Source organism: Cellulosimicrobium sp. AB352 (assembly GCF_049538415.1).
GTDB lineage: Bacteria > Actinomycetota > Actinomycetes > Actinomycetales > Cellulomonadaceae > Cellulosimicrobium > Cellulosimicrobium funkei.
The window spans coordinates 1-43,132 of sequence record NZ_JBMVFX010000031.1; the positions used below are offsets into that span (position 1 = coordinate 1).

The 43,132-nt window shown below is 75.1% G+C and carries 36 protein-coding genes and 1 tRNA gene; 13 read left to right on the top strand and 24 right to left on the bottom strand.

Annotation, left to right across the window (positions count from 1 at the left end):
- Positions 1 to 5: 5 nt before the first annotated feature.
- The 7 genes from ACPCUX_RS17520 to ACPCUX_RS17550 form a co-directional block, all read right to left on the bottom strand.
- Positions 6 to 632 carry a 50S ribosomal protein L25/general stress protein Ctc gene (locus ACPCUX_RS17520; RefSeq protein ID WP_021482199.1) on the bottom strand — a complete coding sequence of 209 codons (627 nt, stop codon included), beginning with the start codon at positions 630 to 632 and terminating at the stop codon, positions 6 to 8.
- A 348-nt stretch (positions 633 to 980) separates the two neighbouring features.
- A complete protein-coding gene (locus ACPCUX_RS17525; protein WP_423389276.1) occupies positions 981 to 2,123 on the bottom strand; it encodes an acyltransferase family protein in 1,143 nt (380 codons plus the stop codon).
- 163 nt (positions 2,124 to 2,286) lie between these two features.
- Positions 2,287 to 3,009, bottom strand: coding sequence for a GOLPH3/VPS74 family protein (locus tag ACPCUX_RS17530; protein ID WP_423389277.1), 723 nt, complete (start codon positions 3,007 to 3,009; stop codon positions 2,287 to 2,289).
- Between the two features lie 68 nt (positions 3,010 to 3,077).
- Complete coding sequence (locus ACPCUX_RS17535) at positions 3,078 to 3,722, bottom strand: SIMPL domain-containing protein (RefSeq protein WP_423389278.1); 645 nt, start codon at positions 3,720 to 3,722, stop codon at positions 3,078 to 3,080.
- Positions 3,723 to 6,576: 2,854 nt separating this feature from the next.
- Positions 6,577 to 7,560 carry a ribose-phosphate diphosphokinase gene (locus ACPCUX_RS17540; RefSeq protein ID WP_024841193.1) on the bottom strand — a complete coding sequence of 328 codons (984 nt, stop codon included), beginning with the start codon at positions 7,558 to 7,560 and terminating at the stop codon, positions 6,577 to 6,579.
- A 67-nt stretch (positions 7,561 to 7,627) separates the two neighbouring features.
- Positions 7,628 to 9,307 (bottom strand): bifunctional UDP-N-acetylglucosamine diphosphorylase/glucosamine-1-phosphate N-acetyltransferase GlmU, encoded by a 1,680-nt coding sequence (glmU, locus tag ACPCUX_RS17545; RefSeq protein ID WP_423389279.1) that lies wholly within the window; start codon positions 9,305 to 9,307, stop codon positions 7,628 to 7,630.
- 30 nt (positions 9,308 to 9,337) lie between these two features.
- Positions 9,338 to 9,409, bottom strand: a tRNA-Gln gene (locus ACPCUX_RS17550).
- Positions 9,410 to 9,727: 318 nt separating this feature from the next.
- Here ACPCUX_RS17550 and ACPCUX_RS17555 point away from each other — a divergent pair.
- The 9 genes from ACPCUX_RS17555 (at position 9,728) to ACPCUX_RS17595 (ending at position 18,677) form a co-directional block, all read left to right on the top strand.
- Positions 9,728 to 10,330, top strand: coding sequence for a TetR/AcrR family transcriptional regulator (locus ACPCUX_RS17555; protein WP_031317332.1), 603 nt, complete (start codon positions 9,728 to 9,730; stop codon positions 10,328 to 10,330).
- 88 nt (positions 10,331 to 10,418) lie between these two features.
- Complete coding sequence (locus tag ACPCUX_RS17560) at positions 10,419 to 11,102, top strand: hypothetical protein (RefSeq protein WP_211933006.1); 684 nt, start codon at positions 10,419 to 10,421, stop codon at positions 11,100 to 11,102.
- A 104-nt stretch (positions 11,103 to 11,206) separates the two neighbouring features.
- Positions 11,207 to 12,169, top strand: a complete 963-nt coding sequence (locus ACPCUX_RS17565; protein ID WP_423389280.1) for an ABC transporter ATP-binding protein — start codon at positions 11,207 to 11,209, stop codon at positions 12,167 to 12,169.
- Positions 12,166 to 13,374: an ABC transporter permease gene (locus ACPCUX_RS17570; protein ID WP_021482857.1), complete on the top strand. Its 1,209-nt coding sequence runs from the start codon at positions 12,166 to 12,168 to the stop codon at positions 13,372 to 13,374. Before ACPCUX_RS17565 ends, ACPCUX_RS17570 begins: the two co-directional genes overlap by 4 nt.
- Positions 13,375 to 13,763: 389 nt before the next feature.
- The gene (locus ACPCUX_RS17575; RefSeq protein WP_021482856.1) at positions 13,764 to 14,264 is read left to right on the top strand and encodes a MarR family winged helix-turn-helix transcriptional regulator; all 501 of its coding nucleotides are present in this window, start codon (positions 13,764 to 13,766) and stop codon (positions 14,262 to 14,264) included.
- Positions 14,265 to 14,327: 63 nt separating this feature from the next.
- The gene (locus ACPCUX_RS17580; RefSeq protein ID WP_423389281.1) at positions 14,328 to 15,647 is read left to right on the top strand and encodes a CynX/NimT family MFS transporter; all 1,320 of its coding nucleotides are present in this window, start codon (positions 14,328 to 14,330) and stop codon (positions 15,645 to 15,647) included.
- Positions 15,648 to 15,785: 138 nt separating this feature from the next.
- A complete protein-coding gene (locus ACPCUX_RS17585) occupies positions 15,786 to 16,733 on the top strand; it encodes an ATP-binding cassette domain-containing protein (protein WP_423389282.1) in 948 nt (315 codons plus the stop codon).
- On the top strand, positions 16,730 to 17,551 hold the full coding sequence (locus ACPCUX_RS17590) for an ABC transporter permease (protein ID WP_423389283.1): 822 nt from the start codon (positions 16,730 to 16,732) through the stop codon (positions 17,549 to 17,551). The genes ACPCUX_RS17585 and ACPCUX_RS17590 overlap by 4 nt, the downstream gene beginning before the upstream one ends.
- A gap of 109 nt (positions 17,552 to 17,660) precedes the next feature.
- Entirely contained in the window at positions 17,661 to 18,677 is a 1,017-nt protein-coding gene (locus ACPCUX_RS17595; protein WP_423389284.1) for a TetR/AcrR family transcriptional regulator, read from the top strand.
- A 71-nt stretch (positions 18,678 to 18,748) separates the two neighbouring features.
- On the opposite strand, the gene ACPCUX_RS17600 is transcribed toward ACPCUX_RS17595, so the two are convergent.
- On the bottom strand, positions 18,749 to 19,351 hold the full coding sequence (locus ACPCUX_RS17600) for an NADPH-dependent F420 reductase (RefSeq protein ID WP_144723070.1): 603 nt from the start codon (positions 19,349 to 19,351) through the stop codon (positions 18,749 to 18,751).
- A 119-nt stretch (positions 19,352 to 19,470) separates the two neighbouring features.
- Here ACPCUX_RS17600 and ACPCUX_RS17605 point away from each other — a divergent pair, with 119 nt between their 5' ends.
- Positions 19,471 to 19,956 (top strand): MarR family winged helix-turn-helix transcriptional regulator, encoded by a 486-nt coding sequence (locus ACPCUX_RS17605; RefSeq protein WP_021483746.1) that lies wholly within the window; start codon positions 19,471 to 19,473, stop codon positions 19,954 to 19,956.
- A gap of 69 nt (positions 19,957 to 20,025) precedes the next feature.
- Here the strand turns inward: ACPCUX_RS17605 and ACPCUX_RS17610 are convergent, their stop codons facing one another.
- Both ACPCUX_RS17610 and ACPCUX_RS17615 read right to left on the bottom strand, forming a co-directional pair.
- Positions 20,026 to 20,352 (bottom strand): hypothetical protein, encoded by a 327-nt coding sequence (locus ACPCUX_RS17610; protein ID WP_423389285.1) that lies wholly within the window; start codon positions 20,350 to 20,352, stop codon positions 20,026 to 20,028.
- Entirely contained in the window at positions 20,349 to 22,202 is a 1,854-nt protein-coding gene (locus ACPCUX_RS17615) for an ABC-F family ATP-binding cassette domain-containing protein (protein WP_137281449.1), read from the bottom strand. The genes ACPCUX_RS17610 and ACPCUX_RS17615 overlap by 4 nt, the downstream gene beginning before the upstream one ends.
- A gap of 161 nt (positions 22,203 to 22,363) precedes the next feature.
- On the opposite strand from ACPCUX_RS17615, the gene ACPCUX_RS17620 reads away from it, so the two are divergent.
- The gene (locus ACPCUX_RS17620; protein ID WP_423389286.1) at positions 22,364 to 23,539 is read left to right on the top strand and encodes a WXG100 family type VII secretion target; all 1,176 of its coding nucleotides are present in this window, start codon (positions 22,364 to 22,366) and stop codon (positions 23,537 to 23,539) included.
- Positions 23,540 to 23,552: 13 nt separating this feature from the next.
- Here ACPCUX_RS17620 and ACPCUX_RS17625 read toward each other — a convergent pair whose 3' ends face one another.
- From ACPCUX_RS17625 to ACPCUX_RS17650, 6 genes are all read right to left on the bottom strand, one after another.
- The gene (locus ACPCUX_RS17625; protein ID WP_232322724.1) at positions 23,553 to 24,527 is read right to left on the bottom strand and encodes a carbohydrate ABC transporter permease; all 975 of its coding nucleotides are present in this window, start codon (positions 24,525 to 24,527) and stop codon (positions 23,553 to 23,555) included.
- Positions 24,517 to 25,404 (bottom strand): carbohydrate ABC transporter permease, encoded by an 888-nt coding sequence (locus ACPCUX_RS17630; protein ID WP_228485059.1) that lies wholly within the window; start codon positions 25,402 to 25,404, stop codon positions 24,517 to 24,519. The genes ACPCUX_RS17625 and ACPCUX_RS17630 overlap by 11 nt, the downstream gene beginning before the upstream one ends.
- A gap of 2 nt (positions 25,405 to 25,406) precedes the next feature.
- Positions 25,407 to 26,753: an ABC transporter substrate-binding protein gene (locus ACPCUX_RS17635; RefSeq protein ID WP_415296846.1), complete on the bottom strand. Its 1,347-nt coding sequence runs from the start codon at positions 26,751 to 26,753 to the stop codon at positions 25,407 to 25,409.
- 54 nt (positions 26,754 to 26,807) lie between these two features.
- On the bottom strand, positions 26,808 to 28,439 hold the full coding sequence (locus ACPCUX_RS17640) for an FAD-dependent oxidoreductase (protein WP_034650647.1): 1,632 nt from the start codon (positions 28,437 to 28,439) through the stop codon (positions 26,808 to 26,810).
- 48 nt (positions 28,440 to 28,487) lie between these two features.
- Positions 28,488 to 29,576 carry a LacI family DNA-binding transcriptional regulator gene (locus ACPCUX_RS17645; RefSeq protein ID WP_034650649.1) on the bottom strand — a complete coding sequence of 363 codons (1,089 nt, stop codon included), beginning with the start codon at positions 29,574 to 29,576 and terminating at the stop codon, positions 28,488 to 28,490.
- Between the two features lie 249 nt (positions 29,577 to 29,825).
- A complete protein-coding gene (locus ACPCUX_RS17650) occupies positions 29,826 to 31,829 on the bottom strand; it encodes a DUF1349 domain-containing protein (protein ID WP_423389287.1) in 2,004 nt (667 codons plus the stop codon).
- Between the two features lie 259 nt (positions 31,830 to 32,088).
- Here ACPCUX_RS17650 and ACPCUX_RS17655 point away from each other — a divergent pair, with 259 nt between their 5' ends.
- Complete coding sequence (locus ACPCUX_RS17655) at positions 32,089 to 33,111, top strand: acetylxylan esterase (protein WP_423389288.1); 1,023 nt, start codon at positions 32,089 to 32,091, stop codon at positions 33,109 to 33,111.
- Here the strand turns inward: ACPCUX_RS17655 and ACPCUX_RS17660 are convergent.
- The 5 genes from ACPCUX_RS17660 to ACPCUX_RS17680 form a co-directional block, all read right to left on the bottom strand.
- The gene (locus tag ACPCUX_RS17660) at positions 33,108 to 33,521 is read right to left on the bottom strand and encodes a hypothetical protein (protein ID WP_144680847.1); all 414 of its coding nucleotides are present in this window, start codon (positions 33,519 to 33,521) and stop codon (positions 33,108 to 33,110) included. The two genes, ACPCUX_RS17655 and ACPCUX_RS17660, sit on opposite strands and share 4 nt — an antisense overlap.
- A gap of 55 nt (positions 33,522 to 33,576) precedes the next feature.
- Entirely contained in the window at positions 33,577 to 34,527 is a 951-nt protein-coding gene (locus ACPCUX_RS17665; RefSeq protein WP_423389289.1) for a 4-(cytidine 5'-diphospho)-2-C-methyl-D-erythritol kinase, read from the bottom strand.
- On the bottom strand, positions 34,524 to 35,465 hold the full coding sequence (gene rsmA / locus ACPCUX_RS17670) for a 16S rRNA (adenine(1518)-N(6)/adenine(1519)-N(6))-dimethyltransferase RsmA (protein ID WP_423389290.1): 942 nt from the start codon (positions 35,463 to 35,465) through the stop codon (positions 34,524 to 34,526). Before rsmA ends, ACPCUX_RS17665 begins: the two co-directional genes overlap by 4 nt.
- Positions 35,466 to 35,597: 132 nt before the next feature.
- The gene (locus ACPCUX_RS17675) at positions 35,598 to 37,052 is read right to left on the bottom strand and encodes a resuscitation-promoting factor (RefSeq protein WP_276345094.1); all 1,455 of its coding nucleotides are present in this window, start codon (positions 37,050 to 37,052) and stop codon (positions 35,598 to 35,600) included.
- Between the two features lie 341 nt (positions 37,053 to 37,393).
- Positions 37,394 to 38,383: a helix-turn-helix transcriptional regulator gene (locus ACPCUX_RS17680; RefSeq protein WP_423389291.1), complete on the bottom strand. Its 990-nt coding sequence runs from the start codon at positions 38,381 to 38,383 to the stop codon at positions 37,394 to 37,396.
- A gap of 138 nt (positions 38,384 to 38,521) precedes the next feature.
- Between ACPCUX_RS17680 and ACPCUX_RS17685 the strand changes: the two genes are divergently transcribed.
- Complete coding sequence (locus ACPCUX_RS17685) at positions 38,522 to 38,908, top strand: VOC family protein (protein WP_423389292.1); 387 nt, start codon at positions 38,522 to 38,524, stop codon at positions 38,906 to 38,908.
- A 19-nt stretch (positions 38,909 to 38,927) separates the two neighbouring features.
- Here the strand turns inward: ACPCUX_RS17685 and ACPCUX_RS17690 are convergent, their stop codons facing one another.
- The 3 genes from ACPCUX_RS17690 to metG all read right to left on the bottom strand — a co-directional run bounded on the left by ACPCUX_RS17690 (position 38,928) and on the right by metG (position 43,075).
- Positions 38,928 to 40,094: a ubiquitin-like domain-containing protein gene (locus ACPCUX_RS17690; protein WP_031316670.1), complete on the bottom strand. Its 1,167-nt coding sequence runs from the start codon at positions 40,092 to 40,094 to the stop codon at positions 38,928 to 38,930.
- Positions 40,095 to 40,271: 177 nt separating this feature from the next.
- Positions 40,272 to 41,279 carry a TatD family hydrolase gene (locus ACPCUX_RS17695; RefSeq protein WP_423389293.1) on the bottom strand — a complete coding sequence of 336 codons (1,008 nt, stop codon included), beginning with the start codon at positions 41,277 to 41,279 and terminating at the stop codon, positions 40,272 to 40,274.
- A 2-nt stretch (positions 41,280 to 41,281) separates the two neighbouring features.
- Complete coding sequence (metG, locus tag ACPCUX_RS17700; protein WP_144680842.1) at positions 41,282 to 43,075, bottom strand: methionine--tRNA ligase; 1,794 nt, start codon at positions 43,073 to 43,075, stop codon at positions 41,282 to 41,284.
- Between the last annotated feature and the right edge of the window lie 57 nt (positions 43,076 to 43,132).

The following is a 43,132-nucleotide window of genomic DNA, read 5'->3' on the forward strand; positions in this document are numbered from 1 at the left end:
GGGGGTCACTCGCCCGCGGTCGCCTCGGCGGCGGCCTCGGAGCCGGCGGCCTGCTCGGCAGCCTCGGCCTCGGCGGCCTCGATGTCCGCCGAGTTGTCCTGCGGCACGGAGATCGTCACGACGACGAGCTCGGGGTCCGTCGTGAGCGTCGCGCCGGAGGGGAGCTTCACCTCGCCCGCCGTGACGGTCGTGCCGGCCTCGAGGCCCTCGATGGAGACCTCGACGGACTCGGGGAGGTGCGTCGCCTCGGCCTCGATGGCGAGGGTCTGCAGGTCGACGAGGTGGATGGTGCCGGGGGCGGACTCGCCGGTGACGGCGACCGGGACCTCGACGGCGACCTTCTCGCCCTTCTTCACGATGAGCAGGTCGACGTGCTCGATGACGTTGCGGACCGGGTCGCGCTGGACGTCCTTGGCGATGGCGAGCTGGCCCTTGCCCTCGAGCTCGATCGAGAAGAGCGCGTTCGAGTGCTTGAGCGCCATCATCGTCTGGTGGCCCGGGAGGGTGACGTGCACCGGCGCGCTGCCGTGGCCGTAGAGGACCGCGGGGATCTTGTCGGCACGGCGGATACGACGGGCGGCACCCTTGCCGAACTCGGTACGGGCCTCGGCGGCGAGCTTGATCTCGGACACGTGGATCACTCCTGGAAGAACGTTGCGGGCCGGCCGCCAGTGGGGGACGGTCGGCTGTCCGGACGGTGAGAGGGCCTCCCGGACGGGCGGCTGCGTCGGCGCGGGACGTGTGACGGGCGCGCAGGAGGACGACCGCCCAGTCGATAACGGAGATCCAACAGGTCTGGCTGACACGTGCGGTCCCGCGCCGCCGGTGTGCTCACCGGTCCAGCGCTGCCGGCCGTCAGACGTCCCTCGCCGAGGCAACCTGATAACTGTACCCGGGCGCGGCGCGAGTCGGAAACCCGCTCCCCGCCGCCGGACCCGGAACCGCGGCCGCGAGGCGTGCGGCCGTCGACGGGGAGGGCGTCAGGGCGTCGCGTCGGCGCGGGCCGTCTCGGGACGGGGCGCGGGCCGGCCGGCGAGGCGGCGCGCGAGGCTCCGGGGCAGCTCGTACAGCCAGTAGACCGGGGTCCGGGAGACGACCGCGTACACGCCGACCGAGACCAGGGTCGCGACGAGCGCCAGCACGGGCGGCGCGAGCGCGGCCACCGGGGCGGGCACGGCGTCGAGCGCGTCGCCGCCGACGAGGAGGATCGCGTGGATGACGAGCATGTGCGTGAGGTAGACGGGCAGCGTCCGCGTCCCGAGCGCGCGCAGCGGCCGCAGCCCGCTCGTCGCGACGCCGAGCACGATGCCCGCAGCCACCCCGAGCACGCACACGACCCACAGCAGGACGCCCGACGCCACGTGCGCCGCGAGCACGCAGCCCGCGACCCAGAGCGCGACGACGCCCGCGCCGGTCCACACGGTCAGGCGCTCGGCCAGCCCCAGGACGCGGTCACGCAGGAGGAGACCGCCCAGGAAGAAGACGAAGTACTTCGGCGCGCTGTCCCACGCGTTGTTCGGCAGCTCGAGCGCGAACGCGAACGCCGCGAGCGACACGGCCGCCGCGCCGACGAGCTGCACGCGCGGGGACAGCCCCGAGAGGAGCTTCGCGACGACGAAGAACACCGCGAGCGCCCAGAGGAACCAGCGGATCCCCGACGGCCATACCCACGCCGAGAGCGCGGCGGTGCCGACCTGCAGGGCGGGGCCGCCGTCGTCCGCCAGGCCGGGCGGGAGCTCGAGCCCGACGAGCGCCTCGTGCACCGGGTCGGGATCGCCCGCGACGACGGCCCCGAGGAGGTAGCCGAGCGCCCGGACGAACGGCCACAGGAGCAGGAGCCACGCGAAGAGCGCGACCTTCGAGGCGAGCAGCGCACGCCAGGGCCCGCGGACCCACTTCCCGGCGAACAGGCCCGCGACGGCGAAGAAGAGCGGCATGCGCATCGTGCCGAGCGCCGCGTTCACCCGGTCCCACCCGGCCAGGACCGTGCCCCAGGCGCCGGAGAGGTCGAGGTCGCCGAGCGCGCGCGTCGCGTGCAGCACGACCACGAGCAGGATCGCGAGGCCGCGCGCGGCGTCGGGCCAGCGCAGGCGTACTCGCTCGGCGGTCTGCTGCCGGGGCACGTCGTCACCTCCGGACGCTGCTGGCGTGGCCGCGCGGGCGCTGCCACGACCGGACCGGGAGACCCCCGGCCGTCGGGACCGACGCGGACCGTGCGAACCTACCCTCGCGGCGGCGACGGCCACGAGGGGCACGACGCCATTTCACCCGGGCGAGATCGAACGCTCAGCCCGTCGCGGTGGTCGTCGCGACGGTCGTGGCCACGGTCGCGCCGACGAGGATGACCGCGGTGACCTCCTCGACGTACGCGCGCACGGCCTCGCTCGCCCAGCTCTCGCGCGCGATCTCGCGCGCCCGGGCGTCGACGTCGCGACGCCCCGCGGCGGTGCGTCCGGGCCCGCCGTCGGCGTCGCTGCCGCCGCTCGCGAGCACCCGGCCCGCCTGGCCCGTCGCGGCGAGCAGCGCGACGATCGCCGCCGCGCGCGCGTCCGGCACCTGCCCCTCGACGAGGACGCGTCGGAGGTCGGCCCGCACCGCGTCCTCGTGGCGGGAGTCCGCCGCGGGGAAGCGCGTCGTGGGGAAGATGCCGAGCACGCGGCCCTCCTCGCGCCGCAGGACGCCGCGCTCCGCGAGCGCCGCGACCGCGCGGGCGGCGGGCCGGAGCCTCGCGATCGGCGCCACGAGCGCCTTCGGCGTGGAGCCCTCCTTCGCCCGCACGACGTCGAGCGCCTCGTCGAGCAGCGCGTTGCCGGTCGGGGACGCGTCCCGGACGACGATGCGGCCCACCCGGCCGCCGTCGCCGTCGCCCGCGAGGTCGGCCCGGCCGAGGAGCGCGAGCTCGACGAGCAGCGCGCCCGCGGCGACCTGCTCGCGGTACGAGGCGTCGACGACGGCCTTCCCGGTCACGTCGTCGAGCGTGAGCAGCAGGTAGTCCTCGAGGATGAGCATGCGTCCACGCTAGGACCGGGCGGCGGGGCCGGGCACCTGCCGTTTGTCACCGGTGCCCGGTGCAGGTCTCACGCCGTCGGCGACGCCGTGCCCCGGTCCGCCGGGTCGGCGAGCTCCCACCGGACGGTCACGGTCGCGCGGACCTCCTGGCTGCCCGGCTCGACGACGAGCGCGTCGCTCGTCGCCTTCGCCGCGAGGACGCGCGCCACCGGGCCGGGCGCGCCGTCGTCCTCCCGGATCTCGACGACCGGGCCGAGCGAGCGTCCGGCGAGGCGGGCGTACTGCTCGGCGCGGGCGCGGGCGTCGGCGAACGCGGCCTCGCGCGCCGCGGCCGCGAGCGGGGCGGGGTCCCCCACGGCGAGGCTGGTCGAGTCGAGCCGGCCCACCGGACCGGCGGCGTCGAGCGCCGCGCGCACGACCTCGCCGCTCGCCCCCACGTCGCGCAGCGTCGCGCGCAGCGTGAGGCGCGCGGTCGTGCGGGGGCCGTCCTCGCGCTGCTCGGTCCACGTGGACGTCTGCGACGTGCGCAGGTCGGACGGCGCCACGCCGTGCGCGACGAGCGCGTCCCGCGCCGCGGCGAGCCCGGCGTTGGCGCGGTCGAGCGCGTCCTGGACGCCGGGCGCGCTCGCCTCGGCGCCGAGCTCGACGACGGCGACGTCCGGCGTGGCCGTCACCGCTCCCTGACCGGTGGTCGTCACCCCAGAGCCGTTCATGGCCGTCATGCTCGCACGGACCGCCCGGGGTCGCCCCCGTTTCACCCGGGTGAGCACGGCACGGACGGCCCGCGGCCTGCCACTCTCGTGTCAGAGGGGCACGACGTCGTGCCCGTCCCCGCACCCGGGAGGTCCGCGTGAGACGTCTCCTCGCTCTCGCCGCGCTGCTCGTCGCGCTCGCCCCGGCCCCGAGCGCGGCCGCCGCGGACGCCGCGGGCACCGACCCGGCCGCCACGACCCCGCGCGCGTGCGCCGACGCGCTCGCGCTGCTCGACGACTCCCGCCCCCGGGACGCGGTCGCGCTGGTCGACGCCTACCGCGCGACGGCCTCGTCCCCCGCGGACCCGGCGGCCCGGGCCACGGCGTGCGCCGACGTGCGGGACGCGGCGGTCGCCGCGCGGGACACCGCCGCGACGCTCGCCGCCGAGGCGGAGGCCCTAGAGCCCGGCGGGGCGCGGCCGACGTCCGGGGAGGCCGAGTCCTGGGCCGCCGCGCAGGCCCGCGCGGAGCAGGCGCTCGCGCTCGACGCGCAGGACGCGCGGGCCGCCGCCGTGGTCCGCGCGGCGCAGGAGGAGGAGACGACGGTCCCGGACCGCGCGGCGTCCGCCTGGGACGGGTTCGTCGAGGCGGTCTCGCCCCTGGGTCCGCCCCTGCTCGCGCTCCTCGTCGGCGTCCTCGTGCTCGCCGTCGTCGCGCGGCTCGTCGTCCCCGTGACGCTGCGCTGGCCCGTCCTGTCCGCGGGCGAGCGCGTACGCGCGGGCGCCGCCGGGTGGGGCGCCCTCGTCGCCGGCGCGGCGCTCCTCGTGTGGGGCCCCGCCGCGGGCGCGAGCACGTGGACGGGCTCCGGCGTCGCGGGCGCGACCCTCGCGGTGGTGGTCCTCGTGCTCGGGTTCGTCGCCGGTGTCGTGGCGGTGGCGCTCGCCATCGGGCGGCTCGTCGCGCCGGGTGCCCGCCACGACCGCACGCGCTGGTGGGCGTGGGCGGCCGCCGTGGCCGGCGTCGCCGCGGTCGCGGCCGTCGTGCTGTCGGCCCGCGCCCTCGGGGGCCCGGGCACCGTCGCGGCAGGGCCCGCGGCGGGGTCCGTCGCGGCGGGGTCCCTCGCGGCGGGGGCCGTCCTGGCGGTGCTCGGCGTGCTCCTCGTCGCCACGGTCCTCGCGACCCGGCTGCGGCTGACGATCGAGGTGACGTCGGGCCGCTCGGGCGACCGGACGACGTCGCACGAGGGGACGGGCGGGGCGCGCCTCGTCGCGCTCCTGGGCGAGCTGGGCGCCGAGCCGCCGCGCGGCCTGGAGGTGCCCCGCGGCACGGACATCAGCGCCCTCAGCGGGTCCGCGCTGTCCGAGCTGCCACAGGGCGCGTTCGTCAAGGCAGTCGTCAGCCTGGCCCAGGGCGTCGTCGGGTCGGTCCCCTGGCGGGTCACGGTCGAGGAGCGGGACGCCGACCACCTGGCCGTCGTCGTCACCAGGAACGGACGGGCCGCGGGCTCCGCCGCGCTCGACCGGGCGGGGCTCCTGCGGTTCGACCCCGACGACCCGACGTCGGCCGCCGCCGCGGCGCAGGTCGACCTCTACCGCGCCGCGGCGGCCGTCGTGCTGCTGACGCTGGCACGCCACCACGCGGGCTTCGAGGGGCTGTGCGGGGCGACGTCGTGGCGCAGTCTCGCCCTCCAGTACGTCGCCCAGAGCGACCTCACCGACGCGCCGGACCGGGAGCGGGAGCTCCTCGCGCGCGCGGTCGACGTCGACCCGCGCAACGACCTGGCCCAGGTCGCCCTCGCGCACGCCGAGGGCCGGCACCACACCCTGCGCGAGGACCTCGACGCGTACGGCCGCTGGCTCGACCGGTTCGTCACGCGGAGCGAGGGCCGCAGCGGGTACCGCTCGCTGCGGCTGCGGGCCCAGTACTCGCGCGCCGCGACGACGGTCAACGCGTGCTTCGCCCCGGGCCGCGACGGGGACGACCCGGCAGGCAGGCTCGACGCGACCGCCGTCGACGCGGTCCGCGCGCTGCTGGAGGCGCTCGCGGTGGAGCGTGCCGCGGGGCGGGAGGACGCGCTCGTCGTCCGGCTCCAGGACGCCGTCGAGAGCCTCTACCTCCAGGCGGAGGTCGCGGCCCGGGCGCTGGAGCCCGTGGCACCGCAACGGGTGCCGACGGCACCGGGGACGGAGCCGGGCGAGCGGGGCGAGCCGAGCGAGACGGCCGAGACGCCCCGGGAGCGCCTGCGGCGCGCCTACCGGGCCGCCCTGGCCCGCGACCCCGAGGGCGCGGACGCGCCGTCCCCCACGACCCCGACCGGCGAGTACAACCTGGCGTGCACGTACGCCGTCCGCACGACGCCGCTCGGTGCCGCGGACGCGCTCCGCACGACCGACCACCTGCGGCGTGCGGTCGTGCTCGCCGACCTGCGCGCGTGGCTCCACGACGACCCGATGCTGGCCGCGTACCGCGAGCGGCCGGAGTACGCCGCGGAGTTCGGCCAGGACCCGCTCGACCTGCTCGCGGTCGCCCCGTTCGCCCGGTACTCGCCGGCCTTGCGCGCGTGGGGCCTGACGACGGAGCAGCGGATCGTGGCGGTCCCCCGCCCGACCTCGCGGCGCTCCTCGGGACGACGCCCGAGGAGGCCGCGAGGGTGCGCGCCGCCGCGCACCTCGCGGCGGACCTCCCGGCGCTCCCGGGCCGCTGCGACGTGCTCGACGTGCTGCTCGCGCACGACGTGGGCGCCCTGCCCCCGGCCGGGCAGGGCCTCCCCGACGACGTCGCCCGCGCCCTGCGGTCCCGCGTCGGGCGCCTGCGGCTCACGCCGTCGGAGCGCGCCCTGCTGCGGGCCGCGCTGGCCGGGTGGCTGGGCTGAGCCTCAGCTGTTGCCGTCGAACAGCGAGGTGACCGAGCCGTCGTCGAACACCTCGCGGATCGCGCGCGCGATGAGCGGCGCGATGGAGAGCACCGTGAGCTGCGGGAACTGCTTCTCGGCCGCGATGGGCAGCGTGTCCGTGATGACGACCTCGCTCGCCCCGCACTCGGACAGGCGCTGGGCCGCCGGGTCGGACAGCACGCCGTGCGTCGCGGCCACGATGACCGACCGCGCGCCCGCGGCGAGGATGACGCGCACGGCCTCGGCGATCGTGCCACCGGTGTCGATGAGGTCGTCGACGAGCACGCAGTCGCGGCCCTCGACGTCACCCACGACGCGGTTCGCGACGGCCTGGTTGGGGCGCGTGACGTCGCGCGTCTTGTGGACGAACGCGAGCGGCCCGCCCCCGAGCTTCGCGGCCCACTGCTCGGCGACGCGGATGCGGCCCGCGTCGGGCGAGACGACCGTGACGTTCGACGTGTCGACGCGCGAGCGCACGTAGTCCGTGAGGATCGGCATCGCCCACAGGTGGTCGACCGGCCCGTCGAAGAAGCCCTGTGTCTGCGCGGCGTGCAGGTCGACGCTCATGAGGCGGTCGGCGCCCGCGGCGGTGAACAGGTCGGACATGAGGCGCGCCGAGATCGGCTCGCGACCGCGGTGCTTCTTGTCCTGGCGGGCGTACCCGTAGAACGGCTGCACGACCGTGATCGTGCGGGCCGAGGCGCGCTTCGCGGCGTCGACCATGAGCAGCTGCTCCATGATCCACTGGTTGATCGGCGCGGTGTGGCTCTGGAGGATGAAGACGTCCGAGCCGCGCACCGACTCGCCGAACCGGACGTAGATCTCGCCGTTCGCGAAGTCGTACGCGGTCGTGGGCAGCAGGTCGATGCCCAGCTCCCGCGCGACGTCGTTGGCCAGCTCGGGGTGCGCGCGCCCCGAGGCGAGGACGAGGGACTTCTCCCCGTTGCCGGCGATCGTGCTGCTCATACCAGTGGGTTCCTTCGGTGGGGTTTCCGGGTGCGGGGTAGGTCTGAGGTCGGCTGGCCGGTCGCGGTCAGTCTGTCGTGGTGGCGGGACGACCGCCACGCAGCGCCTCGAGCGTGTGCTCGAGCTCGGGTGCGGGCGGCGGCGGGGTGGGGCGGTCGGCCGTCGCGGCGGCGCTCTGGTCCGCGAGCTGGGCCTGCGCCTGCGCGCCGAGCGGGGGCGCCTCCGGGTCCGCGGCGCGCGCGGCGGCGGCGGCCTCGGCGGCGGGCGTGCCGGCGCGACGGCGCTCGACCCAGCCCTCGATGTTGCGCTGCTGGCCACCGCTCACGCCGAGCGCGCCCGCGGGCACGTCGCGGCGGATGACGGACCCGGCGGCCGTGTACGCGCCGTCGCCGACGCTCACGGGCGCGACGAACATGTTGTCCGCGCCGGTGCGGGCGTGCGAGCCGATGACGGTGCGGTGCTTGTGCACGCCGTCGTAGTTGACCGTGACGGACGCTGCGCCGATGTTCGTGTGGTCGCCGATCGTCGCGTCGCCGACGTAGGACAGGTGCGGGATCTTCGACCCCTCGCCGATCTCCGCGTTCTTCGTCTCGACGAACGTGCCGATCTTGCCCTGCGCACCGAGCACGGTGCCGGGCCGCAGGTACGCGAACGGTCCGACGGACGTCCCCGCGCCCAGGACCGCGAGCGAGCCGTGCGTGCGGGTCACGGTCGCGCCGGCGCCGACCTCGGTGTCGGTGAGCGTGGTGTCCGGGCCGACCGTCGCGCCCTCGGCGACGACCGTCGCGCCGTGGAGCTGCGTCCCCGGGAGCAGCGTCACGTCGCGCGCGAGCTCGACGTCGACGTCGACCCACGTCGTGGCCGGGTCGACGACCGTCACGCCCGCGCGCATCCAGTCCTCGAGGATCCGGCGGTTGAGCTCGGCGCGCAGCGTCGCGAGCTGCACGCGGTCGTTGACGCCCTCGACGACCGTCGGGTCGTCCGAGACGAGCGCCCGCACGACGCCGCCCTCGGCGCGCGCCGCGGCGACGACGTCCGTCAGGTAGACCTCGCCCTGCGCGTTGTCGCGACCGAGCGTGCCGAGCCCGCGCCGCAGGACGGCGGCGTCGAAGACGTAGATCGACGCGTTGATCTCGCGGATCGCGAGCTCGTCGACCGACGCGTCCTTGTGCTCGACGATGCGCAGGACGTCGCCGGTCGCGTCGTCGCGGACGACGCGGCCGTAGCCGGTCGCGTCGTCGAGCTGCGTCGTCAGCATCGTCACGGCGTTGCCGTCGGCGACGTGCGCCGCGAGGAGCTGGGCGAGGGTGCCGCCGTCGAGCAGCGGGGTGTCGCCCGCGGTGACGACCACGGGGCCCTCGAGGCCGTCGCCGACGCCGCGCCCCTCCTCGCCGTCGGGCAGGCCGTGGACGAGCGCCTGCGCGTGCGCCTTCGCGTCGAGCGCGGCGAGCGCGCACTGCACGGCGCGGCCGGTCCCCGGGATCTCGTCCTGGTCCACGACGACCGCGTCCGGGTCGACCGACACGGCGTGCTCGGCGACGCGGTCGCGCTCGTGCCGCACGACCACGGCGAGCAGCGCCGGGTCGAGCGAGCGCGCGGCGACGAGCACGTGCCCGAGCAGGCTGCGGCCCGCGAGCGTGTGCAGCATCTTGGGGGTGGACGACTTCATCCGCGTGCCCTCGCCTGCGGCGAGGACGATCACGGCAGCGGGGGCGACGGTGGTGTCGGTGCCCTGCTGAGCTTCCATGGGTGTTCCCCTCGGGATCGGTGGCACGAGCTCCGCCCCCAGGACTCGAACCTGGACCAAGGGCACCAAAAACCCTTGTGCTGCCGATTACACCAAGGCGGACCGGACCCGGCGACGCCGTGCTCGTCACGTGCTCGCCACGTGCTCGTCACCTGCCCGTCGCCGCGCCCCCGGTTCGACCCGGGCCGCGGCGGGCGGGCCGGGTCCGGGAACAGTCTGCCAGGTCGGTCCCCGTGCCCGACGCCGCGCGTGCCCGTCTCGCCCCATCCGCGCCGGACGCGGGGCGTGGCCCGCACCACACCCGTGCGCGCGCCCGCCCGACGACGCCCGCGCCGGCGGGCGCGGACCCTCCGGCTGCGGCGAGCGCCCGCACGGCATGATGGACCCGTGGCCGACTCCAGACGCACCCCCCGATCCCGCATGACCGCGAGCCAGCGGCGCGAGCAGCTGCTCGCCGTCAGCCGCAAGCTGTTCGCCGAGAAGGGGTTCGAGGGGACGAGCGTCGAGGAGATCGCCGCGCGCGCCGAGGTGTCCAAGCCCGTCGTGTACGAGCACTTCGGCGGCAAGGAGGGCATCTACGCGGTCGTCGTGGACCGCGAGGTCCAGGCGCTCACCGCGGCGCTGTCGGGCGCGCTCGACGAGGGCGGCCACCCGAAGGTGCTGCTGGAGCGGACCGCGCTCGCGCTCCTGTCCTACATCGAGGCGTCCGAGGACGGCTTCCGGATCCTCGTGCGCGACTCCCCCGTCGCGCAGGCCACGGGCACCTTCTCGAGCCTCATCGGCGACGTCGCGACGCAGGTCGAGCACCTCCTGGCGCACCAGTTCCGCACGCGCGGCCTCGACCCGAAGGTCGCGCCCATCTACGCGCAGATGCTCGTCGGCATGGTCGCCCTCACCGGTCAGTACTGGCTCGACGCGCGCTCCCCCAAGAAGACGGAGGTCGCGGCGCACCTCGTCAACCTCGCCTGGAACGGCCTCGCGGACATGGAGAAGCGGCCGCACCTCATCACCACGAGGTCCTGACGCAGATCCGCTCCCCGAACCCGCGTCATGACAGCGGGGTCAGCCCGTCTCTCTGGCGGCAGAGCAGAACGACGAAGCGGGGCAGCGGATGCACGGGCACGACCGGTCGGCCGACCAGGAGTACGGCGACCCACGGGACGAGATCCGTCCCACGGTCTGGGGGTACGTGACCTGGACGACCGCACGGTGTCTGCAGGGCGACGTCCCGGGCGCGCCCGCGCGCGTCGTCCAGCGCACCGACGTGCTGGTCCCGGGCCTCACGCCCTACGAGCTCGACCGGGTGCGCCGGCACGCGGAGTGGCGCGCGTCGGTCGACGTGGTGCGGGTCGGTCTCGTCGCGGGCGTGACGACCGCGCTCGCCGCCCTGGTCGCCGGGCGGAACCTCGCGACGCCCGAGACCCTGCTCCTCGCCGCCGTCCTCGGCCTCGTGGCCGCGCTCCTCACCGTCGTGCTCCTGCACGTGACGGGCCCGCGCCTCACGCGGGTCGAGCGTCGCGCGCTGCGCCGGGCCGTGGAGATCCGGCGCGTGCGCGTCGCGCCCCCGACGTCGGCCGTGATGCGCGTGCTCGTCGCGATGAGCGCCGTCGAGTCGGTGTCCGGTCGGCTCGACGAGCAGGACGCCGCGCTCGCCCGCGAGCTGCTCTGGGTCTCGCTCGACGCCGTCCGGCGCGACGACGCCGCAGCCGTCGACGAGGCGACCGGGACGATGCTGCGCCTCGCCGTGCGGGCCGCGCGGACGCTGCCCACGGTGCGCGACGAGCACCTCGGCTGACCGGCGGGCCCGACGTCGGCAGGGGCGCACCCCCTGCTTCCGCACGGCCAGGACGTGACATCTGTCCCGTGCCGCGCGCGTTCGCGCGTGGTTGTGTGGAGCGCATGGCGACACTCGAGATCGACTCGCTGACCAAGTCCTACGGCGACGTGCGCGCCCTGCGCGGCACGTCGTTCGACGTCCGCGCCGGGGAGATCTTCGGCTTCGTCGGCTCCAACGGCGCCGGGAAGACGACGACGATGCGCATCGTCCTCGGCGTCCTCGCCGCCGACGGCGGCGAGGTCCGGTGGGAAGGCCGGCCCCTCGACCTGGCCGCCCGCCGCCGCATCGGCTACATGCCGGAGGAGCGCGGCCTCTACCCCCGCATGAACGTCGGCGAGCAGCTCGTCTACCTCGCCCGGCTGCACGGGCTGTCCGCCGCGGCGGCGAAGGACGCGATGGAGCGCTGGACCACGACGCTCGGCGTCGAGGCGCGCCGCGGCGACGAGGTGCAGAAGCTCTCGCTCGGCAACCAGCAGCGCGTCCAGCTCGCCGCCGCGCTCACCCACGACCCCGAGCTGCTCGTGCTCGACGAGCCGTTCAGCGGGCTCGACCCCGTCGCCGTCGACGTCATGAGCGGGGTCCTGCGCGACCGCGCCGAGGCGGGCGTGCCCGTCGTGTTCTCGTCGCACCAGCTCGACCTCGTGGAACGGCTGTGCGACCGCGTCGGCATCATCAAGGACGGCGCGATGGTGGAGGTCGGCACGATCGACGAGCTCCGTCGCACCGAGCAGGAGCGCTGGGTCGTGGACGGCCCGCCCGGCGCCACGTGGATCGGCGCCGTGCCCGACGCGCGGGCCGTCAGCCTGGAGGGGTCGCGCACCGTCGTCGAGCTCGTGCCCGGTGGGTCGACCGGCGACGGGACCGGGGGGCGCGAGCAGGCCGTGCTGCGCGCGGCGCTCGCCGCCGGGCCCGTGCACGAGTTCGCGCTCGTCCGGCCGTCGCTCACCGAGCTGTACCGCGACGTCGTGAGCGCCGAGGAGAAGCCGGCCGCGACGGCCGCCGAGACCGTGGAGGTGGGGGCATGAGCACGGGGACCTCGTTGACGTCCTGGGGCGCGATCCGCCTCGTCGCGGGCCGCGAGATCATGACGCGGCTGCGCTCCAAGTCGTTCGTGTGGCTGACCGTGATCCTCGTCGGCGCCGTCGTGCTCGGCGGGGTCGTGCTCAACCTCGCGAACGGGTCGGGCCCGAGCGCCGAGCGCGTGGGGGTCACGCCGCAGACCGCCGCGCTCGCCGAGGCGATCGAGACCACGGGGAGCACGCTCGGGACCGACGTCGAGACCGTCGACGTCGCGGACGACGCCGCGGGCGAGGCCCAGGTGCGCGACGGCGACCTCGACGCCCTCGTCACGGGGAGCGTCGGCTCCCCCACGGTCGTCGTCGACACCGAGCTGTCGTCGGGCCTCACCGCGGTCTTCACGACGCTCGCCCAGCAGACCGCGCTGTCCGACGCCGTCGCGAGCCTCGGGGGCGACCCCGCCCAGGTCGCGGGCGACGTCGCGACCGCCGCGCCGGACGTGCGCACCATCGGCGAGCCCAGCGAGTTCGACCCCGCGCGCTACGTCACCGGCCTGGTCACCGGCATCCTGCTCTTCATGGCCATCATGATCAGCGGCCAGCTCATCGCGCAGGGCGTCGTCGAGGAGAAGACGAGCCGCGTCGTCGAGCTCCTGCTCTCGACCGTGCGACCGTGGCAGCTCATGGCGGGCAAGGTGCTCGGCATCGGCCTCGTCGGGCTCGGGCAGGTCGCGCTCGTCGTGCTCGCGGGCGTCGGGACCGCGCTCGGCCTCGGCCTCGTCGACACCTCGACGATCGACCTCGGGACCGCCGCGGCCTGGGCGCTCGTGTGGTTCGTCGTCGGCTTCGTCAGCTACGCGCTGCTCATGGCCGGCCTCGGCGCGCTGGTGTCGCGCCAGGAGGACGTCGGCGCGGTCACCACGCCCGTCACGTTCCTCATGATCGTGCCGTACATCGTGGGCGTCTCCGTCGCGCCGTGGGCGCCGGACAACCCGCTCGTCGTCTGGCTGTCGTACGTGCCGCTGTGCTCGCCGCTGCTCATGCCGGTCCGCATCGCGCTCGGCAGCGCCGAGACGTGGGAGGCCCTCGTCGCGCTCGGCCTCTCCGTCGCCGTGATCCCCCTCCTCGTGTGGCTCGCGGCGAAGATCTACTCCAACGCCGTCCTGCGCACCGGCGCCCGCGTCAAGCTCACGGACGCCCTGCGCACGTCCTGACGGCGGGGCACGGCCCCGCCCCGCCGAGGTAGAGCCCAGGTTCGGCGAGGTAGAGCCCGGGTTCGGCGAGGTCGAGGCCAGGTTCGGCGAGGTAGAGCCGGGGTTCGGCGCGGTAGAGGCCAGGTCCGGTGGTCGACGACGGTGGGTCGCCCCACCCCGTGCTCGTGTCGCCTTGGTCGGTGCGCGCCCAGGCACGGCCCACGCGACCACGCCTCTACCTCGGCGGACAGCGGCTCTACCTCGCGGGACCACGGCTCTACCTCGGCGGACAGCGGCTCTACCTCGCGGGGCCAGGGCTCTACCTCGCGGCGACGGGTCTTGCGGCGCGCCCCGGTGACTCCGAGCCGTCAAGAGTCTTGACGTCGAGACACGTCGAGTACCCTCGCGTCATGGACCAGCAGCACGAGGACGAGGTCGACCGCATCGTCGCGGCGTGGCAGCGCGAGCGGCCGGACCTCGACGTCGAGCCGCTCACGGTGTTCTCCCGGGTCGACCGGCTCGCCCGGCACCTGGACCGGGCGCGGCGCACGGCGTTCGCGCGCGGGCACCTGGAGACGTGGGAGTTCGACGTCCTGTCCGCGCTGCGCCGCGCGGGCGAGCCGTACCGCCTCTCCCCCGGGGCGCTCGTCACCCAGACGCTCGTGACGAGCGGGACCATGACGAACCGCATCGACCGGCTCGAGGAGCGCGGGCTCGTCGTGCGCCGCCGCTCGCCCGACGACCGGCGCGGCGTGCTCGTCGAGCTCACGCCCGAGGGCCTGGAGCGCGTGGACACGGCGATGACCGACCTCCTCGCCGTCGAGGCCCGCATCCTCGACGCGCTCGAGCCGGGCGAACGACCTGCGCTCGCGGCGCTCCTGCGTACAGTCGGAGGACAGTTCGACGACTGACCGACGGCCCGGACGACCGGGCGGGCGTCGCCGCACGCGCCCGCACCCGGAGGTCCCCGCCCGATGCCGTCGTCACGGCCGCCCCGCCCGAGCACGTTCCGCGGCGGGATCGACGGGGTCCTGCTCGTCGCCGTGCTGCTCGTGGCCGTCAACCTGCGGGCGCCGCTCACGGCGCTCCCGCCCGTCGTCGCGGACGTCGCGGCCGACCTCGACCTCACCGCCGCCGCGGCGGGCCTGCTCACCGGCATCCCGGTGCTGTGCTTCGCGCTCGCGACGCCCGCCGTCGCGGGCCTGCTCGGGCGGTCGTCGCTGCGGACGGCGATCGCCGTCGCGCTCACGCTGATCGTCGCGGGGACGGTCCTGCGCTCGGCGGACCTCGCGGCGCTCGGCGCGGCCGGGACGTTCGCGGGCACGGTGCTCCTCGGGCTGGGCATCACGACGGCGAACCTCGCGGTGCCGATGATCGCCCAGCGCGACTTCCCCGGCCACGTCGCGACGGTGACGGGCCTGTACACGGCGGCGATCAACGTCGGCACCGTCGCGACGACGGCGCTCACCGCCCCGCTGGCGGACGCCGTCGGGTGGCGCTGGGCGCTCGCGTCGTGGTCGGTGCTCGCGGTCGTCGCGCTCGTGTGGTGGCTGCGCGCGGTGCCGCGCGAGGCGCGCGAGCGACGGAACCTGCCGGCGGAGGCCGCGCCCGACCGGACGACGGCGGAGACGAAGACCGGGGCCGCGGTCGAGGCGGACGCGCTGGCGGCGGCCGCGGCGGAGGGCGTCACGGGCACCGACCCGACGACGGCCCGCGAGCGCCACGTGCTCGCGACGCCGTTCACCTGGTGGCTGTGCGCGATGTTCGCGCTCCAGTCGTCGAGCTTCTACGCGCTCACGGCGTGGCTGCCGCTCGTCCTGGAGGACCTCGCGGGCATCCCGCGCTCCGTGTCGGGCGGTGCGGCGTCGCTGTTCCAGGGCTTCGCGATCGTCGGCGGTCTCGCGGTGCCGCTCGCCGCGCGCCGCCTCAGCCTGCGGCAGACGTTCGTCGGGATCGCGGTGCTGTGGCTGACGCTGCCGGTGGGCCTGCTCGTCGCGCCGGGGCTCTGGGCGGTGTGGGCGTCCGCGGCGGGCGTCGCCCAGGCGGCGAACTTCGTCGTGATCTTCACGCTCGTCGCCCAGCGGTACCCGACGGTCCGGCGCGGCCGGCAGGCGTCGGCGACGGTGCAGTCCGTCGGGTACTGCCTGGCCGCCGTCGCGCCCACCGCGGCCGGGGCCCTGCAGACGGCGACGGGGACGTGGACGGTGCCGGTCGCCGTCGTGCTGGGCGCGCTCGTGGTGATGACCGGGATCGGACTGGTCCTCACCGGCGCTCCCCGTCGTCGCGCGGGCTGAGCGCGCAGCCCCTCCACGTGGAGCACCTCCTCGACCCTTGACCCCCACTCGCGCGGGTGTTTATTGTGTACACACAGTTTATGGCGCACACATACAGTGTGCGCCGCACACGAACGGCCGACGGAGGAGGAGAAGGCGATGACCGGACCGATGATCGCCGCGCAGGGGCTGGAGAAGTCCTACGGCGACCACGCCGTGCTGCGCGGCGTCGACCTGACCGTGCGCCGCGGCGAGATCTTCGCGCTGCTGGGGCCCAACGGCGCGGGCAAGACGACGACCGTCAACATCCTCACGACCCTCGTCCGGCCCGACGGCGGCACGGCCCGCGTCGCAGGCGCCGACGTCGTGCACGACGCCGCCCGGGTGCGCGAGACCATCGCGCTCACGGGCCAGTACGCGTCGGTGGACGAGTTCCAGACGGGCCGCGAGAACCTCGTGATGATGGGCGAGCTCGCGCACCTCCCCCGCCGGGCGGTGCGCCCGCGCGCCGCCGCGCTGCTCGAGCGCTTCGACCTCACCGACGCCGCGGACCGGCGGGTCGGGACCTACTCGGGCGGCATGCGCCGCCGCCTCGACCTCGCGATCAGCCTCGTGGCCGACCCGGCGGTGCTCGTGCTCGACGAGCCGACGACGGGCCTCGACCCGGCGTCGCGCGCGCAGCTCTGGGAGGTCGTGCGGGGCCTCGCCGCCGACGGGACGACCGTCCTGCTGACGACCCAGTACCTCGAGGAGGCCGACCGCCTGGCCGACACGATCGCCGTCCTGCACGACGGCCGCGTCGCGGCGCGGGGGACGGCCGCCGAGCTCAAGGCGCTCGTCGCGGGCGACCACGTGCGCGTGGCGTTCGACGACCCGGAGAGCCTGGCCGCCGCCGTCGGGCTCGCGCCCTCGATCGGGCTGGTCCGCCCGACGGCCGACGCGAAGGACCTCTCCCTCACCGCACCGAGCGCCGACCCCGTCCGCACCATCCGCGACGTGCTCGCGGCCGCCGACGCCCACGCGCTCGCGGTCGTGGGGGTCAGCGTCGTGCGGCCCACGCTCGACGACGTGTTCCTCGCCCTGACCCGGAAGGAGGGCGCCCGATGAGCGCCGCACCCACGACCACCCTGCCCCGGCCGCCCCGCACCGCGCCGCCGCGCGTGCGGCAGACCCCGGCCACCGCGGCGCGCGACGTCCGCACGATGGTCGGCCGCGAGACCCGCCGCCAGCTGCGCAGCGTCGACGGGCTCGTCACGGCCTTCGCGCTGCCGGTGATGATCATGCTCGTCTTCGTCGTCATCTTCGGCGGGGCGATCGGCGGGGACGACTACATCGACTACGTCGTGCCTGGCGTGCTCGTGATGTGCCTGGGGTTCGGCTCCGCGACGGCCGCGGTCGGCGTCGCGCAGGACATGACGTCCGGCACGATCGACCGGTTCAAGACCCTGCCGATCTTCGGGCCGTCCGCGCTGTGGGGGCACGTCGTGGCGAGCGTCGTGCGCAACCTCGCGTCCGCCGTCGTCGTCGTGGGGGTCGCGCTCGCGCTCGGCTTCCGGCCCGACGCCGGGCCCGCCGACTGGGCGGGGCTCGTCGCCTTCGCCGTCCTCGCCGTGCTGACGTTCACGTGGCTGAGCGTGGCGCTCGGCCTCGTGCTGAGCGTCGAGGCGTCGCAGTCCGTAAACTTCCTCTTCCTGTTCGTGCCCTACCTCAGCTCGGGGTTCGTCCCGATCGACACCATGCCGTCGTGGCTGCACGGGTTCGCCGAGAACCAGCCGTTCACGCCGGTCATCGAGACGTTCCGCGGGCTGCTCGCAGGCGCGCCCGACGCGTCGACGGTCCTCACGGCCGTCGCGTGGCTCGGCGGCTTCCTCGTCGCGAGCTGCGCCGCCGGCTCTCTCCTCTACCGCCGACGGACGGCCCGCTGACCCCCTCCGGCCCCTCCCCCCACCCGCCCGCCCCGCGGCCAAGCAGGTGGGAAGGCCTGCTCGGCACGGCTGCGCCCCGGGTCCGGGCGCCGTCGGGGAGGATGAGCCCATGACGGACGCACCCGACCTCCCGCCCCGGCTCGCGCTCGCGTGGGGCGTGGCCGAACGCCCCGAGCGCGCGCCCAAGCGCGAGCTGAGCATCGAGCGGATCGTCGACGCGGCCATCGAGATCGCCGACGCCGACGGGCTCGGGGCCGTGTCCATGGCGAAGGTGGCGCAGAGCCTCGGCTTCACGACGATGTCGCTCTACCGGTACGTCACGAGCAAGGACGACCTGCTGCTCCTCATGCAGGAGGCCGCGCTCGACGTCGAGTACCCGCCCGCGCACGAGCCCGCCGACTGGCGCACCGAGCTGCGCGAGTGGGCGCAGTTCACGATGGCGGTGTTCGCGTCGCACCCGTGGTTCCTCGACATCCCCGTGACCGGCGCGCCGCTCACGCCGAACAACCTGCGCGGCGCGGACGCCGGGCTGCGCGCGCTGCGGTCCACGCCGCTCGACGACGAGGAGAAGATGTCCGTCATCCTCCTCGTCAGCGGGTACGCCCGGAACGCGGCGCGGCTGCAGACCGACCTCGCGCGCGCCGTCGCGGCGGCCGGGGGCGACGAGGCGGTCCAGGGCGGCGCGTGGGCCGACGCGCTGCGCGGGCTCGTGGACGAGGTGCGGTTCCCCTACCTGCGCCCGCTCGTCGAGGCCGGCACGTACGCGGGCGAGGGCGAGATCGACGACACCGCGTGGGGCCTGGAGCGGGTGCTCGACGGGATCGCCGTCTACGTCGACGCGCGGGCCGCCGGGGCGCCCGGCGCGGGCCGCGCGCCCGGGCGGCAGCCCACCACGGTCACGGAACCCGCACCGGCGACGGACCCGCGCGACGCCGTCGCGCCCGTCGAGGTCGCCGTGCACGTCAAGGACGCACGGGTCAAGAAGGCGACGCTCCGGCGGCGCGACGCGGAGCGGCGCGTGCGCGAGGCCCAGAAGAAGGTGCGCGAGCTCGAGAAGGCCCTGCGGGACGCCCAGAAGGCGGAGCACGAGGCGGCCCGCGCGGCCGTCGAGAAGGCGCGCGGCTGAGGCTCCGCGCACGACGGCGGCCGGTCACCCCCGCGGGGTGGCCGGCCGCCGTCGTGCGTGAGCGGGCGGGGTCACTCGGCGAGCGCGAAGCCCGTCGTCCAGGAGGTCTTCTCCCCCGCCGCGAGCGTGAGCTGCAGGAAGCCGAGAGCCTCGAGCTCGTGCGCGCGCTTCAGCGAGCCGGCGTCGACGACGCGGACCCCGGACACGGCGCCCGCGAGGGCGGCCTTCGCGTCGGCGTCGTCGCCCGCGACGAGGACCGTCGTCGGGAGCGGCCCGACCTGGCCGGTGGCGAGCGTCGCCGCGAAGTTCGTGTTGAACGCCTTGAGGACCCGCGCGCCCGGGACGCGCTCCTGGATCTGCGCCGCGGCCGACGAGCCGTCGGGCACGACGAGGGAGTCGAACGTCGCGAAGTCGAGCGGGTTGGTGATGTCGACGAGCACCTTGCCGTCGAGGCGGCCCTCGTAGGCGCCGAGGACGTCGTCGAGCGCCCCGTACGGGAGCGCGAGCACGACGACGTCGCCGGTGATCTCGTCGCCGACGGTGCCCGCCGTGACGCGCGGGTCGACCTCGGTGGCCTCACGGGTCAGGACCTGCACCTGGCTGCCCGCGGCGAGCGCGAGACCGGCGATGGCCGAGCCCATGTTCCCGGCGCCGACGATGGTGATGCTGCTCATGGTGGCTTCCCTTCCTCCGCCGGCCCGACGGTCGGCTATTAGTTGTTGCTACAACTAACACCGTACGCCGCTAAAGTTGTACCGTCAACTATGCGGATCGCCGCACCGGAGGAGGCACGATGACGACGGAACCCCGCTGGCTCGACGACCAGCAGCTCGACGCGTGGAAGCGGCTCGTGGCGGTCGTGGAGCTGCTGCCGGGCGTCCTCGACTCCCAGCTCCGGCGCGACGCCGACCTCAGCCACTTCGAGTACTACGTGCTCGCGATGCTCTCCGAGGCGCCGCGGCGCACGCTGCGCATGACCGACCTCGCGGGCGCCACCAACGCCACGCTCCCCCGGCTCTCCCACGTCGTCGCGCGCCTCGAGAAGCGTGGCCTGGTCGAGCGCGTGCCGTGCCCCGAGGACCGCCGCGCGACGAACGCGCACCTCACCGACGCCGGCTGGGAGAAGGTCGTCGCGACCGCGCCCGGGCACGTCGGGACGGTGCGCGACCACGTGATCGACGCGCTCACCGACGAGCAGGTCGAGCAGCTGGACGCCATCGCGGGCGCCATCCTCGAGCGCGTCGACCCCGACGACCGCATGGGCTTCCTGCGGCGCTGAGCCGCACGCCCGCGCCCGGCTGGGCCCCGGCGACACGCCCCGGGCGTCCGGACCCGGGTCCCCGCGGGGTCAGCGGGTCCGCACGGGCCCCGCGAGGACGAGCCGCTCGCCCGGCGCGAGCGCGCCGAGCGCGACGAGCGGGTCGTCGACCGCGAGCTCGACCCCCCCGGGCAGGGCGGCGAGCACGTCGTCCCACTCCGGGGCGGCGTCGTCCACCTCGACGCTGTGCCCGTTCACGAGGTCGAACGACACGTACCGGGCGGTGCCGCCCGGGGCACCGAGCGCGAACGCGGTGACGCGGCGCACGTCCGCCCACGGCGCGAGGACGCCGCCCTGCCCGTCGTCGACCTCGACGCCGCGCGCGGACACCGCGACGCGCATCCGGTCGGCCGTCACCCGGCGACCTCGGCCGCCTCGAGCCACGCCGCCTCGAGCTCGTCCTTCTCCGCCGCGAGGGTGCGCAGCTCGGCGTCGAGCTCCGCGACCGCCGCGAAGTCGGTCGCGTTCGCCGCGATCTTCTCGTGCAGCCGGACCTCGGCCTCCGCGATCTTGCTCAGGCGCCGCTCGATGCGGTTGATCTCCTTCTTCGCCGCCCGCACCTCGGCCGCGCTCGGGCCCGGGGCTGCCACGGCCGGCCCCGCGTCCGGCGTCCCGTCGGCGCCGCCCGTGGGCGCGAACCCGGTCGACGCCGCGCCCGCGCCCGCGAGCGCCGCGCGCCGCAGCTCGAGGTACTGCTCGACGCCGCCCGGCAGGTCGCGCACCTGGCCGTCGCCGAGCAGCGCGACCTGGCGGTCCGCGACGCGCTCCAGCAGGTAGCGGTCGTGCGAGACGACGATCAGGGTCCCGGGCCAGCCGTCGAGCAGGTCCTCGAGCGCGGCGAGCGTGTCGGTGTCGAGGTCGTTCGTCGGCTCGTCGAGCAGGAGCACGTTGGGCTCGGCGACGAGCAGGCGCAGGAGCTGGAGGCGACGCCGCTCGCCGCCCGAGAGGTCGCGCACGAGCGTCTGCGACCGCTCGCGCGTGAAGCCGAGCCGCTCGACGAGCTGGGACGCGGAGAGCTCCTTGCCGTCGACGACGACCGAGCGCTTCTCGTCCTCGATCACCTGGATCACGCGCGCGCCGGCGATGTCGTCGAGCTCGCCGACGTCCTGCGACAGCTCCGCGACGTGGACGGTCTTGCCGCGCTTGACCCGCCCGGAGTCGGGCTCGCGCCGCCCGGCGAGGAGCGCGAGGAGCGTCGTCTTCCCGGCGCCGTTGACCCCGACGACCCCGTACCGGTCGCCGGGCCCCAGGCGCCACGTGACGTCGTCGAGCAGCACGCGCTCGCCCTGACCGTCCTGGCGCGGCACCGCGACCGTCACGTCCTCGAGGTCGAGCACGTCCTTGCCGAGGCGCTTCGTCGCGGTGCGCGTGAGCTCGAGCGTGTCGCGCGGCGGCGGGACGTCGGCGATGAGCGCGGCGGCGGCGTCGAGCCGGAACTTGGGCTTGGACGTGCGCGCGGGCGCGCCCCGCCGGAGCCACGCGAGCTCCTTGCGCAGCAGGTTGTCGCGCTTCTCCGCCGCGACGGCCGCGGTGCGCTGGCGCTCGGCACGCGCGAGCACGTACGCGGCGTACCCGCCCTCGTAGCCCTCGACCTGGCCCGAGCCGTCGCCCCGCACCTCCCACATGCGCGAGCACACGGCGTCGAGGAACCAGCGGTCGTGCGTGACGACCACGAGGGCGCCCTTCGCGCCCGGGCGGGCGAAGCGGTCGCCGAGGTGCGCGGCGAGCCACGCGACGCCCTCGACGTCGAGGTGGTTCGTGGGCTCGTCGAGGAACAGCACGTCGTGGTCGGCGACGAGGAGGGCCGCGAGCGCGACGCGGCGACGCTGCCCGCCGGACAGCGTGTCCGCCGGGGCGTCGAGGTCGAGGTCGCCCAGCAGCCCCGCGTGGACGGTGCGGACGCTCGCGTCCGACGCCCACGCGTGGGTCGCGGCGTCGCCGTGCACGAGGTCGCGGATCGTCGCGCCGGTGCCGACGTCGTCGCGCTGGTCGAGCAGGCCCACCCGCAGGCCGCCCACGCGGGTGACGCGGCCGCCGTCGGGCTGCTGCGTGCCCGCGAGGAGGCGCAGGAGCGTGGTCTTGCCGGCCCCGTTGGGGCCGACGATGCCGACGCGGTCGCCGTCGTCCAGGCCGAGCGAGACGTCGTCGAGCAGGGTGCGGGTGCCGACGGTCAGCGAGATGCCGTCGGCGCCGAGGAGATGAGCCACACCGTCGAGCGTAGCGACCTCGGCGGCGTCCTCGTGCAGGGCGCCGGGCGCTCAGCCCGACCGCGCGTCTCGGCCCGATGGGGACTCCTCCCCCTTGCGCCGGGCCGCGCCATGACGAAGGGTGACCGTGACAACCGTCCCCCTGCCAGCAGAGGTTCACCATGTCCTTCTACGGTGCCGACATCGCCGCGCTGCGCGGGCTCGCCGACACGTTCCAGGGCGAGTCCGCGAAGCTCGAGGCGACGACCTCGGCGCTGCGCGCCGCCGTCACGTCGACCCCGTGGGCAGGTCCGGACGCCGAGGCGCTGCGGGCACGGTGGCACGGCGAGATGGAGGCGGCGCTGCGAGCGGCGTCGACCCTGCTCGACGACGGCGCGCAGAAGCTCCGCGTGCAGGCCGAGCAACAGGACAGCGCGAGCGCCGTCGACGGCGGCGGGAGCAGTGGCGGCGGTGCTGGCGGCGGCGGCGGTGGCGGCGGGATCCCTGGTCTGCCGGGCGATCGCACCCTGCCCGACCTGCCGCCGATGACCGAGCAGCAGGAGCCGCCGACGATCGTCGCGACGGAGCACGTGACGTACGAGCAGGGCATCGGGGCCGGCCCGGGGGAAGGGAGCGCCGGGTTCGAGTACCGCATCGACGAGCTCTCCGACGGGACGTTCCGGGTCACCCAGCTCGCCGGGGGCAGCCTGGGGGTCGGAGAGGGCACCCCGACCCCCTACGTCGAGGGGCACGTGAACGAGCACGGCGTCAACCTCGGCGCGCAGGCGGGCGCCTCGGGCGGGGCGGTGCTGAACGTCGGGAGCGAGTACACCTTCGCGAGCCAGGAGGAGGTCGACGCCTTCCTCGCTTACCAGCAGCGCCAGACGATGCACTACATGGGGCCGGAGCTCGGGTCGTACGTGCCGCCGAGGCCCGACGCCACGATCGTCGAGGCGGGCGCCTACGCGACCGGGTCCGCCGGGGGTGCGGTCGTCCCGCTCGCCGGAGGCAGGGCCGAGGTCGAGGTCGAGGGCCTGGTCGGCACCCGAGTGGACAACAACACGGGCACCACGACGGTCTACGTCCGCGGCGACGCCGGCGCAGGCATCGAGGGCACGGGGATCGTCCCGGGCAGCACGGACCTCGGCGGGCCCGGCGTGTACGCGATCACGTACGACGCGAGCGGCAACGTCGTGCCCAACCCGCCGAGCTCGCTCATCACGACGCCCCCCGGCGGGACGGTCGTGAAGGAGCAGGGTGCCGGGTTCTCCGCCGGGACGCCGCTGCCCGTGGTCGGCGGCGGGAGCGTCTCGGTCGGAGGGTCGCGCACCCGCACCGAGTACCCCGAGCAGGGCTGATCGGCGGCCTCTCCTACTTCAGTCCCGTGTGCGCCAGGCCCTGGACGAACTGCTTCTGCGCGACGAGGAACACCGCGAGGACCGGCAGCACCGTGAGCGTCGTCGCGGCGAGCTGGACGTTCCACATCGGGCCGCCGTAGGCGTCGACGTACTGCGTGAGCGCCTGCGGGAGCGTGAACCGGTCCTTGCTGGACAGGTACACGATCGGCTCGAGGTACAGGTTCCACGACTTGAGGAACGTGAAGATCGCGACGGCCGAGATCGCCGAGCGCGACAGCGGGAAGGCGATCCGCCAGAAGATCCCCCACCGCCCGAGGCCGTCCATGCGCCCCGCCTCCTCGAGCTCGCCGGGGAGCCCGAGGAAGAACTGGCGCATGATGAACGTCGCGAGGACGCTCGGCGCCCCGAGGATCGGGATGACCACGAGCGGCCAGTGCGTGTCGATGAGCCCGAGCGAGTTGACCATCCGGAACAGCGGGACGATCGTCACCTCCGACGGCACGAGCAGCCCGACGAGCACGAGCAGGAACAGCGCGTTCGCCCCGGGGAACCGAATGCGCGCGAACGCGTACCCGGCCATCGAGGCCACGAGGATCGTCCCGACCGTCACGACCACGGCGATGTAGAGGCTGTTCCAGTACTGCTGCGCGAACGGCTGCAGCCGGAACACCTCGCCGTAGGCCGCGAACGACGGGTCCTGGGGCCAGAGCGTCGGCACGGCCCGCAGGATCTCGCTCATCGGCTTGAGGCTCGACGTCGCCATCCACCACGTCGGGAAGACGAAGGGCACGCTGAGCACCACGAGCAGCGCCACGAGCGCCGCGCGCCCCCAGCGGCGGCGCGTGCGCGCGCTCCCCGTGCGGCGCGCGGGCCGCCCGCCGCGGGTCGCCGCGCCGTCGGCGCCGCCCGTGCCCGACGCCGCGGGCCGGGCCGGGCCGTCGTCCGCGCCCGGGAGCGTGGCCGGGCCGGGCATCACGTCAGACTTCATGGAAGACCCACCTCTTGCGCGTCTGCCACTGCACGAGTGTCAGGACGAGGACGATGACGAACAGCAGGACGGAGATCGCGCTCGCGTAGCCGAAGTCGTTGAACCGGAACGCCTGCTGGTACAGGTAGTAGACGAGCACGGTGGTCGAGTTCCCCGGCCCCCCGCCCGTGAGCACGGCGATCTGCGCGAACACCTCGAGCGAGCCCACGATCGTGAGGATCGAGACCAGCAGGACGGTCGGGCTGATGAGCGGGAGCGTGATGGACCGGAACCGGCGCCACGCGCCCGCGCCGTCGATGCGCGCGGCCTCCTGGATCTCCTCGGGCACCCCCTGCAGGGCCGCGAGGAACAGGATCATGTTGAGGCCCACGTTCTTGAAGACCTGCACGACGATCACCGAGAGCATCGCCGTCGTCTCGCCGCGCAGCCAGTTCGGGCCGTCGACGCCGAGCAGCGACAGGAACCCGTTGATGCCGCCGTCCGCCTGGAGCAGGAAGCTCCACACGATCGTCCACGCCACGAGGGACACGACGACGGGCGAGAAGAAGAACGTGCGGAACGTCGTCGTGCCGGGGAGCCGCTGGTTGAGCAGCACCGCGAGGACGAGCGCGAGGGAGATGTTGAGCACGACGAGCCCGACGGAGAACCACAGGCTCGCGAGGAGCGAGTCCCGCAGCCCGGGGTCGGCGAGCATCCGCTCGTAGTTGTCCCCGCCCGCGAACGTGAACGTGTTCGCGAGGACGTTCCACTCGTGCAGCGAGTACCAGACGACGGCGACCAGCGGCGCGACGACGAACGCGAGCGCGCCGAGCACGGCGGGCGCGACCATGGTGTAGCCCACGGCCGCGTCCCGTCGTGCGAGTGCGGAGGACGCCACGCTCAGTCCCCGAGCAGGGGCTGGATCGCCGCGCACGTGTCGGCGAGGACGCCCTCGACGTCCGCGTCGGCGGTCCACAGCGCGTCGAGCTGGGCGCGCACCGTGTCCTGCAGCTTGGCGAAGTTCTGGTGCGACGGCTTCGTCACGGCGCCCTGGATGCCGTCGACGACGACCGCCTGGAGCTGCTCCTCGCTGAGCTTCGGGTTGGCTGCCCCGAGCGTCTCGGCGGTGAGCAGCGACTCGCGCGGCGGCGGGAAGTACGCGGCGAGCGTCTCGGCGTTCTCCGGGTTGGTGAACCACGCGAGGAAGTCGGCCGCGACGTCGGGGTGCTCCCCGGCCGCGAAGACACCGATGCCGGCCTGGCCGATGACGTTCTGCTGGCCCGCCGGGCCCGCCGGGAGCGGCACGACGTCCCACCCGAACGAGTCGTCGAGCGACGACGCGCGGCTGATCTGCGTGATCGTCATGGCGGAGTCGCCCGCGAAGAAGTCGGCCGTCGTGCCGGGACCGGGCAGCGCCTTGTCGACGAACGTCGCGTCGTGGACCCACGTGAGCGCGTCGACCATCTCGGGGTCGGTGAACGTGCACTGCGTGCCGTCCTCGCTCCACGGCGCCGCGTCCCAGCCGTCCCAGATCGTCGACAGGTTCTCCCAGACCTTGTAGTCGAAGTCGCGCACCACGAGGCCCTGCTTGCCCGACGTCGCGGCGGCCGCCGCCGCGATCTCGCGGACCTGGTCGTAGGTCCAGTCGCCCGACGCGACGAGGTCGGCCGGGTTCGGCTGGCCCGCCGCGGCGACCTGGTCGGTGTTGACGAACAGCGCGAACGGCGAGTTGGAGAACGGGTAGGCGTAGAGGCCGCCGTCCTTCTCCCACAGCGCGAGCGACGAGTCGAGCAGGTCGTCGTACGCGTACCCCTCGGTCTCCTGCAGCTTCGGGCCGACGTCGACGAGCGCGCCGCTCGCCACGAACTCGGGCGCGTAGCTCTCGAGGATCCACGCGAGGTCCGGCGCGTTGCCGCCCGCGAGCTGCGTCGTGAGGGACGTCGTGTAGTCCTCGAACGGGATGGTCTCGAACGTCACGCCGGACACGAGGTCGGGGTTCTCCGCGACGTACGCGTCGGCGATCTCCTGGAACTGCGAGAGCTGCGTCTCGTCGGCCGTCCAGACCGTCATGCGCAGCTCGACCGGCTCGCTCGGGGTGCTCGGCTCGCCCGCGACGTCGTCGCCGCCGCCGGAGCACGCGGTGAGGACGAGGGCGAGCGCGACGCCGCCGGCGGCCAGGGGTGCGCCGACGAGGCGGCGTCGGCGCGGGGCGGGGCGAGGGGCCGACCGTGGGGTGAGGGGGTGCATCAGTTCTCCTTCGGACTGAGGGTGGGCGGGGGTGCCGGGCGCGGGGAGCCCGGGTCAGTAGGGGTGGGCCTCGGCGGGCCAGCGCAGCTCGACGCCCGCCCGGACGAGCTCGTCCTGGTAGTCGGCGAGGAGGTCGGCCTTCGACTGGACGGCGTGCGGCGTGCGCCCGGTCGCGAGGCAGTGGGCCGCGAGGTGGCCGGCGGCCTCGCCGACGTTCCACTCGACGGGGTGCAGGCGGTAGCACCCGTTCGTGATGTGCGTCGTGCCGATGTTCTTGTTGGCGGCGAGCAGGTTGGTCACGCGCTGCGGCAGCAGCGCGCCGAGCGGGATCTCGAACGGCGTCGACGCGACGTCGATGTACGTGTCGCCGCCCGTCGAGGGGTGCAGGTCGATCCGGTACATGCCGACGCCGACCGAGTCGTCGTAGCGCGTCGCGCCGCGGTCGCCGCGCACGGCGTACGAGACATCGTTCTCCGTCACCGTCGTCACGGCGCGCAGGCGGCGGGACTCGCGGTGGTAGGCCGCCTGGGCGAGGCCGTCGGCCGAGCCCATGACGTCGGGCCGCAGGCGCAGGCCCGGGAAGCCGGTCCCGCCGTCGGCGCGCGGCGCCTCGGTCTGCATCCAGTAGAGCATCGAGAGGCTGAGCTGCCGGGCGTCGGCGATCCGGGCCTCCTCCACGTCGCGCGGCACGTCGAGCACGGGCTCGAGGAAGTAGTCGATGCTCGGCCAGTTCACGAGGCACAGGTCGCTCGCGTAGTGGCCCGGCGCGAAGAGGTCGCGGGCCGCGATACGCCGGAACGTCCAGAGGTTCCCGTCGCCGGGGTTCTTCGACTGGTCGGCGTCGACGGCGCGCGGGTCGTCGCCCGGGTTCGGGGTGAACGACCGCACGTCCATCGCGAGCGTGCGCGGGTTGGGCGCCTCCCACGACAGCATCCGGCGCCCGTTCCACGGGCCGGGGGTGTACGTGCTCCAGAAGTCGTAGCGCTCGGGGCGGTCGATCGTGTGGTCGCCGTCCACGTGCTCGACGGCGAAGCACACGCTGAGGGCCTGCACGTTGTCGGGCTGCGCCTCGTCCGGCGCGCTCGGCTCCCCGGTCTCGCGGTTCGACTCGAACCCGGTGACGTACTCGGTGCCCGTCAGCGGCAGGAGCTCGCCCGTCTCGGTCGCGTCGACGACGAACGCCGCGTGCACCGTCACGGCCGCGCCCGCGGCGTCGGCGGTGACCGGGGTGAGCGTCACGGAGGTGACGCGGTCGCCGTCGGTGGTGGCCGCCGTCGGGCGCACGCGCTCGAGCAGGCGGATGCGGCCCGCGGACCGCCACGGGGCGAGCATCTCCTCGAGCACGCCCACCGCGACGCGCGGCTCGTGGCACAGCTTGGAGACCCAGCCCGCGCCGGGGTTGAGGGCGTCCCACGTGCGCGCGGCGTCCGTGAGCGGGTAGGAGCGGCGGTAGACGTCGCGGATGCCGTCGCGCAGCGCGCGGTAGCGCGCGGTCACGCCGAACCGCTCGACCCACGGGCTCTCGTCCGGCGGTACCGCCTGGGACGTGAGCTGGCCGCCGATCCACGGGTGCTCCTCGGTGAGGACGACGCGGGCGCCGCGCTCCGCCGCCGCGAGCGCGGCGGCCACGCCGCCGAGCCCGCCGCCGACGACGAGGACGTCTGCCTGGAGGTCTGCATGGGTCACGCTGGGGTTTCCGTTTCTCTGGTGCTCGGTGGTGCGGTCTGAGGTCGGTCAGGCGGGTGCCGCGACGCCCGACGGCGCGGCGACGGTCTCGCCGTCGACGTCCACGCACTCGAGGAGCTGGTGGAGCTCGTCCTCCGGGACGGCGACGGCGCGCGACGCGCGGCGGTCCGAGCGCCCCGAGCCGGACTCGGCCGCGACGAGGCGGGACAGCAGCACGAGGGCGCGCGCGCCCATCTCCTCGCGCGGGATGGAGAAGCCCGACCAGCGGCGCCCGCCCGGGCGCCCGTGGTGCGGCTGGCCGAGCAGGAGCACGGAGACGTCCGCCGGCACGCGCACGCCCCGGTCCTCGAGCTCGTCGACGAGCTCCTCCGGGGAGTTCTCGGGCGCCACGACGACGGCGGTGAGCCGCTGGTCGACGATCTCGGCCGCCGTCGCAGGGACGTCGTCCAGCTCGACGAACCGGACGGTCAGGCCGTGCGCCTTCATCGTCGCGCGGTAGGCGTCGACGCGGTCGAGCGTGGGCTGGTCGGTGCCGCGCGGACCGACGTACCCGATGCGCTCGTGGCCGAGCTCGACGAGCCGCTCGACCTGGCGCGCGGTGGCCGCGACGTAGTCGGCGCCGACATAGGGCAGGCGTCCGCCGTCGCTGCCGCGCTTGCCGATGAAGACGAAGGGGTAGTTCGTGTCCAGCAGGTGCTGGAGCTCGCCGCGGTCCTCGTGCTGGCCGAGCAGCAGGCAGCCGTCGGCGATCCCGAGGCGCTGCCAGCCGTCGCGCGTGAGGCGGCGGCGCCCGTCGACGACGCGTGCGCTCGTGAACAGCAGGATGTCGATGCCGAGCTTCTCGGCCGCGTGCTCGATCCCGACGAGGAACGGCCCGTAGAAGTCGCGACCGGAGCGCGGGAACGTCGCCTCGTAGGTGAAGACGCCGAGGATCTGGTTGCGCCCGCCCGCCAGACGCTGCGCGACGGGGTTCGCCGAGTAGCCCGTGATCCGGATCGCGTCGAGCACGCGCTGGCGCGTCTCCTCGCTGATCCGCACCCCCGCGGGCGTGGAGTCGTTCAGCACGAACGAGACCGTCGCCTGGCTGACGCCCGCCATGGCGGCGACGTCGGCCTGGGTGATGCGGTGCCTCGGCATGGATCCTCCTCGATCACGTCGTCGATGACGTGGAAGGAGTCTCGCCAGGCGAGGCCCAGCCGGTCAACGAGGTAATACGCATTATTACGTCGGGACCCGCGCGGCTCCGCGGGTGGACGGGCGTCGGGTGATCCGCATAATGCCGCACGGTCGTCGCCGTGGCCGGGCGTGCGGCGCGGGACGCACGACGGGCCCGGCGCCGCACCGTGGTGCGTCCCCGGGCCCGTCGCCCCCTGCTTGCGCCGCGCGCTACCCGCAGGTCAGCGCGCCGTAGGGCGCGGTCGTCGTGCCCCGCCCGACGCCGTCCGCCCCCACGACCTCGACCGTCGCCTCCCCCGCCGCGACCGTCGTGGCCCGCGTCGCGAACGACTGGTACGCGCTGCGCCCCGGCGCGACGTCGGCCACGGTGCGCTCGCCGAACGGCGTCGCGAGCCGGACCGCCACCGCGTCGTCGCTCGCGGGGCGCGCCGTCACGGCCACGTACGCGCGGCCCGCGAGGCACCGCGTGACGGCCTCGACCTCGACGGCGGGCTCGTCGTCGTCGCACGCCGCCGCCTCCTGGGCGGTCGGCGTCCAGCGGAACCAGTCGAAGGACGCGACGATCTCCGGCGGCGTCGCCGAGCCGCGCATCGCGAACGGACCGACGCCGGTCGCCCGGAGCGCCGCCACGTCGACCGTGCGGCCCCACGGCGCGAACTCGACGCCGTCGACCGACACCGACGCCTGCACGGCGGTCCCGTCGCTCGTCAGGCGCAGCCAGAAGGTGTCGCCGAGGCCCGCAGGCGGGACGACCGAGTCGAAGCCGGAGTTGCGGTCCGTACCGTTCTGGCGCCAGATGAACTCGACCCGCGGGCCGAGCGACCCGTGCACCAGGTCGAGCTTCGCGTAGTTCGCGTCGTCGCGGTACAGCAGGAGACCGCCCTGCTGGAACCGCTCCGTCGGGGACACGGAGACGGCCGTCGTGACCTCCCACGGCCCGGCGGGCACGGCCTGGAGCGGCAGCGCGGCGCCCGCGACGCCGGTCGGGTACGCCGGGACGCGCAGCGCGCCGTCCACGAGCTCGTGCCGGGCCGTCCCCGGCCGGACCACGGTCCAGCGCGCCGGGTCGAGCGTCGTGCCGTCGAACTCGTCGGACGCCGCGCCGCTGCACCGCTCGCGCAGCGGGTCGGGGTCCTGGCCCGGCTCGGGGGGCCGCACGGCGTCGGGGTCGCGCTGCGCCCACGCGATCGTCGCGCCCAGGCGGTCGCCGGACTCGTAGAAGAGGTACGTCTCGTCGCCGTCGGTGACGATCTCGGGGGCCGCGACCCGGCCCGTGTCGTCGCCCACGCCGCTCGCGCGGTGCAGCTCCCACCGCGGGCCGACCTGCGTCATCGTCGGGTCGAGCGTGCGGGCGAACGTGATGCCCGTGGAGCCGTGGTAGATCACGTAGAGCTGACCCTCCCACTCCCACAGGTTGCCGCCGGACACGTTGGTGCCGGTCGCGGCGTCGGGCACGACGAGCGGGTCCGGCCGCACGACCCAGGTCTTGCCGTCGACCGACTCGGCCAGCTTGATCCGCCGGATGTTGTCGGTCCGGTTCTGCATGTACGTCATGGCGAACCGGTAGCCGGACGACGGGTCCGGGTGCTCGACGACGCGCGCGTACGACGTCTCCGTGGTGCCCGCGCCGCTGTCGGCGTTCGTCACGGCGACCCCGGAGTCGTCGAACGCGAGCCCGTCGGGCGACGTCGCCCAGCGCGTCGTGGAGTTCTCGCCGTGGAAGTACAGGAGCACCTGGTCCGTCGCGTCGTCCCACAGGACGTCGGGCGACGAGACGTGCGAGACGCGCTCGTAGAACGGCAGCCACTCGTCCGCGACGATCGGGTTGTGCGTGTACTCCGTCCACGGGCCCTCGAGCGAGTCGGCGTACATGACCGAGATGCCGCCCGGGGAGTCGTGCGGGGCGTAGTAGAGGTACCACTCCCCCAGCGGGTCGTCGAGGTGCGCGCCCGCGTGGAAGACGCTCGGGAAGATGAACTCGTCCGTCGGGTTGTACAGCATCGACTCCTTGTCGGTGACCACGCCGCGGTACTCGAACACGGGCAGGTCGGACGCGGACGGGCCGTCGGTCGTCGCTCCGGTCGTCGCCCCGGTCGTCGCCCCGGTCGTGGTGGCGGCCGTGGCCACGGGCGGCGGTCCCGCGGCGAGGGCCGTCGCGGGGACGACCGCCCCGGCGGCGAGGACCGCCGTCAGGGTGGCGACCGCCGTCGCCACGGCGCGCGGTCTGCGGCGTGGTGCTGCTGCTCGGGTTCTCACAGGGGGACCTCCGTCGGTTCCTCGCCGGCGGCGTCGTCGCCGCCGGGCGCCACGTGGAGACGTGGGCTGGTGGCAGTGTCGCCGGACGGGCACGCCGCAGGTCAAAGGGATGATGCGCATTATTAGCGTGCTCACGGTGCGCCGGGCCGCGACGCTAGAGTCGTCCCGACCGCACCTGAACGTCGGACATCAGACGTACTGACCGGAGGATCGCCCCGTGCCGCTCTTCGACCTGCCCCTCGCCGAGCTCGAGACCTACGTCCCCGCGCTCGACGAGCCCGCCGACCTCGACGCCTTCTGGGCGCGCACCCTCGCGGAGTCCCGCGAGGCGGGCGGGGACCTGGCTCGGTCGGTGCGGCTCGAGCGCGTGGAGACCGGCCTCGACCTCGTCGTCGTCGACGACGTGACGTTCCCCGGGTTCGCCGGCCAGCCCGTCAAGGCGTGGCTCGTGCGGCCCGCCGAGGCCGCCCGCGCCGCCGCGGCCGGCGACGGCGCCCCGCTGCCCGCGGTCGTCGAGTTCCTCGGCTACGGCGGCGGTCGCGGGCTGCCCCACGAGCACCTCGCGTGGGCGAACGCCGGGTACGCGCACCTCGTCGTCGACACGCGCGGGCAGGGCAGCCAGTGGGGCAGCGGCGGCGGCACGCCCGACCCGGCCGGGTCGGGGCCCGCCGTCCCGGGCGTCCTCACGCGCGGCATCGAGGACCCGCACGACCACTACTACCGCCGCGTCTTCACCGACGGCGTGCGCGCGGTCGACGCCGTGCGCTCGGTGCCCGGCGTCGACCCCGAGCGCGTCGCCGTGCACGGCGTGAGCCAGGGCGGCGGCATCGCCATCGCCGTCGCGGGCCTCGCCGACGGGCTCGTCGCGGCCCTGCCCGACGTCCCGTTCCTGTGCCACTACCGCCGCGCCGTCGAGATCACGGACCGCGACCCGTACCGCGAGCTCACGCGCTACCTCGCCGTCCACCGCGACGCGGAGGAGACCGTGTTCCGCACCCTGTCCTACCTCGACGGGGCGGTGCTCGGCCGCCGCGCCGCCGCGCCGGCGCTGTTCTCCGTCGCGCTCATGGACCAGGTCTGCCCGCCGTCCACCGTCTACGCGGCGTACAACGGCTGGGGCGCGGCCGCCGGGGCGGCGCCCGGCGCCGAGCGCGCGATCGACGTCTACCGCTACAACGAGCACGAGGGCGGCCAGGGCTACCGCTTCGCCCGTCAGCTCGCCTGGCTGCGCGACCGCTAGACCGCCGGGCCGGGCGGCCGCGAGGTCGCGCCGCCCGGCGCGGCGCGCAACCGGCGCAGCGCGACCGCCTGGGAGCCCGCGAACAGCCCGACGTCGGCCGCGACCGCGAGGACGGCGAGCAGCACGAGGACGCCCGCCGTCGTCGCCGAGAACGCGGCGACGGCAGCGGCGGCCACGACGTTCGCGACCATGACCGTGCGCAGGGCGGCGCGCAGCGGCAGCCGCGCGGTCATCCAGACGACGGCACCCGCCCACGCGACGACCGCCACCCCGAGCCCCGCGAGGACCGGTACCGGCACCCGCAGCGCGGGTGCCCACGACGGCGCGAGGGCGGCGACCACGACGCCGAGCACGAGGCAGTACGCGGCGTCGAGCCGCAGGCTGAGCAGTCCGAGCCGTTCCCCCACCATGTCGGCGAGCCTACGCGCACGCCCCTCGGGGGCGCGCCCGCTGCCGGCCGGGTGGTCAGTGCGCGACGACGCGCGCGCCCGCCGCGGGGGCCGTGGTGCACCACACGGTGTCGCACGCGTCGTTCGCGGTCCACGAGGCCGCGATCGCGAGCGCGTGCTGGCGGCTGCGGGCCAGCGCGGCGACGGTCGGGCCGGAGCCGGACACGATCGCACCCAGCGCGCCGGCCTCCGTCGCGACGTCGATCGTCCGCTGGAGCTCGGGCCGCAGCGCGAGCGCCGGGCCCTGGAGGTCGTTGCGCAGCACCTGCCCGAGCCCGACGGCGTCGCCCGCGCGCAGGGCCTGCATGAGCGCGGTGTCCTCCGCGAGGTCCAGCTCGGCGGGCCCGCCCACGGTCTCGTCGAAGGTGCGGTAGACCTGCGCGGTCGACAGGCCCTCGGCCTGGACCGCGAACACCCAGTGGAACTCCCCGCGCGTCATCGCGGGGGTGAGCACGTCGCCGCGCCCCGTCCCGACGGCGGTGTGCCCGACGAGCCCGAACGCGACGTCGGCCCCGAGCCCCGCGGCGAGGCGGACGAGCTCGGCGCGCGGCACGCCCGCGTCCCACAGCGCGTCGCACGCGACGAGCGCGGCGGCGGCGTCGGCCGACCCGCCGGCCATGCCGCCCGCGACGGGGACCTCCTTGTGGATCTCCAGCCGCACGTCCGGGTCGAGCCCCACGTGCTCCGCGAGCGCGACGGCGGCGCGCCACGCGAGGTTCGTCTCGTCGGTCGGCACGGCGTCCGCCTGGAGGCCCGAGACGCCGAGCGAGACCCCGGAGCCGGGCGGCACCTGGTGCGCGACGACGTCCTCGCTGAGCCCCACGGCCTGGAAGATCGTCACGAGCGGGTGGTAGCCGTCGTCCTGCACCGCCCCGACGCGCAGCGAGAGGTTGACCTTGCCGGGCGCGCGCACGCGGACGGACGGGGGCGGCGCGAGGGAGATGCTCGGCGGGCGCGGGGGTGTCACGCGTCCACTGTGCCAGGTCGGCCGGTGGGTCGCTCCGCGGCGGGGGCGGCGCCGCGCGCGGGACGGTCGGCGAGGCCGACGCGGCGGACGAGCTGCTCGGCGACGCGCGCGAAGGCCGCGACGTCGAGCACCTCGCCGCGCGCCTGCGGGTCGACGTCCGCGGCCTCCAGCACCTCGGCCGCGACGCTCGCGGAGCCCGCCAGACCGGACAGCGCCGAGCGCAGCATCTTCCGGCGCTGCGCGAACGCGGCGTCCACGACGGCGAAGACCTGCTCGCGGGTCGCGGCGGTGGTGGGCGGCTCGCGGCGGTCGAGCGCGACGAGGGCCGAGTCGACGTTGGGGACGGGCCAGAACACGGAGCGCCCGATCGTGCCCGCGCGCCGCGCGTCGGCGTACCAGGCGGCCTTGACCGACGGCACGCCGTACGTGCGCGACCCGGGGGGCGCGGCGAGCCGGTCCGCGACCTCCGCCTGCACCATCACGAGCACGCGCTCGAGCGAGTCGAAGCGCTCGAGGAACGTGAGCAGCACGGGCACCGCGACGTTGTACGGGAGGTTCGCGACGAGCGCGGTGGGCGGCTCGCCGGGCAGCGACGTGACCTCGAGCGCGTCGGCGCCCACGACCTCGAGCCGGTCGCCGACGTCGGGAACGTGCGTCGCGACCGTGTCCGGGAGCTGCCGCGCGAGGACGGGGTCGATCTCGACCGCGACGACGCTCGCGCCCGCCTCGAGCAGCCCGAGGGTCAGCGAGCCGAGCCCGGGCCCGACCTCGACGACGCGCTCGCCCGGGCGGACGTCCGCCGCGCGCACGATCTTGCGGACGGTGCCGCCGTCGTGCACGAAGTTCTGGCCGAGGGTCTTGGTGGGGCGGACGCCGAGACGCCCTGCCAGGTCACGGATCTCGGCCGGACCCAGCAGGGCGCCTCGGGTATCGCTCATGGGACGCAAGCCTACCGACCCGGCGCCGACCGCCCCTCGCCGGGGACGACGAAGGGCGGGACGCCGTGCGCCCCGCCCTTCGTCGTCGTCCACCGGTCCGCCCTCAGGCGGCCGGGTGCGTGCCGTGCAGGCTCAGAGGAGCCCGAGCTTGCGCGCGCACGCGGGCCACTGGCCCCAGCCCGAACGGGCCTGGAGCGCCTGGGCACGCTGCGTCTGCTCGGCCGCCGAGGCCTCCGACGGGAGGCCGGAGCCGCCCATCGCCCGCCACGTGGGGAGCGAGAACTGGTAGAGGCCGTAGTAGCCGTTACCGGTGTTCGTCGCGGGGTTGCCGCCGGACTCGCACTGCGCGAGCGCGGACCAGACCCCTGCCGGGGCCGACCCGAGGTCGGCGGCCGGGGCGGGCGCCGGGGCGGAGGAACCGCCCGACGAGGAGCCGCCCGACGACGAGGACGACGAGCGCTGCGGCGCCGCCGGCTTGGGCTCCGGCTTGGGGCGCTCCTTGGTGCCCTGCACGAGGATCTTGTTCACCGGCGGCGTCGTGACGCCCTCGGAGACGAGCTCGCGGGACTCCTCCACGCCGTCGACCGTCGTGACGCGGTGCACGGTCGTGTGGACGCCCTCGGCGCCCTCCTGCTTGACGACCGGGTCGAGGTCCTTGAAGCGGTCGGCGTCCTCCTCGGTGACCGTCTCGAACGGGACGGCCGCGTCGGTGGCCACCTCCTCGACCTTGACGCGCTGCACGACGAGCGAGACGGGCGCGGCGTCCGCCGCGGCCTCGGTGTCCTCGGACGTCGCGACGGCGGCCGGCTCCTCGGTGGCGGCCGCGTCGGCGGCGGCCGCCTCCTCGGCCGGGGCCGCGGCGGCCTGGGCCGCCTCGACCTGCTCGGTCTTCTCGACGTGGACGCGGTCGAGCTCGCCGAGCTGGACGCCCTGCTGGTCGAGGATCGCGTCGATGCCGATGCTGCCGTCGGGGGCGACCTTGGTCTCGCCGTCGACGACGACGTTCACGGGGCCGTCCGCGTCGAGGCGGATCGGGAGGGAGGCGCGCTCGCCGGAGCGCGACGCCACGAGGCGCACGTCGCTGCCGCGCGAGGCGAGGGTCGTGAGCGCCTCGTCCGCGTCGAGCGACGTGAGCCACACGGAGGACTGGGAGCCGTCGACCTGCACGGGCACCTCGCGCCCGTAGCGCACGACGACGTCGCCGCCGCCGCGCAGGGCGGAGTCGACGTCCGGGACGACGAGGTCGCGGTCGCCCACGGCGACGTCCTGCTCGGCGAGCAGGCCCTCGACCGAGCCGGCGAAGGTCGTGACGGTGGTGATCTGGCCGTCGACGTCGAGCTCGACGGTCTTGCGCGCCTGGCCGTAGGCGACGGCACCGGTCGCGAGGAGCACGACGGTGGTCGCGCCGGCGACGAGCGGCCAGCGGCGGCGACGGTGCGCGGTGGTGGTCGCGGGGCTCTGGGGGCTCTCCGCGAGGGTCTCGGTGGTGTCGGGGGTGATGTCGGCGCCCTCGGGGGCGCCGGCCGCGTCAGCGGTCCGGTGGAAGGGGTTCTTCACTCGGGTCCAGTCGTCGTGCGTCCCGGGCACGGAGGCTCGACGGCGCGTGGCACCACCCGTGGCCCACGGCGGACTGACGTCCTCCGCGGCGGGCGCACACGTGCGACCACGGGTCTCGAGCGGCCGATCCGGCTGCCGGCGCCACCCTCGGCACCCCTTCCCCAGGGCCCGTCGACGGCGCACCGCTCGCGTCGGTCCGGGCACGTACCGCCGGTCCGGGTGGACCGTCGGAGCACGCCGTTCACGCGCGAGCGACGATCGACCGTAACCGATCTGTTATCGAAGTCCAACCCCTGGGGGGATACGCTGGCGAGTTCTGTCCGCATTTCGGCGTGAATGTCGTGCACTCTCCACGAGTCCCGCACGCGGCCTCACGCGCCCTCCCCCTCCCCGTGCTCGTGCCCGTGCGCGCGCCCGGCGCGCGCGCCGCGCGCCCCGAGCCGCGCCAGGACCGTCGCGAGCTCGGGCGGGTCCAGCACGGTGACGTCCACGTCCAGGCTGAGCAGGAACCCCGCGACCTGGGCGAGCGACGTGCCTCCGGTCTCGAGCACGCACGCGTCGGGGCCGTCGTCGGCGAGGGCGCCCGCGACCGGGGAGAGCCGCTCCGCCACGACGCCCGCCGGGGCGTGCAGCCGCACCCGCACGGGCCGCGCCCACGCGGCGGAGCCGACGCCCCGCACGACGTGCGCGACGGCGTCGCCGCCCGGCACGGGGCGCGGGACGAACCGCGGGCCGCCGGGCGTGCGCAGCGTCAGCCGGTCCACGCGGAAGGTGCGCCAGTCGTCCCGGTCGAGGTCGAACGCGAGCAGGTACCAGCGGCGCCCCACGTGGACGAGGCGGTGTGGCTCGACGGCGCGGGACGTCGTCGTGCCGTCGTGCGCGCGGTAGTCGAGGCGCAGCCCCGTGCGTGCGGCGATCGCCGCCGCGACGTCGGCCAGCACCTGCGCCCCGACGGCGGGCCCACCGCCGGGCGCGCTCGCGACGGCGGCGCGCAGGGCGTCCGCCCGGACGCGCAGGCGGGCGGGCAGGACCGTGTCGAGCTTGACGAGCGCGCGCGCCGCGACCTCCTCGACCCCGGCGATCGACCCGGTGGCCGCGGCGCGCAGCGCGACCGCCACGACGGTCGCCTCCTCGTCGTCCAGCAGCAACGGCGGCAGCGCCGCTCCCGAGCCCAGCCGGTACCCGCCCGCGGCTCCCGGGGACGACCGCACCTCGTAGCCGAGCAGGCGCAGGCGCTCGACGTCGTTGCGCACCGTGCGGGTCGTCACGCCCAGGCGCTCGGCGAGCTCGGGCCCGGACCAGGACGCGCGCGCCGGCAGGAGCGCCAGGAGGCGCAGGAGCCGGACCGAGGTGTCGAGCACGTCCCCATCGTGCCGCACGATGCGGAACCGCACGTTCCGCAGCGGGGTCTACGGTCGACGTGTCGGCCCCGCCGGGGGCGACGGGAGGACGGGACCGGGCACCGCCCGACGACGGAGGAGACGACGATGCTGCGTGGGATGGCGACGCTGAACCTGTGGGCCGACGACCTCGAGGCCGCGGCCGCGTGGTACGCGGAGGTGCTCGGGACCGAGCCCTACTACGTGGTGCCGGGCGGGTACGTGGAGTTCCGCGTCGGCGACCGGCAGGACGAGCTGGGCATCATCGCCCGGTCGTGGTCGCCGCGCCCTCAGCCGGGCACGCCGGGCGGCGCGATCGTGAACTGGCACGTCGACGACGTGCGGGCCGCGTTCGCCCGCCTCCTCGCCCTGGGCGCGACGGAGTACGAGGGCGTCGTCGAGCGCGGGCAGGGCGAGGGCTTCGTCACCGCCTCGGTCGTGGACCCGTTCGGCAACGTCCTCGGGATCATGCAGAACCCGCACTACCTCAAGATGCTCGGGCGGTAGCGGCGCGACTGCGGAGCGGTCAGTACCAGCCCTTGGCGACGGAGTGGGACCACGCGGAGCACGGCGTGCCGTAGCGGCCCTCGATGTACCCGAGGCCCCACGTGATCTGCGTCGCCGGGTTGGTGCGCCAGTCGGAGCCCGCGCTCGCCATCTTGGAGCCGGGGAGCGCCTGCGGGATCCCGTACGCGCTCGAGCTCGGGTTGTCCGCGTCGACGCGCCAGTTGCTCTCCTTGGTCCAGAGCTTGTCGAGGCACACGAACTGGTCGTCGCCCCAGCCGCGCTGCGCGGCGAGCGAGCGGCCCACGGCGCGCGCCGAGCCCGGGTCCACCGAGACCGAGACGTCCATCGTCCCGACCTTGATGACCTCGTTCCGCGGCTCCGTCGTGACCGTGCGCGTGAGGACCGTGCGCGACACCTCGGCCCCGCCGAGCGTCTGCACCGAGTAGGTCGTGACCGCCTCGCCGACGCGACCGGACTGCACGACGACGCGGTGCCCCTGCGGGAGCGTCGGGTCCTCGCGCTCCTCCGTCTCGAACGGCAGGACCTCCGTGACCGTGTCCGCCGTGGCCGCCGCGCGGCTCACGAGCACGAGCATCCCGTCCACCGCCGCGGCGTCGAGCGGCGCGGACGTGCCGTCACCCTCGGCCAGCACGATGCCCGCGGTCGCGAGGACCCCGCGCACCGTGGGCTCGGCCGTCGTGATGGGCATGACCGCGCCGTCGACCGCGACGTGGACCGTCTTGAGCGTGGAGACCCGGATCGGCTCGCGCCCGAGGGCCTGCGTGCGCGACACCTCGGTCACGGCGCCCTCGGCGCGCGGGCCGAGGTAGGTGAGCAGCTCGCCCACGGTGCGGGCCGTCGTCGGGATCGTCTGCACCTGGCCGTCGATCTCGACGGTGACGTCGTGGCTCGTGCGCACGACGATCGTGCCGCCGTCGCGCGCCGGGTCGGCGAGCGCGGGCTCGACGAGGTCCTGCTCGCCGACCGCGACGCCCTGGTAGTCGAGCACCGCGGCGACCGTGCGCCCGTACGCGGAGACCTGGTGCAGCTCGCCGTCCACGTCGAGCGTGACGTCCTTGTGGAGCGTGGCGAACGCGCCGGTGACCCCGACGAGGCTCGCGACGACGAGGCCCTGGGCCGCGAGGCGCTGCACGCGCCGCCGGCCGGTTCCGTCAGGTGCGAGCACGCGGGCGGTCCCTTCTGCGGGAGGACGCCCGCCGGCGAGCGCCGGGGGCGAGGTGCGGGACGTCGTCGGCGCGGGGCGCACGACGCACGGACCCGACCGTAGCCGAAACGTGACCTGGGGCGAAACCTCGCAGCCCTCGCGCACCGGACGCGGTCGTCCCGCCCGGGTGCGCGGTCGTCACCAGGGGCCGTACACCGCGACGGAGGTCGCGGCCAGGCGCTCGCACACGTCCGCGAGCGGTCGGTCCACGACCTCGGCGACCGTACGGACCGTCGTCGGCAGGACGTACGGCGCGTTGGGACGCCCGCGGTACGGGTGCGGCGTGAGGTACGGCGCGTCCGTCTCGACGAGGACCTGCCCGAGCGGGACGGCGCGCAACGCAGCCCGCAGCTCGTCGTTCGCGCGGAACGTCACCGGGCCCGCGAACGACAGGTACCAGCCCTGATCCCCGCAGAACTTCGCCATCGCGGCGTCGCCCGAGTAGCAGTGGAAGACCGTCCGCTCGGGGGCGCCGTCGCGCGCGAGGACGTCGAGCACCTGCGCGTGCGCGTCGCGGTCGTGGATCTGGAGCGCGAGGCCGAGCTCCTTCGCGAGCGCGACGTGCGCGCGGAACGCCTCGCGCTGGACGGCCTCGCCCCGGGCGCCGGTGCGGAACAGGTCCATCCCGGTCTCGCCGATCGCGCGCACGCGGTCGTTCGCACGCGCGATCGCCGCGATCTCCGCGACCGCGTCGTCGAGCGGCACGTCGTGGTGCGGCCGCGGGTCGGGCTCGAGACCGTCCGGCCCGACCTCCCGCACCCCGCCGTGCAGCACGGCCTCGTTCGGATGGATGGCCACGGCCCCGAGCAGCCGCCCGACCCCCGGCGCCCCCGCGCCGCCGACCAGGTGGTCCTGGCTCGTCCCCGCCTCAGCACGCGCCGGATCCGCCTGCTCGCGACCCCAGACCGCCTGGTCGCCGCGCAGGAGGGCGTCCGTCCAGCGGGCCGCCGGCAGGTCGCAGCCCACCTGCACGACCCGGTCCACCCCGACGGCCGCCGCCCGGGCCAGGTGGTCCGCGACGGTCGGGGCAGGGGTGTCGTCGGGGAGGACGTGCGCGATCGAGTCGAGGTGCGTGTGGTTGTCCACCACCGGGACCGGCAGCGGCTCCGGGTCCGGCGGCCAGCCGCGCTCGCGCTGCTTGGCCACCGTCAGGCGCCCTCGCGCAGGCGGTCGAGCTCCTCCTCGACGATCGAGTCGTCGAGCTTGGTGAACACCGGCGTCGGCTTGCCGACCGGGGTGCCCGGCACCACGGCCTTCGGCTCCCACGTCGCCAGGCCCTCGGCGCGGTAGTCGCCCGTGATGACCGGGTAGTGGCGCGAGTCGTCGTCGAGGTCGGTCACCTCGTCGATGCGCGGCTGGGCCGCGAACGTGCCCGTGCCGCCGAACGCCTCGTGCACCTGCTGCGCCGAGTGCGGCAGGAACGGCGACAGGATCGTGTTGAGGTCGCTCACCGCCTGGGTCACGGTGTGCAGCACGGTCGCGAGCCGGTCCGGGTCGGTCTTGAGCTTCCACGGCTCGGTGTCCGACACGTACTTGTTCACCTCGCCGACCGTCTTCATGGCCTCGGCGACGGCGGCGCGCTGGCGGTGCGTCGCGATGAGCTCGCCCACGCGCCCGAACGCGGTCGTCGTCGTCGCGAGGACGCCCTCGTCGATCGGCTGGCGCTGCCCCGGCTCCGGGATCGCCCCGAAGTTCTTGTGCACGAGGTTCGCCGTGCGGTTCACGAGGTTGCCCCAGCCGGCCACGAGCTCGTCGTTCGTGCGGCGCTGGAAGTCGGCCCACGTGAAGTCGACGTCCTGCGTCTCCGGACCGGCGGACGCCACGTAGTACCGGAACGCGTCGGGCTGGTAGCGGGCCAGCATGTCGCGCACGTAGATGACGACGCCGCGCGACGACGAGAACTTCTGGCCCTCGACGTTGAGGAACTCGCTCGACACGACCTCCGTCGGGAGCTGGAGGTTCCCGTACGGGCCCGGCGCCCCGCCCTTGCTCCCCCGGCCGTCGTAGCCGAGCAGCTCGGCCGGCCAGATCTGGGAGTGGAACGTGATGTTGTCCTTGCCCATGAAGTAGTACGACCGCGCCTCCGGGTCGTTCCAGAACGCGCGCCACGCGTCCGGGTCGCCGCTGCGCCGCGCCCACTCGATCGACGCCGAGAGGTACCCGATCACCGCGTCGAACCACACGTAGAGGCGCTTGCTCGAGTTCTCCTCCCACCCGGGCAGCGGGACCGGGATGCCCCAGTCGATGTCGCGCGTCATGGCGCGCGGGCGCACGTCGTCGAGCAGGTTGAGCGAGAACTTCAGGACGTTCGGGCGCCACGCGGTGCGCGTGCGCAGCCAGTCCCCCAGCGCGTCGACGAACGCGGGCAGGTCGAGGAAGAAGTGGTTCGACTCGACGAACTTCGGCGTCTCGCCGTTGATGCGGCTGTGCGGGTTGATGAGGTCGATCGCGTCGAGCTGGTTGCCGCAGTTGTCGCACTGGTCGCCGCGCGCGCCGTCGTAGCCGCAGATGGGGCACGTGCCCTCGATGTAGCGGTCGGGCAGCGTGCGGCCCGTGGACGGCGAGATCGCGCCCATGGTCGTCTTCTCGACCATGTACCCGTTCTTGTGGACCGTGCGGAACATCTCCTGCACGACGGCGTAGTGGTTGCGCGTCGTGGTCCGCGTGAAGAGGTCGTACGACAGGCCGAGCTGGTGCAGGTCCTCGACGATGACGCGGTTGTACCGGTCCGCGAGCTCCTGCGGGCTCACGCCCTCCTTGTCGGCCTGGACGAGGATCGGCGTGCCGTGCTCGTCGGTGCCCGAGACCATGAGGACGTCGTGACCCGCCATCCGCATGTGCCGGCTGAAGACGTCCGACGGGACACCGAAACCTGCGACGTGGCCGATGTGGCGCGGCCCGTTGGCATACGGCCACGCCACGGCCGAGAGGATGTGGGTCATGGTGCCCGATCCTAGTCGGGCAGCGCCGCGCCCTGCGGCGGCGTCCACCGCCGGGGA

Bases quoted from the DNA above. Each gene is read 5' to 3' on its own strand.
- ACPCUX_RS17530 (WP_423389277.1), bottom strand. From the start codon at position 3,009: ATGCTCATCCTCGAGGACTACCTGCTGCTCACGCTCGACGACGTGACC.
- ACPCUX_RS17535 (WP_423389278.1), bottom strand. From the start codon at position 3,722: ATGAACGGCTCTGGGGTGACGACCACCGGTCAGGGAGCGGTGACGGCC.
- ACPCUX_RS17540 (WP_024841193.1), bottom strand. From the start codon at position 7,560: ATGAGCAGCACGATCGCCGGCAACGGGGAGAAGTCCCTCGTCCTCGCC.
- glmU (WP_423389279.1), bottom strand. From the start codon at position 9,307: ATGGAAGCTCAGCAGGGCACCGACACCACCGTCGCCCCCGCTGCCGTG.
- ACPCUX_RS17555 (WP_031317332.1), top strand. From the start codon at position 9,728: ATGACCGCGAGCCAGCGGCGCGAGCAGCTGCTCGCCGTCAGCCGCAAG.
- ACPCUX_RS17560 (WP_211933006.1), top strand. From the start codon at position 10,419: ATGCACGGGCACGACCGGTCGGCCGACCAGGAGTACGGCGACCCACGG.
- ACPCUX_RS17565 (WP_423389280.1), top strand. From the start codon at position 11,207: ATGGCGACACTCGAGATCGACTCGCTGACCAAGTCCTACGGCGACGTG.
- ACPCUX_RS17570 (WP_021482857.1), top strand. From the start codon at position 12,166: ATGAGCACGGGGACCTCGTTGACGTCCTGGGGCGCGATCCGCCTCGTC.
- ACPCUX_RS17575 (WP_021482856.1), top strand. From the start codon at position 13,764: ATGGACCAGCAGCACGAGGACGAGGTCGACCGCATCGTCGCGGCGTGG.
- ACPCUX_RS17580 (WP_423389281.1), top strand. From the start codon at position 14,328: ATGCCGTCGTCACGGCCGCCCCGCCCGAGCACGTTCCGCGGCGGGATC.
- ACPCUX_RS17585 (WP_423389282.1), top strand. From the start codon at position 15,786: ATGACCGGACCGATGATCGCCGCGCAGGGGCTGGAGAAGTCCTACGGC.
- ACPCUX_RS17590 (WP_423389283.1), top strand. From the start codon at position 16,730: ATGAGCGCCGCACCCACGACCACCCTGCCCCGGCCGCCCCGCACCGCG.
- ACPCUX_RS17595 (WP_423389284.1), top strand. From the start codon at position 17,661: ATGACGGACGCACCCGACCTCCCGCCCCGGCTCGCGCTCGCGTGGGGC.
- ACPCUX_RS17600 (WP_144723070.1), bottom strand. From the start codon at position 19,351: ATGAGCAGCATCACCATCGTCGGCGCCGGGAACATGGGCTCGGCCATC.
- ACPCUX_RS17605 (WP_021483746.1), top strand. From the start codon at position 19,471: ATGACGACGGAACCCCGCTGGCTCGACGACCAGCAGCTCGACGCGTGG.
- ACPCUX_RS17620 (WP_423389286.1), top strand. From the start codon at position 22,364: ATGTCCTTCTACGGTGCCGACATCGCCGCGCTGCGCGGGCTCGCCGAC.
- ACPCUX_RS17625 (WP_232322724.1), bottom strand. From the start codon at position 24,527: ATGAAGTCTGACGTGATGCCCGGCCCGGCCACGCTCCCGGGCGCGGAC.
- ACPCUX_RS17635 (WP_415296846.1), bottom strand. From the start codon at position 26,753: ATGCACCCCCTCACCCCACGGTCGGCCCCTCGCCCCGCCCCGCGCCGA.
- ACPCUX_RS17645 (WP_034650649.1), bottom strand. From the start codon at position 29,576: ATGCCGAGGCACCGCATCACCCAGGCCGACGTCGCCGCCATGGCGGGC.
- ACPCUX_RS17660 (WP_144680847.1), bottom strand. From the start codon at position 33,521: ATGGTGGGGGAACGGCTCGGACTGCTCAGCCTGCGGCTCGACGCCGCG.
- rsmA (WP_423389290.1), bottom strand. From the start codon at position 35,465: ATGAGCGATACCCGAGGCGCCCTGCTGGGTCCGGCCGAGATCCGTGAC.
- ACPCUX_RS17685 (WP_423389292.1), top strand. From the start codon at position 38,522: ATGGCGACGCTGAACCTGTGGGCCGACGACCTCGAGGCCGCGGCCGCG.
- metG (WP_144680842.1), bottom strand. From the start codon at position 43,075: ATGACCCACATCCTCTCGGCCGTGGCGTGGCCGTATGCCAACGGGCCG.